Source organism: Nocardia terpenica (genome assembly GCF_013186535.1).
GTDB classification, from domain to species: Bacteria; Actinomycetota; Actinomycetes; order Mycobacteriales; family Mycobacteriaceae; genus Nocardia; species Nocardia terpenica.
Genome location: NZ_JABMCZ010000002.1, coordinates 344,605 through 401,856, shown reverse-complemented (window position 1 = coordinate 401,856; position 57,252 = coordinate 344,605). Strand labels below are relative to the sequence as shown.

General features: G+C 68.8%; 53 protein-coding genes (2 of these 53 cut by a window edge). 37 read left to right on the top strand and 16 right to left on the bottom strand.

Annotated features, from left to right (window positions below; all coding sequences use genetic code 11):
• Both HPY32_RS13090 and HPY32_RS13085 read right to left on the bottom strand, forming a co-directional pair.
• Positions 1-1,020: the 5' portion of a cytochrome P450 gene (locus HPY32_RS13090; RefSeq protein WP_067581058.1), read on the bottom strand. 201 nt of this gene lie to the left of the window's left edge; 1,020 of the gene's 1,221 nt are visible here — the first part of the coding sequence; the start codon lies at positions 1,018-1,020; its stop codon lies off the left edge, out of view.
• Positions 1,021-1,508: 488 nt separating this feature from the next.
• The gene (locus tag HPY32_RS13085; RefSeq protein WP_067581060.1) at positions 1,509-2,186 is read right to left on the bottom strand and encodes a phosphoribosyltransferase; all 678 of its coding nucleotides are present in this window, start codon (positions 2,184-2,186) and stop codon (positions 1,509-1,511) included.
• 253 nt (positions 2,187-2,439) lie between these two features.
• On the opposite strand from HPY32_RS13085, the gene HPY32_RS13080 reads away from it, so the two are divergent.
• The 7 genes from HPY32_RS13080 (at position 2,440) to HPY32_RS13050 (ending at position 11,745) form a co-directional block, all read left to right on the top strand.
• Entirely contained in the window at positions 2,440-3,711 is a 1,272-nt protein-coding gene (locus tag HPY32_RS13080; RefSeq protein WP_231951425.1) for a GlnX family signal transduction membrane protein, read from the top strand.
• Positions 3,708-4,670, top strand: coding sequence for a glutamate ABC transporter substrate-binding protein (locus HPY32_RS13075; protein ID WP_067581061.1), 963 nt, complete (start codon positions 3,708-3,710; stop codon positions 4,668-4,670). The genes HPY32_RS13080 and HPY32_RS13075 overlap by 4 nt, the downstream gene beginning before the upstream one ends.
• A gap of 7 nt (positions 4,671-4,677) precedes the next feature.
• On the top strand, positions 4,678-5,982 hold the full coding sequence (locus tag HPY32_RS13070) for a hypothetical protein (protein ID WP_067581063.1): 1,305 nt from the start codon (positions 4,678-4,680) through the stop codon (positions 5,980-5,982).
• On the top strand, positions 5,979-8,219 hold the full coding sequence (locus HPY32_RS13065) for a serine/threonine-protein kinase (RefSeq protein ID WP_067581065.1): 2,241 nt from the start codon (positions 5,979-5,981) through the stop codon (positions 8,217-8,219). The genes HPY32_RS13070 and HPY32_RS13065 overlap by 4 nt, the downstream gene beginning before the upstream one ends.
• Positions 8,220-8,895: 676 nt before the next feature.
• A complete protein-coding gene (locus HPY32_RS13060; RefSeq protein WP_253949730.1) occupies positions 8,896-9,747 on the top strand; it encodes a PP2C family protein-serine/threonine phosphatase in 852 nt (283 codons plus the stop codon).
• A 10-nt stretch (positions 9,748-9,757) separates the two neighbouring features.
• A complete protein-coding gene (locus HPY32_RS13055) occupies positions 9,758-11,044 on the top strand; it encodes a vWA domain-containing protein (protein WP_067581068.1) in 1,287 nt (428 codons plus the stop codon).
• The gene (locus HPY32_RS13050; protein ID WP_171982851.1) at positions 11,044-11,745 is read left to right on the top strand and encodes a double zinc ribbon and FHA domain-containing protein; all 702 of its coding nucleotides are present in this window, start codon (positions 11,044-11,046) and stop codon (positions 11,743-11,745) included. The genes HPY32_RS13055 and HPY32_RS13050 overlap by 1 nt, the downstream gene beginning before the upstream one ends.
• On the opposite strand, the gene HPY32_RS13045 is transcribed toward HPY32_RS13050, so the two are convergent.
• Together HPY32_RS13045 and HPY32_RS13040 are read right to left on the bottom strand one after the other, a co-directional pair.
• Positions 11,742-12,377, bottom strand: a complete 636-nt coding sequence (locus tag HPY32_RS13045) for a DJ-1/PfpI family protein (RefSeq protein ID WP_067581072.1) — start codon at positions 12,375-12,377, stop codon at positions 11,742-11,744. The genes HPY32_RS13050 and HPY32_RS13045 overlap by 4 nt on opposite strands.
• 7 nt (positions 12,378-12,384) lie before the next feature.
• Entirely contained in the window at positions 12,385-13,338 is a 954-nt protein-coding gene (locus tag HPY32_RS13040) for a GlxA family transcriptional regulator (protein WP_231951428.1), read from the bottom strand.
• A 227-nt stretch (positions 13,339-13,565) separates the two neighbouring features.
• On the opposite strand from HPY32_RS13040, the gene HPY32_RS13035 reads away from it, so the two are divergent.
• Entirely contained in the window at positions 13,566-15,008 is a 1,443-nt protein-coding gene (locus tag HPY32_RS13035) for an amino acid permease (RefSeq protein WP_067581073.1), read from the top strand.
• Between the two features lie 207 nt (positions 15,009-15,215).
• Here HPY32_RS13035 and HPY32_RS13030 read toward each other — a convergent pair whose 3' ends face one another.
• Together HPY32_RS13030 and HPY32_RS13025 are read right to left on the bottom strand one after the other, a co-directional pair.
• Positions 15,216-16,112, bottom strand: a complete 897-nt coding sequence (locus tag HPY32_RS13030) for a DMT family transporter (RefSeq protein WP_067581075.1) — start codon at positions 16,110-16,112, stop codon at positions 15,216-15,218.
• A 188-nt stretch (positions 16,113-16,300) separates the two neighbouring features.
• Positions 16,301-16,678 carry a nuclear transport factor 2 family protein gene (locus HPY32_RS13025; RefSeq protein WP_067581077.1) on the bottom strand — a complete coding sequence of 126 codons (378 nt, stop codon included), beginning with the start codon at positions 16,676-16,678 and terminating at the stop codon, positions 16,301-16,303.
• Positions 16,679-16,781: 103 nt separating this feature from the next.
• Here HPY32_RS13025 and HPY32_RS13020 point away from each other — a divergent pair, with 103 nt between their 5' ends.
• The 5 genes from HPY32_RS13020 (at position 16,782) to HPY32_RS13000 (ending at position 20,638) form a co-directional block, all read left to right on the top strand.
• On the top strand, positions 16,782-17,345 hold the full coding sequence (locus HPY32_RS13020) for a TetR/AcrR family transcriptional regulator (protein ID WP_067581079.1): 564 nt from the start codon (positions 16,782-16,784) through the stop codon (positions 17,343-17,345).
• A 124-nt stretch (positions 17,346-17,469) separates the two neighbouring features.
• Positions 17,470-18,195, top strand: a complete 726-nt coding sequence (locus HPY32_RS13015) for a ParA family protein (protein WP_067581081.1) — start codon at positions 17,470-17,472, stop codon at positions 18,193-18,195.
• On the top strand, positions 18,195-19,010 hold the full coding sequence (locus HPY32_RS13010) for a hypothetical protein (protein WP_156674110.1): 816 nt from the start codon (positions 18,195-18,197) through the stop codon (positions 19,008-19,010). Before HPY32_RS13015 ends, HPY32_RS13010 begins: the two co-directional genes overlap by 1 nt.
• 245 nt (positions 19,011-19,255) lie before the next feature.
• Complete coding sequence (locus HPY32_RS46535) at positions 19,256-20,215, top strand: C40 family peptidase (protein WP_373686630.1); 960 nt, start codon at positions 19,256-19,258, stop codon at positions 20,213-20,215.
• A 123-nt stretch (positions 20,216-20,338) separates the two neighbouring features.
• Positions 20,339-20,638: a hypothetical protein gene (locus HPY32_RS13000; protein WP_156674111.1), complete on the top strand. Its 300-nt coding sequence runs from the start codon at positions 20,339-20,341 to the stop codon at positions 20,636-20,638.
• Between the two features lie 4 nt (positions 20,639-20,642).
• Here HPY32_RS13000 and HPY32_RS12995 read toward each other — a convergent pair whose 3' ends face one another.
• Positions 20,643-21,410, bottom strand: a complete 768-nt coding sequence (locus HPY32_RS12995) for an alpha/beta hydrolase family protein (protein WP_197696371.1) — start codon at positions 21,408-21,410, stop codon at positions 20,643-20,645.
• Between the two features lie 88 nt (positions 21,411-21,498).
• Positions 21,499-22,017, bottom strand: a complete 519-nt coding sequence (locus HPY32_RS12990; protein ID WP_067581091.1) for a DUF5666 domain-containing protein — start codon at positions 22,015-22,017, stop codon at positions 21,499-21,501.
• A 417-nt stretch (positions 22,018-22,434) separates the two neighbouring features.
• Between HPY32_RS12990 and HPY32_RS12985 the strand changes: the two genes are divergently transcribed.
• The 5 genes from HPY32_RS12985 to HPY32_RS12965 are packed head-to-tail and all read left to right on the top strand — an operon-like array spanning position 22,435 to position 26,389.
• Positions 22,435-22,917 carry a hypothetical protein gene (locus tag HPY32_RS12985; protein ID WP_067581094.1) on the top strand — a complete coding sequence of 161 codons (483 nt, stop codon included), beginning with the start codon at positions 22,435-22,437 and terminating at the stop codon, positions 22,915-22,917.
• Positions 22,914-23,426: a hypothetical protein gene (locus HPY32_RS12980; protein WP_067581096.1), complete on the top strand. Its 513-nt coding sequence runs from the start codon at positions 22,914-22,916 to the stop codon at positions 23,424-23,426. Before HPY32_RS12985 ends, HPY32_RS12980 begins: the two co-directional genes overlap by 4 nt.
• Positions 23,427-23,430: 4 nt before the next feature.
• Positions 23,431-24,561 carry an MAB_1171c family putative transporter gene (locus HPY32_RS12975; protein ID WP_067581098.1) on the top strand — a complete coding sequence of 377 codons (1,131 nt, stop codon included), beginning with the start codon at positions 23,431-23,433 and terminating at the stop codon, positions 24,559-24,561.
• Positions 24,558-25,754: an amidohydrolase family protein gene (locus HPY32_RS12970; RefSeq protein WP_067581100.1), complete on the top strand. Its 1,197-nt coding sequence runs from the start codon at positions 24,558-24,560 to the stop codon at positions 25,752-25,754. Before HPY32_RS12975 ends, HPY32_RS12970 begins: the two co-directional genes overlap by 4 nt.
• Complete coding sequence (locus HPY32_RS12965) at positions 25,751-26,389, top strand: mycothiol-dependent nitroreductase Rv2466c family protein (protein ID WP_067581102.1); 639 nt, start codon at positions 25,751-25,753, stop codon at positions 26,387-26,389. Before HPY32_RS12970 ends, HPY32_RS12965 begins: the two co-directional genes overlap by 4 nt.
• A 6-nt stretch (positions 26,390-26,395) precedes the next feature.
• Here HPY32_RS12965 and HPY32_RS12960 read toward each other — a convergent pair whose 3' ends face one another.
• Positions 26,396-26,932, bottom strand: a complete 537-nt coding sequence (locus HPY32_RS12960; protein ID WP_067581104.1) for a carboxymuconolactone decarboxylase family protein — start codon at positions 26,930-26,932, stop codon at positions 26,396-26,398.
• On the opposite strand from HPY32_RS12960, the gene HPY32_RS12955 reads away from it, so the two are divergent.
• The 3 genes from HPY32_RS12955 to HPY32_RS12945 all read left to right on the top strand — a co-directional run bounded on the left by HPY32_RS12955 (position 26,916) and on the right by HPY32_RS12945 (position 29,254).
• Positions 26,916-27,269: a hypothetical protein gene (locus HPY32_RS12955; RefSeq protein ID WP_156674112.1), complete on the top strand. Its 354-nt coding sequence runs from the start codon at positions 26,916-26,918 to the stop codon at positions 27,267-27,269. The two genes, HPY32_RS12960 and HPY32_RS12955, sit on opposite strands and share 17 nt — an antisense overlap.
• Positions 27,270-27,375: 106 nt before the next feature.
• A complete protein-coding gene (locus HPY32_RS12950) occupies positions 27,376-27,582 on the top strand; it encodes a DUF1918 domain-containing protein (protein ID WP_082870827.1) in 207 nt (68 codons plus the stop codon).
• Between the two features lie 328 nt (positions 27,583-27,910).
• On the top strand, positions 27,911-29,254 hold the full coding sequence (locus tag HPY32_RS12945) for a Vps62-related protein (protein WP_067581106.1): 1,344 nt from the start codon (positions 27,911-27,913) through the stop codon (positions 29,252-29,254).
• A gap of 52 nt (positions 29,255-29,306) precedes the next feature.
• On the opposite strand, the gene HPY32_RS12940 is transcribed toward HPY32_RS12945, so the two are convergent.
• Positions 29,307-29,768 carry a hypothetical protein gene (locus tag HPY32_RS12940; RefSeq protein WP_067581108.1) on the bottom strand — a complete coding sequence of 154 codons (462 nt, stop codon included), beginning with the start codon at positions 29,766-29,768 and terminating at the stop codon, positions 29,307-29,309.
• A 77-nt stretch (positions 29,769-29,845) separates the two neighbouring features.
• On the bottom strand, positions 29,846-30,676 hold the full coding sequence (locus tag HPY32_RS12935) for an alpha/beta fold hydrolase (protein ID WP_067581110.1): 831 nt from the start codon (positions 30,674-30,676) through the stop codon (positions 29,846-29,848).
• A gap of 75 nt (positions 30,677-30,751) precedes the next feature.
• Between HPY32_RS12935 and HPY32_RS12930 the strand changes: the two genes are divergently transcribed.
• A complete protein-coding gene (locus HPY32_RS12930) occupies positions 30,752-31,609 on the top strand; it encodes an AraC family transcriptional regulator (protein ID WP_082870829.1) in 858 nt (285 codons plus the stop codon).
• Between the two features lie 163 nt (positions 31,610-31,772).
• On the opposite strand, the gene HPY32_RS12925 is transcribed toward HPY32_RS12930, so the two are convergent.
• Entirely contained in the window at positions 31,773-32,444 is a 672-nt protein-coding gene (locus HPY32_RS12925; RefSeq protein ID WP_231951429.1) for a DUF305 domain-containing protein, read from the bottom strand.
• 1 nt (position 32,445) lies between these two features.
• The gene (locus HPY32_RS12920; protein WP_067581114.1) at positions 32,446-33,993 is read right to left on the bottom strand and encodes an LVIVD repeat-containing protein; all 1,548 of its coding nucleotides are present in this window, start codon (positions 33,991-33,993) and stop codon (positions 32,446-32,448) included.
• A 169-nt stretch (positions 33,994-34,162) separates the two neighbouring features.
• Here HPY32_RS12920 and HPY32_RS12915 point away from each other — a divergent pair, with 169 nt between their 5' ends.
• From HPY32_RS12915 to HPY32_RS12905, 3 genes are all read left to right on the top strand, one after another.
• A complete protein-coding gene (locus HPY32_RS12915; RefSeq protein WP_067581116.1) occupies positions 34,163-35,104 on the top strand; it encodes a UbiA family prenyltransferase in 942 nt (313 codons plus the stop codon).
• 150 nt (positions 35,105-35,254) lie between these two features.
• Positions 35,255-35,950, top strand: a complete 696-nt coding sequence (locus HPY32_RS12910; RefSeq protein ID WP_067581118.1) for an ABC transporter ATP-binding protein — start codon at positions 35,255-35,257, stop codon at positions 35,948-35,950.
• Positions 35,947-38,463 (top strand): ABC transporter permease, encoded by a 2,517-nt coding sequence (locus HPY32_RS12905; protein ID WP_067581120.1) that lies wholly within the window; start codon positions 35,947-35,949, stop codon positions 38,461-38,463. Before HPY32_RS12910 ends, HPY32_RS12905 begins: the two co-directional genes overlap by 4 nt.
• A 64-nt stretch (positions 38,464-38,527) precedes the next feature.
• Here the strand turns inward: HPY32_RS12905 and HPY32_RS12900 are convergent, their stop codons facing one another.
• Entirely contained in the window at positions 38,528-38,776 is a 249-nt protein-coding gene (locus tag HPY32_RS12900; RefSeq protein WP_156674113.1) for a putative signal transducing protein, read from the bottom strand.
• Positions 38,777-39,361: 585 nt separating this feature from the next.
• On the opposite strand from HPY32_RS12900, the gene HPY32_RS46140 reads away from it, so the two are divergent.
• Positions 39,362-41,794, top strand: coding sequence for a winged helix-turn-helix domain-containing protein (locus HPY32_RS46140; RefSeq protein ID WP_156674114.1), 2,433 nt, complete (start codon positions 39,362-39,364; stop codon positions 41,792-41,794).
• 184 nt (positions 41,795-41,978) lie between these two features.
• Here HPY32_RS46140 and HPY32_RS12890 read toward each other — a convergent pair whose 3' ends face one another.
• Both HPY32_RS12890 and HPY32_RS12885 read right to left on the bottom strand, forming a co-directional pair.
• Positions 41,979-42,803, bottom strand: coding sequence for an SDR family NAD(P)-dependent oxidoreductase (locus HPY32_RS12890; RefSeq protein ID WP_171982850.1), 825 nt, complete (start codon positions 42,801-42,803; stop codon positions 41,979-41,981).
• Positions 42,804-42,869: 66 nt separating this feature from the next.
• Positions 42,870-43,958 carry an IS630 family transposase gene (locus HPY32_RS12885; protein ID WP_231951339.1) on the bottom strand — a complete coding sequence of 363 codons (1,089 nt, stop codon included), beginning with the start codon at positions 43,956-43,958 and terminating at the stop codon, positions 42,870-42,872.
• A 211-nt stretch (positions 43,959-44,169) separates the two neighbouring features.
• Here HPY32_RS12885 and HPY32_RS12880 point away from each other — a divergent pair, with 211 nt between their 5' ends.
• The 11 genes from HPY32_RS12880 to HPY32_RS12825 form a co-directional block, all read left to right on the top strand.
• Positions 44,170-45,342: a DegT/DnrJ/EryC1/StrS family aminotransferase gene (locus tag HPY32_RS12880; protein WP_197696372.1), complete on the top strand. Its 1,173-nt coding sequence runs from the start codon at positions 44,170-44,172 to the stop codon at positions 45,340-45,342.
• Entirely contained in the window at positions 45,339-46,448 is a 1,110-nt protein-coding gene (locus HPY32_RS12875; RefSeq protein ID WP_067581128.1) for a DegT/DnrJ/EryC1/StrS family aminotransferase, read from the top strand. Before HPY32_RS12880 ends, HPY32_RS12875 begins: the two co-directional genes overlap by 4 nt.
• Positions 46,445-47,725, top strand: coding sequence for a nucleotide sugar dehydrogenase (locus HPY32_RS12870; RefSeq protein ID WP_067581130.1), 1,281 nt, complete (start codon positions 46,445-46,447; stop codon positions 47,723-47,725). Before HPY32_RS12875 ends, HPY32_RS12870 begins: the two co-directional genes overlap by 4 nt.
• A 12-nt stretch (positions 47,726-47,737) precedes the next feature.
• Positions 47,738-49,351: an AMP-binding protein gene (locus tag HPY32_RS12865; protein ID WP_082870831.1), complete on the top strand. Its 1,614-nt coding sequence runs from the start codon at positions 47,738-47,740 to the stop codon at positions 49,349-49,351.
• Between the two features lie 560 nt (positions 49,352-49,911).
• Positions 49,912-51,129: an acyl-CoA dehydrogenase family protein gene (locus HPY32_RS12855; RefSeq protein ID WP_171982849.1), complete on the top strand. Its 1,218-nt coding sequence runs from the start codon at positions 49,912-49,914 to the stop codon at positions 51,127-51,129.
• Positions 51,126-52,274 carry an SDR family oxidoreductase gene (locus HPY32_RS12850; RefSeq protein WP_067581134.1) on the top strand — a complete coding sequence of 383 codons (1,149 nt, stop codon included), beginning with the start codon at positions 51,126-51,128 and terminating at the stop codon, positions 52,272-52,274. Before HPY32_RS12855 ends, HPY32_RS12850 begins: the two co-directional genes overlap by 4 nt.
• Entirely contained in the window at positions 52,271-53,284 is a 1,014-nt protein-coding gene (locus tag HPY32_RS12845) for an SDR family oxidoreductase (RefSeq protein ID WP_082870834.1), read from the top strand. Before HPY32_RS12850 ends, HPY32_RS12845 begins: the two co-directional genes overlap by 4 nt.
• Positions 53,281-54,759: a PEP-utilizing enzyme gene (locus HPY32_RS46135; protein ID WP_156674115.1), complete on the top strand. Its 1,479-nt coding sequence runs from the start codon at positions 53,281-53,283 to the stop codon at positions 54,757-54,759. The genes HPY32_RS12845 and HPY32_RS46135 overlap by 4 nt, the downstream gene beginning before the upstream one ends.
• Positions 54,752-55,081 carry an acyl carrier protein gene (locus HPY32_RS12835; protein WP_082870835.1) on the top strand — a complete coding sequence of 110 codons (330 nt, stop codon included), beginning with the start codon at positions 54,752-54,754 and terminating at the stop codon, positions 55,079-55,081. The genes HPY32_RS46135 and HPY32_RS12835 overlap by 8 nt, the downstream gene beginning before the upstream one ends.
• Positions 55,078-56,787, top strand: coding sequence for an AMP-binding protein (locus HPY32_RS12830; RefSeq protein WP_067581142.1), 1,710 nt, complete (start codon positions 55,078-55,080; stop codon positions 56,785-56,787). The genes HPY32_RS12835 and HPY32_RS12830 overlap by 4 nt, the downstream gene beginning before the upstream one ends.
• Positions 56,784-57,252, top strand: partial view of a PEP/pyruvate-binding domain-containing protein gene (locus HPY32_RS12825; protein ID WP_067581145.1) — the 5' end (the start) only. The gene runs 920 nt beyond the window's last position; only the first 469 of its 1,389 coding nucleotides appear in the window; its start codon is at positions 56,784-56,786; its stop codon lies off the right edge, out of view. The genes HPY32_RS12830 and HPY32_RS12825 overlap by 4 nt, the downstream gene beginning before the upstream one ends.

The following is a 57,252-nucleotide window of genomic DNA, read 5'->3' as shown; positions in this document are numbered from 1 at the left end:
TCGGGTGACGTCGAGTTCCGCTGCGTCCGAACCATATTCGCGCTCATCGCGATTGGCCGACGCGTACAGCAGCAGTACCCGCCTGCCCGCCGGGATGGTGACGCCCTCGATCTCGACATCGCGAGTCGTGGTGCGCGCCAGGCCCTGCACGGGCGAGGTGAGCCGCAGGAATTCGTCCACCGCGCCCGGCATCAGGCCGGGGTCGTCGATCAGCCGCCGCCGCTGCTCCGGGTAAAGGGTCAGCAATTGCACTGCGCCCCCGAGGTTTCCGGTGGTGGTGTCGTTGCCGCCGGTGATCATGGTGAAGGCGAAGCCGAGGATTCGCAGAATGCCCGAGACATCGCCGTCGGCGCCGAGCCCGGAGGCCACCAGCAGCGAGACCGTATCGTCGCCGGGCGCCTTGCGGCGGCGTTCGATCAGCGCCGTGAAGTACTGCATCAGCTCGGTGACGGCGGCCTGCGCGGTCAGGACGCCCCCCGCCGCCGAGGCCGCCACGATCGCCTCGCTCCACTCGTCGAACTTCGACCGATCCGCTTCCGGCACACCGAGATAGTGCGCGACCACCATCGTCGGCAGCGGCTTGAACAACTCGGCCGAGATATCGCCGCCGCCCTCCGCCCGCAGCCGCTCGATCCGCTCGACCACGAATTCCCGTACGGCCGGGCTGATCTCCCGCACCTGCCGCGGCGTGAAGCCCTTGGCCACCCGCCGCCGGAATCCGGTGTGATCCGGCGGATCGGTGAACACGAACGGCCGATCCGCCCCCAGCCCGATCTCGCTGAGATTGTTGTAGTCGACGGTCAAACCCTGTGCGGAAGAAAAGGTTTCGGCATCCCGCACCGCATCGTACACATCGACATACCGCGACAGCACGTAGTAATCCGCATCCGCCCGCCCCGCCGGAACCACATGATGCACCGGATCGTGCTCCCGCAGCGCCGCATACATGGACCAGGGGTCCCGCCATGTCTCACCCGATCGGAGCTCGAAACGGGGCTTGTGAGACATATTGGTGCTCATGTCTCGAATGTAAGACAGGTGTTGGGTTATGTCTAGGTCCCGGCCAAAAGCGCGCCGGGACCTTGGGGGAAGCGCGCCGGGACCATGGGTAGGAGCGCGCCGGGTCCATGGGGGAGTGCGCTGGGTCCATGGGGAAGCGCGCTGAGACGTTGGGGGAGCGCGCTGGGACCTTGGGGGGTGCGCTGGGACGTTGGGGGAGTGCGCTGGTCCATGGGGGAGCGCGCTGGGACCTTGGGGGGAGCGCGCTGAGACGTTGGGGGAGCGCGCTGGGACCTTGGGGGGAGCGCGCTGGGACCTTGGGGGGAGCGCGCTGAGACGTTGGGGGAGCGCGCTGGGTCCATGGGGAAGCGCGCTGGGTCCTTGGGGAAAGCGGGCTGGGACCTTGGGGAAAGCGCGCCGGGACCATGGATGCGCCCGGACCGTGGGTAATGCTGCGCTGGGGCAGAGGCTTGGGCATGTAGGTGCCCGGAGTGCCCTCACACGCCCGGTCAGCGGATGCGGATCGGTTGGGTGGTTTGGTTCCGGCGGAGGTTGGTGGCTCGGGTGAGGAGGTCGCAGACCGTTTCCTCGGTGACCGGGTCGAAGGTGCGGTACCACTGGCCGAGGGTGTGGAACAGGGCCGGGGTTTCCAGGCAGACGACATTGTCGGCGCAGGACGCCAGTTCCCGGATGGGGCGGCAGGAGCCCACGGGGACGGCGTAGACCACGCGGGCGGCGCCGCGGGCTCGGGCCAGGGCGCAGGCGGCGCGGGCGGTGGCGCCGGTGGTCACGCCGTCGTCGACGAGGATCGTGAGTCGGCCGGTGATGGTCAGCGGGGCGCGGCCGTGGCGGAAGCGAGCCGTCTTGCGCAGCACCGCCTCTCGCGCATCGCGCTCCACCCGCGCCCGCTCGGCCGGTGTGATGAACGCGCGCAGTAAAGCCAGGTCCTCGCCGACCACGCGCACCCCGGACTCCGCTATCGCCCCGTACACCAGGCGCGGCCGCCCGGGAACGGACAACTTCTGCACCACCGCGACATCCAGCGGCGCACCGAGCGCGACGGCCACCTCGAAGGCCACCGGGACCCCGCCGCGCGGTAATCCGAGCACGATCGTGTCCGGGCCCCGAAAAGCCCGCAGGCGTGCGACAAGTCTTCGGCCGGCTTCACGGCGGTCGAGAAAGGGCATTCTTTTCACCCAGGTGCAGTCGGATAGAACAGGATCGAGCCGCTGTCGTGGACTCGGGGAAGGCAGCAGGTGGGTACTCTACGCTCGGTCGCCCGCGGAGCGGGCCGAATTGATCGCGAACACCTACCCTTTCGGTCTCGATTTCGCCGCAGGCGCTAGGGGTTGCAATTCGATCGCGATCGACCGGCGTACCCAATTCCCCTCCCGTACGATCGCGTTCGAGACTCCGGCGGCACAGGAGGAGGGGGAGGGAGTGGGACTTCGCATACCCGCGGCAGCCCGGCGCGGCGCGCACTGGTCGCGACGGTTCGCCGCGACCACGCCGGGCCTGATCGTGGCCATGGCCCTCGCCGCCGTTGTGCTGTGCCTGATCTCGGGCCTGGTGAGCGCGAACGAACTGGGCGGCAAGACCACTCGACGCGACGCCGCGCTACAGCGTTCGGAGCCACTGGCATACGCCGCGCAACGCCTGTATGTCGCCCTGTCGGCGGCGGATGCGGCCGCGGCCACCGCATTCCTGTCCGGCGGCATCGAATCGCCGGAAGTCCGAGCGCAATACCAGCAATCGCTGGCCGACGCCGCCGACGCGCTGGCCACCGCCACCGCGGGCGCGACCGATGCCCGGACCCGCGACATCGTCGCCCTGGTCGCCGCCGATCTGCCGGTCTACACCGGCCTGGTGGAATCGGCGCGAGCGAACAACCGGCAAGGCTTCCCGGTCGGTTCCGCGTACCTGCGCGAGGCGTCCGGGCTGATGCAGAATTCGCTGCTGCCCCATGCCGCCGAGCTCACCGGGCAGCGGCTGGCCGCGGTGCGCGCGGACCAGCGGGCCATCACCGGACCGCCCTGGTTCGCCCTGGCCACGCTGCTGGTGGTGCTGGTCGGCGCGGTCTGGGCGTCCCGGATCCTGGTGCGGCGCACCAATCGCCGATTCAATCTCGGCATCGTGGCCGGGGCGGGCGCGGCGGTGCTGGCGCTGCTGTGGATCGTGGCCGCGACCGCCGCCGCGCACGGCGCGGTCGACACCGGCTGGTCGGGCCCCACGGCGCGCAGCGAAAACCTGGCACAGGCGCGGATACTGGCGCAGCAGGCGCGCACCGACGAGACCCTGGAGCTGATTCTGCGCGGCGACATCCAGGCCACCGAGCGCGACTTCGAGGCCAAGACCGGCCAGCTGCGCGACGAGCTGGCGAATGTGTCCGGACCGGATAGTCCGGCGCGGCAGCAGTTCTCGCAATGGTCGGCCGGGCATCGCAAGCAGATCGACAGCTACACCATCGCGAACTACCGCGACGCGGTGAACCAGGCCATCGGCCCGGCCCCCGATTCCTCGGCGCACCTGTTCGCCGGGCTCGACACCACGCTGCGCGACAGCCTCGACCACAATCGCGTACAGCTGCGGCGGCAGATCGGGGACGCGGGCGATGTCTGGTTCGGGTCCGACGCGGGCACACTGGTGCTGATGGTGTTCGCGGCCGCCGCGGTGGTGGTCGGGGTGTGGCCGCGACTGAAGGAGTTCCTGTGAGGAGCGCGCGTCTGCCGCGCACGGCGGTGCTGCTGGCCGGGTTGCTGGTGGCCGGATGCGGTGCGGATGTCGCCGTGCCCGCGAGCCCGGCGGTGTCCGCGGTGAAACCCATGCCGCCGGGCGCGGCCCCGGTCACCGGCATGGCCCCGCCCGACAACAGCTGCGATGCGGAGGCGAGCCTGCGGCCCGGGCCGAACTCGGCGACCATCGCGCCGGGTTCGACCATGGACCGCATTCGCGCCAAGGGCCGGTTGACCGTCGGCGTCGACCAGAACACCTACCTGTTCGGCTTCCGCGATCCGGCCAGCGGGCAGCTGCACGGCTTCGACATCGACCTCGCCCGCGAGCTCGCCTTCGCCCTGCTCGGCGACCGCGACAAGATCGAATTCCGGTCCGTGGCAACGGCCGATCGGGTGCCGGTGCTACAGCAGGGTCAGGTGGATCTGGTGGTGCGCACCTTCTCCACCACCTGCGACCGCCGCCGCGATGTCGACTTCTCCAGCGTGTACTACCGTGCGGCGCAGCGCATTCTGGCCCCGCGCGGGTCCGGGATCACCAAGGCCGAGGAACTGAGCGGCAGGCGGGTGTGCGTCACCTTCGGCGCGGACTCGGCCGCACCACTGCTCGCGCTGCCGAAACCGGCGAGCGTGCTCGGCGTCGAGAACTGGACCGACTGCCTGGTGGCGCTGCAACAGGGCCAGGTCGACGCGATCAGCACCGACGAGTCGATCCTGGCGGGCCTGGCCGCGCAGGACGACAACCTCCAGGTGGTCGGCGCGCCGATGGGCTTCGAGAACTATGCCGTCGGGGTGCCGAAGGGGCAGAGCGACATGGTGCGTTTCCTCAACGGCGTGCTGGAGCGGATTCGCACCGACGGCACCTGGCAGCGGCTCTACGACGCGAATCTGACGGCGCTCGGCCCCGCGCCCGCCCCGCCGCCCGCCCGGTACAGCGATTGAGGCGCCGATGAACGTCCTGACCCTGCCCGAAATCGACGCCGAAATGGCCACGCGCACAAGCGAAGTCGACGCCATCACGGCCACCCTGCTGGAGCTGGACAAGCATCCGGGCCTGACCCTGCTGCGCGGCTACGCGCCCACCGGCACGACCGCCGAGCGCTGGCGACCGGTGCGGCAGCTGCTGGACCTGATGTGGGAGGACTACGGCCGCCTGCAGACGATCCTGAACGAGGCCCGTACCCTGCGGTCGCGCCGGACCAGGCCGACCGACGCCGACCGCGCCGAGCTGACCCGCATGCTGCGCGACCGCCCGTACGAGGCGTCGCGCACGCCGATTCCGCTGGCGCAGCGCTCGCTCACCGGGCCGAGCGAACAGGTGCTGTTCGTCGGCATCGCCGACACCCTGCACCGCATGCGCGACTGTTTCCCGGTGATCGCCGCCTTCCTCGACTCGGTGGACGCGATCAACAGCCGGGTGCTGACCGGGCTCTCGCCGCTTCAGGTGCGGCTCGACGAATACGGCGGGGCCACAGCGGAATTGCGCGCCATCGCGGAGGGCGTCGCCGAGCTGCTGAGCCGTTCGGCGACCGACCCGCTGTCGTTCACCCCCGCCGACGTCGACGCCCGCATCGAGCGCCTGACCCAGCGGCTGCGCGGCGAGGCGGACACGCTGACCACGCTGCGCGCCATGGGCGTGGACTGGGCCGCGTCCGTCGCGGAGACCCAGGCGCTGCTCGACGACCTGCGCGCCGCCCACGTCCGGGCGGAGCAGGTGCGGATCGAGGCGGAGCGCAAGATCCGCACCGCGCCGCTTCCGGTGCCCCCGGACCCGTCGGCGCGGTTGCAGGCGGAATTGGATGCGCTCGCCGGGCCCGGCGGGAACGGCGGCGGGGACGCGATCGTCGAGGTGGCGGGGCGGGGCGCCGCGACCGTGATCGAAGGGCCCGGCGGTGTTTCGCGGATCGTGCCCGGCGCACCGGTGAAACCCGTTGTGCGGCGGGTCGGTTCGATATCGGATGCCACGGCGCTGCTCGACCTGCGCCGCCGCATCGCCGAGGCCGCCGAGATCGTCGCCGCCGACGAGGGTTTGGCCCGCGGGCTGCTGGATCGGCGGGCGGAGCTGCGCGGTCGATTGACCGCCTATCAGGCCAAGGCCGCCCGGCTCGGGGTCGGCGAGGACCGAGAGGTGCTGGCCTGCAACCAGATTGCCGCGGGCCTGCTCTCCCGCACGCCGTGCGACCTGGCGGCCGTGACCCGGTCGGTCACCGACTATCAGCAGATCATTGCGGAGAAATCGGGGAGGCGGGGATGAAGTGCACCGAACCGGGTTGCGGCGGAACGATTCTCGATGGTTACTGCGATACCTGCGGGACGGCGCCCGCGCCGGACCCGGCGACCGAGGGCACCGTCGCCATGACCCTCGCCATGACGGGACCGACCTCCGGCACCCGTTCGGCGCGCACCCGGTCCGCCTCCGCCCGGTCGCGGCGCGGCCGCCTGGGCGCGGGCATGGTCGAGGTGCCGCGCGTTCCCCGGGTCGATCCGGCCACCGCCGTGCTCACCGACCCGCAGGTCCCGGAGAACCGGCGCTTCTGCGCCAACTGCGACCGGCCCGTCGGCCGATCGCGCGACGAGATGCCGGGCCGCGTCGAGGGGTTCTGCCCGCACTGCGGCACCCGCTTCTCCTTCACCCCCAAGCTGCGGCGCGGCGATCTGGTCGGCGGGCAGTACGAGGTCGCGGGCGCGCTGGCGCACGGCGGGCTGGGCTGGATCTATCTCGCCGTCGACCGGAAGGTCAACGACCGGTGGGTGGTGCTGAAGGGCCTGCTGAACTCGGCCGATCCCGACGCCATGGCCGCCGCGGTGGCCGAGCGCCGGTTCCTGGCGCAGGTCGAGCATCCGAATATCGTCAAGATCTTCAACTTTGTCGAGCATTCCGGCCGCGACGGTGGCACCGTCGGATACATCGTGATGGAGTATGTCGGCGGCACGTCGCTCAAACAGCTGTTGCGCGAGCGCCGGGCCACCGAGGGTTCGTTTCTGCCGCCCGCGCAGGCCATCGCCTACGTGCTGGAGATGCTGCCCGCGCTCGGCTACCTGCATGCGCTGGGCCTGGCGTACTGCGATTTCAAGCCCGACAACGTGATGCAGACCGACGACCGGCTCGAGCTCATCGACCTGGGCGCGGTCATCGCGATGGACGACGAGGCCAGCGCCATCTACGGCACCCGCGGCTATCAGGCCCCCGAGATCGCCGACACCGGGCCCACGGTCGCGACGGAGGTCTACACCGTCGGCCGCACCCTCGCGGTGCTCATGCTGGAGGTGCCGACGCGCAACGGCTATTTCGCCGAACTCCCCGGCCCGAAGGACGCGCCGCTGCTGGCCCGGCACGAGTCGCTGCACCGGGTCCTGTTGCGCGCCACCGACTCCGATCCGGGCGCGCGCTTCGGGTCCATGGACGAGATGGCCGACCAGCTCACCGGCGTGCTGCGCGAGGTGCTCTCCGCGGAGGACGGCGTGCCCCGACCGGGGCCGTCGGTCACCTTCGGCCCGCCGCGCGCCGCGTTCGGCGTCGGCGACAGCGCGCCGGATCCGGCGGAAATCGTTGCCGGGCTGCCGGTTCCGCTGGTCGACCCGACCGACAGCGGGGCGGCGCTGCTGGCCACCACGGGCGGCACGACGGTGGCCGAGCTGGAACCGGCCTTCGCGGCCGGACTGCGCTCGGTGGTCACCGGGGGAGCCGAATCGGTGGAGATTCCCCTGCGACTGATCCGCGCCGCCCTCGAATCCGGTGCCGCGGTGGACGCGCAGCAGCGCATCGAGGCGCTGATGCCCACCCCGGGGGAGGATTGGCGGTTGATCTGGTATCGCGGGCTGGCCCGCCTGCTGGTGTGCGAATACGACGCGGCGGCAGCCGAATTCGACGCGGTGTGCGCGGCGCTGCCCGGCGAGGCCGCGCCCAAACTCGCCCTGGCGGTCGCGTCCGAACTGTGCGGCGGACCCGAGGGCAGCCCCGACACCGACCCGAGTGTCGAGAACGCCCGTGCGGCACGGTATTACGAGACGGTCTGGCGCACCGACCACGCCTACGTCAGCGCCGCCTTCGGCCTGGCCCGCCTCCGCCGCGCCGCCGGCGACCGCGCCGCTGCCGTCACCGTCCTGGACCAGGTGGAACCCGCCTCGGCCCTGTACACCGAGGCCCGCCTGACCGCCGTGGAAACCCTGCTCGCCGACCGCGCCCCCGCCGAGCTGACCGAAACCCTGCTCCGCGACTGCGGCACCCGCATCGACGTCCTCACCATCGACTCGAAACTCCGCGCCGCCCAAGCCCGCCACCGCGTCCTCACCGCGGCCCACCACTGGCTCTGCGCAGGCAACACCGCCGAAGCCAGCACCCCCCTCCTGTCCCACCCCCTGTCCGACACCGGCATCCGCACCGCCCTGGAACACTGCTACCGAGCCCTGGCCCACGAATCCGACAACATGTGGACCCGCTTCACCCTGGTAGACCAGGCCAACACCATCCGCCCGAGGACCACGTTGTGAACGGGCCGACGAGAGCCCGGACAGCGCAACCGAGCGGCCCCCCAGCGCCCCCGGAGGCACAAGCGCTGTCCCCGAGAACCTCCACCGCTCCGCCGGGACCGTATCCCGTTGCGGTGAGCCAACATACCGCCGCACCGAAGCATCCTCCCGTTGCGCCCGGCCGGGATGACGTAGCCCCAAGACCACATATCGTTTCCCTCGCACCGGACGTAGTCGGACCGAGACCTCATGGCGTTGCGCCAAGACCGAATACGGTTGCGCCAGAACTACATCACGTTGTGTCGGAGCTGCACGTTGTTGCGCCGGAACAGCATTCCATCCTGTCGAGCCTGTGTACGGTCTCGCCGAGGCTATGTACCGTCTCGCCGGGGTTGTGTGTCGTTTCGCCTGGGCTGCATGCCGTCTCGCCGGGGTTGTGTGTCGTCTCGCCTAGGCTGCATGCCGTTTCGCCGAGGCTACGTAGCGTTTCGTCGAGCCTATGTACCGTCTCACCGAGCGTTAGCGAGGTGGGGCGGTGAGTGGGGTGACGATGGGCCTGCGCTGTCCGGGGTGTGGGTATCGGATTGCGGTGGCGGATCGGTTTTGTGAGGAGTGTGGGCGGGAGTTGGCGGTTCGGCGGGCGGTGTTGCCGGAGGTCGAGGGGGGTTCGGGGGACGGGTGTGCGGAGTGTGGGGGGATGGAGTTCGATGGGGATGGGTACTGTGCGGGGTGTGGGGAGTTGCGGCGGCCGCCGGATCGGGGGGAGGCGGATCTGGGTGCGGTGCAGCTGATTACCGACCGCGGGCTTGCGCACGCGCGGAACGAGGATGCGGTCGCGGCGGCGGTACTCGAGGACGCGGCGGGGCCCGCGATCGTGATCGCGGTATGCGATGGGGTGTCGACCTCGGAGAATCCGCAGGTCGCCTCTAATGTCGCCGCCCGCACCGGCGTGGCTGCCTGCCTGGCCGCGCTCGCCGCCGACCGGACCGCGTCCGAGGCGGTCGGCACCGGGCTAGAGGCGGCGTCCCAGGCGGTGCGCGCGGTGGGTGTCGCCGACGGGCACGCGCCGTCGTGCACCTACGTGTCGGCCGTGCTGCGCTCCAACGACACCGGCGAATCCGAGATCACCGTGGTGAATATCGGTGACAGCCGGGCGTATTGGCTGGCCGCCGACAAATCCGCGACACCGTCGCGGCGGCTCACCGTGGACGACTCGTGGGCGCAGGCCCTCGTCGACGCGGGCGCCATGACCGAGGAGGCCGCCATGCGCGACCCCCGCGCCCACGCCCTGATCCGTTGGCTCGGTGCGGATTCCGACCATCGCGCCGCCGACACCCGGGTGACCTCGGTGCGCGTACGCGGCCCCGGCGTGCTGCTGCTGTGCAGCGACGGACTGTGGAACTACCTGTCCGCCGCCGACGACCTGGCCGCCCTCGCGACCGCGGCCGAACCCCGCAGCGCCGCACGAGATCTCGTCGAATACGCCCTGCGCGGCGGCGGCAGTGACAACATCACCGTCGCACTGGCACCCGTGATGCCCCAGCAGTAGGAGAGGTACGTTGAGTTCGCAAGCAACCGAGGGTATTTCGGTCGTCGTCGACCAGAATCAATTCCTGGCCGAGGGGGCGGACACCGTCGACGCGGTGGTGACCGTGGAAACCGCCGAGGATTTCGCGGTGGCCGCCCCGCCCCCGGAACGGTTGGAGATCATCATCATCGACTGCTCGGGGTCGATGGGCGCGGGCGACCGCTTCCCGGGCGCGCGGCGGGCCACCCTCACCGCCCTGGACGAGCTGCCCGACGGCACCCTGTTCGCCATCGTGCAGGGCACCGCCGAGGCGCAGGTGGTGTTCCCGCGCCGGGGCGCGCTGCAGCGGGCCGGACACGAATCCCGCACGGCCGCACGCAATGCGCTGGACAAGCTGCGCCCCTACGGCGGTACCGCCATGGGCACCTGGCTCGGGCTGGCGCGGCAGATCGCCCAGCAGCACCCGCAGGCCATGGCGCACGCCATCCTGCTCACCGACGGCAAGAACGAGCACGAGAAGCCCGAGCAGCTGGCCGCCGAGATCGCGCGGTCGCAGGGCGTTTTCACCTGCGACTGCCGCGGTGTCGGCACCGATTACGTGGTGGCGGAACTGCGTTCGATCGCCTCGGCCCTGCACGGCAGCGTCGACGTCGTCAAGGAGGGCGCGCAACTGGCCGCCGACTTCCAGGCCATGATGCGGACCTCGCTGGCGAAGACGATTCCCGAACTGACACTGCGGGTGTGGACCCCGGCGGGGGCCACCGTGCGCTTCGTCAAGCAGGTCGCGCCGACCATCGAGGACCTGACCGACCGCCGCGTCGAGACCGGGCCGCAGCTGGGTGAATACCCGCTCGGCGCGTGGGGCACGGAGGACCGCGACTATCACGTCCAGATTCGCGTCGAACCCGCCGCCGCGGGCCGCGAGAAGCTCGCCGCCCGGGTGAGTGTCGTCGCCGCCGGTGAGGTGGTGGGCCAGGGCCTGGTGAAGGCCGTGTGGACCACCGACACCGAACTGTCGGCCCGCATCAGCCGCCGCGTCGCGCACTACACCGGCCAGGCCGAGCTCGCGCAGGTGGTGCAGGACGGTTTGGCCGCCCGCAAACAGGGCGACATCGACACCGCCACCGCCAAGTTGCAGCGCGCGGTGGAGCTGGCCGCGGAATCCGGCAACGAAGGCACCGCGAAGCTGCTCCGCAATGTCGTGGAGGTGGACGAGCGCACCGGCACCGTGCGGCTGCGCCGCGGCGTGGACACCTTCGACGAGATGGCGCTCGACGCCCGATCCACGAAAACCGCTCGGGTACGGAAGGAGCCGTGATGGTCAGCTGCCCCGACGGCCACCTGTCCACCGCCACCGACTACTGCGACGTGTGTGGCACCGCCATCGGCCCGGTGACCGAGGCCGCCGCGCCCTCCGCGCGCTGCCCCGCATGCGATTCCCCGATCGACGGCCGCTTCTGCGAAGTGTGCGGCCACGATTCGGCCCTGCCCGCCCCCGTCCCCGAGCCGTCGCCCGCCCCCACCATGACGGCACCGCCCACGATTGTGGCTGCGGCCGAGGGCAATTCGAACGTCCCGCCGGTCGAGGAGTCGGCGAACCGCACCGCCTGGGTCGCCATCGTGACCGCCGATCGTGAGTTCTACGAACGCGTCCGCGCCCGCAAGGGCCCCGACGCCGACCGGGTGGAGTTCCCCGACTACTACCCGCAGCGCCGAATAGGCTTGCAGGGCACCGACTTCCTGATCGGTAAGCGCAGCGTCTCGCAGGGCGTGTACCCGGACATCGACCTCGGCATCCCCCCGGTCGACATCGGCGTCTCCCGCTCGCACGCCCGCATCCACCTGGACGGCGACACCGTCACCGTCACCGACCTGGGCTCCACCAACGGCACCAGCCTCAACGGCAGCGACGACCTCATCCCCCCGCACACCCCGATCCCGCTGCACCCGGACGACCGAATCCACGTGGGCGGCTGGACCACCATCACCGTCACCCGTGGCGCGCCGGGCGACGGCTAGCTGGGCAGGAAACGGCTTGCGTCACGGAGCTTTTCGACGACGGCGGCCGGGGCCTTGGCGGGGGAGCCCGCGTCGTAGGGCGGCTGGGGGTCGTATTCGGTCAGGAGTTGGATCGCCATGGCGTGCTCGTCGCCCGCGATGGCGCCGACCAGGGTGAGGCCCATATCGATACCGGAGGAGACGCCCGCGGCCGTGACGTACTTGCCGTCGAAGACCACGCGTTCGGAGGTCGGCGTCGCGCCGTACTCGGCGAGCGTGTCGAGGGCCAGCCAGTGCGTGGTGGCGCGGCGGCCCCGGAGCAGTCCGGCGGCGGCGAGCAACAGCGATCCGGTGCAGACCGAGGTGGTCCACGTGCTGGTGGCGTCGACCGCGCGCAGCCAGTTCAGCAGGGTGTCGTCGGTCATCCGGTCGTTCTGGCCCGGCCCGCCGGGGACGACGACGATATCGGGCCGCGGCACCTCGGCGAAGGTGCGCCGGGCGACCAGCGCGAGGGAGTCCTCGTTGTCGACCACCGGCCCGGCCTGCTCGGCGACGAAAACCGTTTCGGCGCCGGGGATTCCGCACAGTACCTGGTACGGGCCGACCGCGTCGAGCGCGGTGAACCGATCGAACAGGACGATCGCGATCTGCATGTCCCACTTACCTTTCCGTTGCGGGCGCCTGGAAGCGCCGCCGGTATTCGGCGGGCCCGGAGCCCAACGCTCTGATGAAGGCGCGGCGCATCGCCTCCGGCGTGCCGTAGCCGCTGTCCCGGGAGATCGCGCCGATATCGGCGGCGGTGTCCTCCAGCAGCCGCCGCGCGTGCTCGAGCCGCACCCGCTCCACATACCGCCCCGGCGGCATCCCCGTCTCCTCCCGGAACGCCCGCGCGAAGTGCCGGGGCGAGAGCCGGGCGCGGGTCGCCAGCGCCGCCACCGACAGATCGTCGTCCGGGTGGTCGCTGATCCAGCGCTGCACGTCGCGCAGCGGCTCCCGCTGCGCGGTCTGCGCGGACAGCTGGGCGCTGAACTGGGCCTGATTGCCCGGGCGGCGCAGGAACACCACGAGAGTGCGCGCGATCGTGAGGGCGACATCGCGGCCGCAGTCCTCCTCGACCAGCGCCAGCGCCAGATCGATCCCGGCGGTCACCCCGGCCGAGGTGGCAATGTGGCCGTCGCGCAGGTAAATCGGCTCGGCCTCCACGGTGACCGCGGGATGGTCGCGGGCCAATTCGTCGCAGAAGGCCCAGTGCGTGGTCGCCCGCCGCCCGTCGAGCAGCCCGGCCTCGGCCAGAATGAACGCGCCGGTACAGACCGAGACCAGGCGATCGGGCCGCTGACCCGCGACCCACGCGACCACCCGCGGGTCGGTCGCGCGACTGCCGGGCCCGCCCGGAACCAGCAGCGTGTGCGGCTGTTCGGCGGCGGCGAGCGTGCTGTCCGGAACGACGGTCAGCCCGCTGGAGGTCCGCAGCGGCAGCCCGTCGACCGATGCCGTGCGGACGCGATAGGCGCCGGGGGCGAAATGCTCGGCCCCCGCGAACACCTCCATCGGACCGGTGACATCCAGGCTCTGCACCTCATCGAAGAGCACGATCAGCACGGTCCGAGACACGTACCGATCGTCGACCGGATCGGCCGTGTCCGCAATGACGAACTTCCCACCTTTCCTGCCATTCACCGAGGAAAAACGGGGCAAAAGTCTGGTTGAAAGCACATCCTCGGAGTGATCGGTTTGTCGTGGTGGATGAAACCTGCGAGCGTCATTCATACCCCTGGACAAAGGGGGTGGTAGTGCTCACATTTACACTGCCCCGACCCGGTAGTACAAGGAGCACCACAATGCCAGCTAGTCCAGCTATGCGCGATCTGTTCCGGCGCAAGCCCATCGAGCTGATCGAGGACGAGTCCTCCGGCGGATTGCAACGGGCCCTGGGCCTGTGGCAGCTGACCGCGATCGGCGTCGGCGGGATCATCGGCGCCGGAATCTTCGCCCTGGCCGGTTCGATCGCACACGACACAGCCGGCCCGGCGGTGCTGGTCTCGTTTCTCATCGCGGGTGTGGCCAGCGCCGCGGCCGCACTGTCCTACGCCGAGTTCGGCGGCCTGATCCCCAAGGCGGGTTCGGCCTACACCTACGGGTACGCGGTGCTCGGTGAGCCGGTCGGCTGGTTCATCGGCTGGGATCTGCTGCTGGAATACACCGCGATCGTCGCGGTGGTCGCCATCGGCATCTCCGGCTACATCGAATATCTGTTGGAGCAGTTCCACATTCACCTGCCGGTCTGGATGCTGGGCGCGCCCGGCACGGGGCATGGGCACAGGGTGGACCTGTTCGCCGTGCTGCTGTGCCTGTTCATCGCCTTCCTGCTGAACCTGGGCATGAAGTCCGCGGCGCGGTTCGAGACGGTCCTGGTCGCCGTGAAGGTCGTGGTCGTGCTGATCGTGATCGTGGCCGGCGTGTTCTTCGTCAAGGGCGGCAACTACCACCCGTTCTTCCCGTTCGGTTTCGGCGGCGCGGTCACCGGCGCCTCGACCGTGTTCTTCGCGGTGTTCGGTTACGACGCCATGTCCACCGCGGCCGAGGAGTCGGTGGACGCGAAACGCCATCTGCCCAAGGCCATCGTGCTGTCGCTGGCCATCTCGATGGTGCTGTACGTGCTGGTGTGCCTGGTGCTGACCGGTATGCAGCACTACACCGAGATCGATCCGAAGAGCGGTCTGGCGACGGCGTTCAAGTCGGTCGGCCTGCCCGGCCTGGGCAGCCTGATCGCGGCCGGCGCCATCGTCGGCATCATGACCGTGCTGTTCACGTTCATGCTCGGCGTCACCCGGATCTGGTTCTCGATGAGCCGGGACGGCCTGCTGCCCAAGTGGTTCGCCAAGACCCACCCGACCCGCCACGTGCCCAGCCGCATCACCTGGATCGTGGGTGTCGCGTCGGCGGTGATCGCTGGCCTCCTGCCGATCGGGCAGGCCGCGGAGCTGACCAATATCGGCATCCTGCTGGCCTTCGTGGTGGTGTGCGCCGCGGTGATCGTGCTGCGCTACCGCCAGCCCAACCTGCCCCGCACCTTCCGCACCCCCCTCATGCCGTTCATCCCGCTGGTAGGCATCGGCGCCTCGATCTGGCTGGTCACCTACCTGGAGCCGATCACCTGGATACGGTTCGCGGTATGGTTCGCGATCGGCGCAATCGTCTACGTCGCCTACAGCCGCCGCCACTCCCTGCTGGCACGAGGCGCGACGGACGAGGGCCCGACGGCGAAAACACCTGTCGCCTAGCCCCATAGCCGAGGGCTCTCCTGCAATTCCGGCATGCTTCGGCCGGAACCCACTCTGTTGCAGGAGATCCCGGCCAAAAGCACGCCGGGATGACGAGCGGAACTTCTCCCGGCGTGCTGTCCCGTTTGGTCCCGGCGTGCTTTTGGCCGGGACCTCCCGGAGGATTCCGGCCAAAAGCGCGCCGGAATCACAAGTGGTTCAACGCTTTCAGCGGCGTGAACTCATTCCGAGGGCAAGGATGAGCAGCCCGCCACCGATCCACCCCTGCACCGTCAGCCGCTCGCCCAGGACGATCGCGGCCAGCACCGTCGTGGTCAGCGGTTCGAGCAGTGTCGCCATAGCCGCGAAAACTGGTGCGGCGGTGCGCAATCCACGCAGGTACAGCGTGTAGGCGAGGGCCGTGGGGACGCTGCCGAGATAGGCGGCGATGGCCAGCACGTCGGGTGTGAGGGGGAGCGCCATGCCGAAGCGCAGCGCCGCGGGGGCGAACAGTACCCCGCCGGTGAGCATGCCGAATGCGGTGGTGCGCAACGGATCCAGGCCCTCGACGGGCGTGCCGGTGAACAGCGTGAGCACGGCGAAACCGGCCGCGGACAGCAGCGCGAAACCCACGCCGAGCACGAGTCCCCGGCCGCTGCCCACGCTCCCGGGCGACCAGGTGAGCAGGACGAGCCCGATCACCGCGACGCCGATGGACAGCAGCGTGGCGGGGGCGGGCAGGCGACGGTCGCGCACGGCCGCGCCGAGGGCCACGAACACCGGCAGCATCCCGATGGTCGCCATCGTGGCGATGCTGACCGAAATGTATTGCACCGCAAGGAAGAAGCACACCTGAAAGGCGCCCAGCAGGACGCCGGTGACCAGGATGCGGCGGGCCGCCGCGCGGGTGCGCGGCAGCCCGCGCAGCCCGCCCGAGACGGCCAGCAGTGCGACGGCCAGCCCACCGCCCAGCAGCAGGCGATAGACGGCCACCGCCACCGGATCCAGATGTGCGTGCCGGGCCAGCAGGGAACCGGCGAGACCGCCTGTGCCCCAGAGGATTCCGGCGGTGATCAGGGACAGAGCGGATCGGTCGCGCGCGGGCGCGCCGAGAACGATGGACATGTGTGTGAAAGCTCCTGCGTCGAAGGACTGTGGAATCGACGACGCGGGGCAGTGCTACCGATCTGGGTACCGAGAGCCGGCACTACGAATCAGCCGGACGGCCGTGCCGCCCGGCTGCGGAACCACCCCGCTCAGAAGGCAGGGGGCGGAGTGACTTTGAAGATTCGGTGCACGAGGGTGACTGTACCTCAGCGGAAGAAGGCGTTCATGCCGGGCACGTCGGACAGGAAGGTCTCGATCGCGGCGATCCGGCCGTCGCGCAGGCGGCAGACGCTGGACAGGTACTCGTCGAGTACCGCGTCGTCGTGGCGGGCGGTGTTGTGCAGCGACAGCGCGACGTTCTCCCGGCTGACCAGGATGTGCAGCAGCTCGAAGTTCAGCCCGTAGCCCGCGATGGTGCGGGCCCGCTCGGTGACGGCGTCGGCGCCGACCGCGACGCCGGAGACGGTGTTGTCGCCGGGCAGCGTCCAGGTGGCGTCGTCGTGCAGCAGCGCGCGCAGCGCGTCCCAGTCGCGGGTGCTGAGGGCGGCGTGGAACTGCTTGCCGATGGCGTAGGCGGAGGTCATGAGGGCTCCTCGACTGTAAAGTGTTAAAGCAACGATCGTTGCTTTAATGGACACTACGCCCCGCCCGCCTGTAATGCAAACATCATTGCGTTAATCTGATTCCATGGACACCGAGACGCGCACGCGTCGCCCCGGCGGCCGCAGCGCCCGGGTGCGGGCCGACGTGCACCGCGCGGCAATCGAATTGGTGAGCGAGCTCGGTGCCGATCAGGTGACCATCCCCGTCGTCGCCGCCCGCGCGGGCGTCACCGCGAGCACGGTCTACCGGCGCTGGGGCACGCTCCCGGCGCTGCTCGCGGACGTCGCCACCGTGCAGGCCGAGCAGGCGCCCGAGCCGACCGGCAGCCTCGATGTGGACCTGGCGAACTACGCGGCGTGGACCCTCGCCGAGCTGTCCCGGCCGGGCGGCATCGCCTTCTTCCGCGCCGAGGTGGCCGCCGACGTCGACGAGCGCCGCGCCGGAATGCGCGACTGCCTGCGCCGGGTGAGCGCCCGCTTCGACACCGCCCTCACCGCCGCCCGCGCCCGCGGCGAGCACCCACCCGCCCTCGAGGCCGTCCTGGACCGCATCGTCGCGCCCATCTACTTCCGCGTCGTGTTCGCCATCCCGGGAACCGACGAGGAGTACGCCCGCGCGCTCGCCCGAGAACTGGCGGGCTCCGAGTAGCCCTTCCACTGTGTCCAATTGGACACACCCGCCGCTTTCCCCCGGTGTGTCCACCCAGATCCGACCAACGCATATGTAAGACTGTCCCCGCACAGTAATGCACTCCTCCTGGAGAGGAACGTCCATGACGAATTCTGTGGCATCACTGGATCTGCCCCACCCCCTCGTGGTCACACTGGGGAATCTGAAGGGCGGCGTCGGGAAGACTACTTCCGCATTTTTTCTGGCCGGTTATTTCGCGACCGTACACGGTTTGCGGGTGCTGGTCATCGATGCCGACCCGCTCAGCCAGACCGGATATTCCTGGTATCGGCGGCTGGGGCGCGGGGAGATCGAGGTACCTTTCACGCTGATCGCATTTCCGTCCCGGCACGTCGACGATTGCATCGCCGATAATGCCGAGGACTACGACGTGATCATCGTGGATGCCGGTGGAGAATCGGCGGATATCTTCAAGGCCGCCATTCCCGCGACCGACGAGCTCATTCTGTTGACGAGTGTGAGTCCATCGGAGGTGAAACGAGTGCCCAGTACCTATCGGGCCGCCGAGGAGGCGGCCGCGGACGCGGCCCGTGAAATACGGGTCCGAGTCCTGATGACAAAGGTTCCGGTGACGATGAAGAACGGTGTCAACGTCTCCACGGAATATCGCACGCAGCGCACCAATCTGACGGACGCCGGATACGACGTCTTCGAATCGTACGTGAGCGCCTGGAAATGGTATCGGGAAGCCGCCGATGGGGAAGTCGGCGACGGAGCCGAGAATCCGATCGTGGATCTCGGAGAATATCGGCAGGTAGGCGACGAATTACTCGTCCCCTACGGCGCGCTGGTGGGGGTGTCGGCCTGATGCCTCCGCAACGCAGGAAATCGACCATCGGCGGCGGTAATCCGTTGTCGGATACCGCCGAGCACACCCCGCCGGTCTCCCCGCTGCGCGACGCCGAATGGCGCCGCTCGGGCGCCACGCTGACGGTGGTGCCGCCGGAACCGGACCCCACCGCGAACGTGCTCGCCATGCCGCTGCCCGCGCCCGGCGACGGCCCGCTCAGCGACCGCGAGCAGGAGCAGCTGACGACGTGCGAATCGTCCATCGGCACCCTGCGCCTGGCGTTCTGGGCCGCGGGCCGGGCGCTGCAGATCGTGCGCGACGGGCGGCTCTATCGCGACGCCTACGACACCTTCGACGACTATGTGGAGCAGCGCTGGGATATGCAGCGCTCCTACGCCCACAAGTTGATTCGCGCATGGCCGCTGGCGGCTCGCCTGCATCCGATGGCGCCGGGCATCAACGAGGGCCAGATCCGGGAGCTGCTGCCGGTGGCGGCCGAACACGGCGAGGAGGCCGCGGTCACGGTATACGCCACGCTGGCGGCGGGCGACGGCAAGGTGACCGCCGGTAAATTGCGCGAGGCCATCACCGTGCTGCCCCGGCAATTCGATCGGGACGAGGCGGTCCGCCGCCTGCAATCCTGGTTGCGCGGCGAATGGCACGAGAATGCGGCCGAGCCCCCGGTGGATCTGTTCACCACCGTGGAATCCCGGCTGACCGCGCTGACCCGCCGGGTGGTCAAGGGCTCGGGCACCGATCCGGCGGCCGCCCGCGAATTCGCCGCGAAATTACGGACGCTGGCGGAGCAGATCGAGCAGCAGATAGCGGTCTGAGTTCGGAACGGAAAATGCCCCGCTTTCGTCGAAATGACAAAAGCGGGGCATTTCTTCGAGATCCCCCGGTTTCCATTTGTTTATCGCGTTGTTATCGAAAAATGGTGTGTCCATATTTGTAATTCCTTTCGCTCGGGCGAATCATTGCCGTTCGGATCCGCTGGACTGTGTTGTTTTTCGAATCTGATCGAGGCGCTCGGTGAAGGTGTCCGGGCCCTCGGCGACAGGAATCGGAGGACCGCATCATGGCAGGAACCGACGAGGTTCGATATATCCGCTACCTGCGGCGGATGCTCTGGTGGGCGCTGGCGGCCGCGGCCGTTGCCCTCGGTGCGATCGGTGCCGTGCTGACCGCCGGTGAGGCTTCGGCGCAGGCGCCCGCGCTGCCGGGAATCGGAGCCATCGAACTGCCCAGTGAAGTACAGACGCCCGCGGTTCCGGAAATACTGACAGTTGTTCCGGACGCCGTTCCCGTTCCGGATTTCGCCCCCGACGGAATTGCCGTTCCCGATGCGACCGACACCTCGAACGGATACTCCATCCGGAACGGATTCTCGGTCCCGGACGCAATCCTTCCGGACCAGAATTCGATCCTGAACGCGATTCCCTTCTCGAGCCTGACCGCCGTTCCGGATGCGGTCGCTCCGCAGGACGCGTTCGCCACCGAGACCTTCGGCCCCGCGGCGCATTCCATCGCCGCCCCGCTGGTCGAGTCCGGCACCCCGGGCGCGCCCGATCCGAATTCGGCTGTCTCCGGGATCGTCTCGGCCGTGCAGGCCGCCTTCCCGGGATTCACCCTGCCGCCGCTGCCGCAGCTGATGTTCCCGGCCCCGCCGCAGCAGAGCGCGCCGCCCGCGCCGAAGACGACCGGCGAGGTCGCGGTGGAGGCGGCCGAATCCAAGCTCGGTTCGTCCTACAGCTACGGCTCGGCCGGACCCGACTCCTTCGACTGCTCGGGCCTGGTGCAGTGGTCCTACGAGCAGGCCGGTGTGGAGCTGCCGCGCACGAGCTACGAACAGCTCGACGCCGGAACGCCGGTCGGCATGGACGATCTGCAGCCGGGCGATCTGGTCTCGTTCTACGGCGGCGAGCACTCCGCTCTCTACGCCGGTGACGGTAAGGTCGTCCATGCCGCAACCAGCGGTACCGGCGTCGTCATGTCGCCGATCTCCGACATGCCGGTCTCCGGCGCGCGCCGATTCTGATCGGCGACGTCGAACGCTATACCGTAACTCGGGGTTCGGAGTTCGCTGGGACCGGAGAAATCCGGAGATGGACCCCCACGGCGACCCGATGCCAGGTGACAATGGAGCGGTACCGACCCGCCCGTGAGAATGAGGGGGACGCAGGTGGCCGACCACACCAGGGCGAAGTCGGGCGGGCGGCCGTACGGGCCGATCCGCCCCGAGGACGCCACCGGCGGGTGGGAACTGGCCGGTTGCCCGGAGGAGTGGTGGTTGATCAGGAACTTCGGCGAGCTCGATGCGCGGATCAAGGCGACGACGCCGACCACCTGCTCGTGGTGGGTCGGCAGATCGGACGGCAGCCTGGTCCGGGAGGCGTCGGTGCGCTCGGTCGACGACGCGAAGGCCGCCGCGGAAGCCTTCGTGCAGAACCCGAATTCGTGACCCCTCAGCCCGCCAGCCGCCGCACGGCCGCCGCGATCGGCGGCCAGGCCGCCGAGGCCGGGTCGGCGAGTTCGAAGTGGCCGATGCCGGGGAGTTCGATCAGCTCGGCGCCGGTGGCGGCGCAGTAGTCGCGGCCCATCGCGATCGGGACGCGCTGATCCTGGTCGCCGTGCACGACCACGACCGGCACCGGTGACGGCCCGAGCGTCGACGGGTCGAGCGCGGCGTAGCGGTCGGGGTAGACGTCGGGGCCGCCCTCGAGCAGATCGGCGACCGCGCCCTCACCGCTGCCGAGGGCATAGGCGGTGGCGAGATCGGCGACCGGCGCGAGCGCGACGACCCCCGCGACCCGCGGCGGGGTCTCGGTCCGGCCCGGCGCGCCCAGCGGTAGCCGATCCCGCAGCGTGCCCCAGATCCCGAGCTGTCCGCCGGCCGAATGCCCCACGTACACACTGCGTTCGGGATCGGCCAGGCCGGGCCACTCCCGCTCGATCAGCGCGGGCAGCGTATCGAAGGCCCGCGCCACGTCGGTGAACGTCACCGGCCAGCCACCGCCGCCGCCCGTCCGGCGGTACTCCACATTGGCGACCACGTATCCGGACGCGGCCAGCGTGTCGGCCACCGGCTCGGCATACTTGCGATTCACGATCGATCGCCAGAAACCGCCGTGCAGGAACACGATCAGCGGCGCGGGCCCGGAGGTGGCGGGGAGATGGATGTCGGCCACCGCATCCGGGTGGGCGCCGTAGGCGAGGGTCTTGGCAATGGGCATGAGATCTCCTGCGTCGGGAATTACTTCCATTCAAGATCGTGGAGATCGGTTGCGCCAGGGGCAATTCGGGCCGTGCCGAACGGCGGGTTCAGTTGGTGATCGGGGCGCTGCTGGTCGGGGCGCCGCCGCTGGGCGTCGTGCCCGGCTGAGAACGGTTCTGCGCCTGCTCGATTCGGGTCGCCGTAATCGTGGCGCCCTCGACCTGCCCCTCGACCCGCACCGCCTCGCCGACGGTGAACTGCGACTGCGTCGCCGGGTGCTGCTTGCTGCCGAACTGGGTCGACGGCGTGATGGTGACGGTCTCGGTGCCGCCGTCGCGCTTGGTGAGCGTCCAGGACCCGGGGGTGATCGACGCGATGGTGCCCGCGGCGCCCTCGTGGCGTGCTCCGCCGGGCTGCTTGCTCGTGGTACCGCTCGCCGCCGACGAGGTCGATGGCGTCGGCGAGCCGGATCCACCGGTGGAGCTACAGGCCGCCAGGCCGAGCGTGGCGGCGACCGCCAGCCCGGCGGCGCCGATCGCCAGGGCCGTGCGGTGATGTTTCCACGGCGTGTCCGCGGGTGTGCCGGTGGTGTGGTCGGGTGTCGAGGGAGAGATCGAATCCGTCATGGGCGCAACAGTATTCGGCAATATTGGGAGTCTTCTCAGCGCCGACTGTCAGCTTGCTCAGCGAACGAGGAGAGTTCCCTCCGGCGATGCGGCGCGGTCGCCGACCGTGCCGCATCGCCACCAGGTTGTCCGCTAAAGCGGACATCCTCGTTCCGGGACTAGACCCTACCATCGGCATTGCGTCTGCTCCACCGATGCGAGATGGCATTTTGTGTCAGCTATAATGAATGTTCGACCTTGCCCGTGAGAGAGGTCCCCATGTTCGGCGCCGATCCCCGGGGCGTTCGGTAGGACTGCGCGGCCGCCTCCCATTACGCTCGTCAGCGGGTCGCTCTGTCCGGCAACGCGACCCGATCGGGACACGGCGAGAGATCCGGGGGTGGTTCTCCTCTCGGGGCGAGCGGGAAGGAGTGCGGAATGGGTGAGGAACCCGCTGCTCGCCACGGCGCCCGGCCCCTCGTGCAGCAGATGGATCGGCGGCTCACCGAGCTGATCGCCGCACGCTATCCGGACCAGCGCAAACGCCCCGGATACGGGCGCATGGCGAGCGAGATCCGGGAGGCCACCGGCGGCGCGATCTCCGGCACCTACCTGTGGGAGCTGGCCACCGGCAAGAAGCGCAATCCGACGATGGAGCAACTCGACATCCTCTCCGCGTTCTTCGGAGTCCGGCCCGAGTACTTCTTCACCGACGAGGGCGCCGGGATCCGCGCGGCCCCCGGATCGCCCGCGGATCCCGAGACCGAGGACGCGGCGCTGCTGCGCCGCAGGCTGGCCGAACAGGACGTGCGCACGATCGCGATGCGCGCCGGGGCGATGAGCCCGGCCCTGCGCCGCCAACTGCTCCAGATGATGGACATCCTGGACCCGACCCCGCCGCGGGACGAGGGGCGCCGATGAACGAGCGCGAGATCCGCCGTCACTGCCGAAAGGTCTTACGCGCCTGCGACATTCAGCCGCCGTTACGCATCGATGAGCTGTGTCGCCGGATCGGTGAGCATCGGGGCAAACCGATCCGGCTGATCCCGTGGGCGCTACCGGTCCCCGGACCGTTCGGGCTGTGGATGTCGCGAAGCCACGAGGACTGCATCTTCTTCCAGGAGGAGACCACCCGCGTCCACCAGGTCCACATCATCCTGCACGAGATCGGCCACATTCTCTGCGAGCACGTCGACGACACCGGCCCGGGCGACGTCCCCGATCTCGGCCCCGAATTCCCCACCGACCTGACCAAGCGCGGCCTGCGGCGCACCTGCTACGACGAACTGCGCGAGCGCCAGGCCGAATTGGTCGCCACCGTCATTCAGGAATGGTCGTCGGTGATCGACTACGCGACGCCCCCGATGCCCGCCGGGTCCGAGGCGCAGTCGCTGTACACGGCGTTGAACAGCCGACGCGGATGGCTGTGATCGGATGCTGTTGCAGAGCTGTCTGATCGCGGTGCTGTCGATCGGCGCGGTCTGGAAGGGGCTGGATCTGCTGCGCGGGCGGCACGATCGCGTCCTGCGGTATCTCGTCGCGGCCTTCGTGATCCTGGCCGTCGGCAATATCGTCTCGCTGCCGTCGCTCACCCGGGCGATCGACGCCCTCGGTCGGCCCGGCGTGGGCCGGGTGCTGATGAATGTCACGGTGATGGCCGGGCTGTACGCGCTGATCCAGGTCTTCGTGCTCGCGCGGCCGGGCAGCCCCCGCGTCGCCGTCCGGCGATTGCATCAGATCCTGCTGCTGGCGACCGTCGCGAGCCTCGTGGCCTGCATGATCGCCACAGCGCCGCACCTGCGCTCGCATTCGCTGACGACTCCGCACATCGCCGACCCGTCGATCTTCGTCTTCTACCTCGTCGGAAACGCTTACTTCCTCTACGCGTACCTCTACTGCGCCGTCCTGGCGCTGCGGTATGTGACATCGGCGCCGCGCCATCAGGTCCTCGGTCTGGGTCTGGTCTCGGTGGGCCTGTTCGGCCTGGCGCTGACCTCGTTCGACCGCGCCGCCTGGATCACCCTGCGCGTCCTGCGCAACGGCCCCTACAGCGAATTCAATGCGGTGAACTTCGCGATCGCCAATGTCTGCACCGCGGCGATCGTCGCGGGGCTGTGCTATCCGGCCGCGATGCAGGCGATCTCGGCGCTGCGATCCTGGCTGCTGCACCGCCGCCAGTACCGCGCGCTGACCACGCTGTGGACGCTGATGTCCAGCGCCTTCCCGGAGCTGACCCTCGGCCGCACCGCGGCGGCCGCGCCGATCGATCGCATCGCGTGGCCGAACATGCACGCCCGGTTCTATCGCCGCCTCATCGAATGCCGCGACGGCCTAGTCCGCTTGAGCCCCTATATCGAGGAGAAACCCGGTCACGATCTCACGCAGCTGTCGTACGACGATCTCGCCGCGAGCATCCGCCTGGCCCTGGACCGCAAACCACCGGTCGAGGACCCCGAGATCACCTTCTCCGCGAAACGCCTCGCCATCCCGGACGGAGACGACCTCAATGCCGAAGCCCGCACGCTGACAGCGCTGTCGAAAGCACTCGAAACCTCCACGCCATGACCGAGATTCTGATTACCGCGCGCCGCCTCGTCGTAGGCCCCGCCGATCGCACGATCGATGACGCCGCACTGGTGGTGGCCGACGGTCGCATCACCGCGTGCGGCACGAGAGCCGAGGTGGAACCGACCGTCCCGGACGCCGTGCGGTACGACTTCCCCACCGGGACAATACTTCCGGGGCTGATCGACTCGCATGTCCACCTGGTGCTGGGCGGCGAACGCGACCCGATCGCCCCGCTGCTGCACCGCACGCCGGACACGCTGCTGCGCGACATGATCGAGCGAGCCCGGCAGGCCCTCGCCGCCGGGGTGACGACCGTCCGCGACCTGGGGGACATGCACGGCGGCGCGGCCCGATTGCGCGACATGATCGCCGCGCAATCGGTCTCCGGGCCAAGGATAGTGGCCGCAACGGTCCCGCTCACCTGCCCGGGCGGGCATCTCGCCGCGCTCGGCGGGGAGGTCGCCTCGAAGCGGGAGATCCGGGACCGTATCCGCCGCAATGCCGATATGGGCGCCGACCTGATCAAGGTGATGGCTTCCGGTGGCGCGCTGACCCCCGGCGGACCGCCGATGTGGGCCGCGCAGTTCGATGCCGACCAACTCGGTTACATCGTCGAGCAGGCCGAGGAGGTGGGCCTGCCGGTGGCCGCCCACGCCCACGGCACCGACACCATCGCGCACTGCGTGACGGCCGGCGTGCGGACGATCGAGCACTGCTCGTGGCGGACCGCGGACGGATTGCGGTACGACGAGGCCGTCGCCGCCGCGATCGCCCGCCGGAATGTGGCGGTGTGCCGGTGCATTTCCGGTGATTGGCGGGGGTTCCTGGCTCAGCTCGGCGAGCGGAACGCCGCCGCGCTGTGCGACGCCATTCAGCGGATGCGGCGGGCCGGAGTGCGGTTCATCGCCGGTACCGATGCCGGGGTTCCCGGCGCGCCGTTCGGCGACTATGCGGGGATGCTCGAATTCTTCGCCGCGATCGGTTTCCCCAACGGGGAAGTCATCGACATGGCCACCGTGCACGCCGCCGACGCACTCGGGATCGCGGGCCGGGTCGGACGCCTCGAAACCGGTTACGAGGCAGACGTTCTCGTGGTGGACGGCGACCCGCTCACCGATCTGGGGAGCCTTCGCAAGACCCTGCTCGTGGCCGCCCGGGGCCGGATACACAGGAACGAGGACATCGCATGACCGAAGACGCTGCCCCCACACCGGTCGACTTCTGGTTCGACCCCCGGTGTCCGTGGGCGTGGATCACCTCCCGCTGGATGGTCGAGGTGGAGAGGCTCCGGCCGATCGTAATCCGTTGGCGCATCATGAGTTTGGCGGTTCTGAACGAGAACAGGCTCGACGAGCTGCCCGAGCAGTACCGGCGCTGGAATATCAGCGGTTGGCGCCCGGTCCGGGTGTGCATGGCGGCGGAACAGAAGTACGGCAGCCAGGCGCTCGGCCCGCTCTACACCGCGCTCGGCACCCGCATTCACAACCTGGGCCACAAGCAGACTCGGGAAACCTTCGCGGCGGCCCTGTCCGACGCCGGGCTCTCGGAAGACCTCGCCGACGCCGCGGATTCCACCGAATACGACGCCCTCGTCCGCGCCTCCCATCACGAGGGCATCGGCCTGGTCGGCGAGGAGGTCGGCACCCCCGTCATCGCCGTCCCCGGCCCCGACGGCAATCGCCTCGCGTTCTTCGGCCCGGTCGTCACCCCCGCACCCAAAGGCGAAGCGGCGCTTCGATTGTGGGACGGCATACTGCTGGTCGCCGGGACGCCGGGCTTCTACGAGCTCAAGCGCAGCAGGGACAGGGAACCGTCGTTCGACTGAATCTCCTCAGCGGTAGCCTCTTGTGAGGAGGAATTTGGCTCCCGCCTCGAGACCTGCGGGACCGAGGGGTTCGAAACCGAAGGCGTCGGCGAGCCGGTTGGTCGTGTCGAATGCGGCGCAGACCGCCAGTGCGTCCTCGATCTGCCGACGGGTGACACCGGCGGACAGCACGTTTCGCATGTCCTCGGCGCTGACCGTTCCTTCCCGGGTCAACGTGCCGAGCATCCGCAGCGTTGCCCGCAACCCGTCCTCGATGGGGGCCGATTCCAGGTCGGCCAGTACCGCGCGAACCTTCGCCTCGTCCTGGTACGCGCGTGCCGCGGTAGCGGTGTGTGCGCCCGTGCAGAACGCGCAGTCATTGGCCTGGGATACGAAGGCCGCCATCAACTCTCGATCGGCCACCGACCAGCCGGAGGGCCCGCGCATCGCCGCGTGGGTGAACCTCTTCGACTGCGCACCGTAGAAGTCGGGCCGGTAGAAGACCAGCTTGGCGGCATCCGGCAGCGGCTGTCCGGAGAACATCCGAATGAGCGCGAACAGCACCCGCTGCGGCTATCACCAGCTCGAAGATCTGATCCTCGCTGAACCCCGCCGCCTGCGCGGCAGCGAAGTCCGCATCGGTGACCTGCGTCGGCCTCCCGGCCACCTTGTCGATCAGCGCGTTCAAGGGCGGCGGAACATCGGCATTGCGAAAGGCCCTCCCGCGCTGGTCCGCGGACGCCCTACCCTCCCCGTTCAGGACCCGATCCACCAGAGCTCGGTGCGCTGCCTGCTTCTCGTCGTCATCCGGCACAGCGACCTCCGCCTCTCCTCGGATTCAGCTGTTCGCCCGCACGTGCACAACGATAGCCACGCGCTCTCCCCCAAGGGACATTTGTGACGCACGGGGCGGGTGTGAGCGTTTGCTGCCTGCTTCCTCCTCCGGTGCTGCACACTGGTGATGCGAGGTAACCCGGTCGGAGTCGGTGCTCACGGGAGGTTGCTGGATGCGTGCGAACTTCGAGGACGCGGTTGTTCATACATCGGCCGGAGGCGAAGCGGGCCGAACCGGAGAGGTTGTCGAAGTTCGCGGGGGAGAGGGGAGGGCGGGCTATACGGTGCGGTTCGAGGAGGGCGACGACGGTCTCGTCATCGATGGCGATGGCGGGGCGGTCGTCCCGGGCGCGGATTGCATCGTCAGCTTCGGCGAGTAGTGACTCGTACGCCCCCGACTTCCACGCCCACCGCGACCCGCAGACTTCCGCCGATGGGCCGCCGAGGTGCTTTGGCTTGTGAGCCAGAGGGTTTCGCACGGCAGTCGGCTCGGCAGGGCTGCTCGCGGGTCCTGTAGGACGGTGGTATCTCGCTCGATCGGTGATCCGATACCCCTAGAAGAAACCGGACCGGATGGTCAATAGTGGTGTGCTGCAACAGTTTTACGGCACGCGATGCGGGTGGTCGAATACGATTGCGGTGTCAGAGGGGGCTGTTGTCAGCGCCGATCGCGGTCCGCGGAATCTTCGAGGGAAGCAGGGGATCGGCATGGTCGACAGCATCAGGTACGGGGCGTTGGATATTGCGGTGACCGATCGGTTCACTCGCCGGTGGGACGATCGCGGGTCGGGTGCCTCGATGCACGGTGCGTTCTTCAACCCCGACTTCGGGGGCAACCTGTTCCAGCAGGGGTGGCGGTACCTGGGCAGCCTGGGGCGCAACGGTAACCATGAGGACATCACCGGACAACGCGCGACGATCCTGGTCCGGGGCGCGAACGCCGCGGACCAGATGGTGAAACCGCCGGTGCGGTTCGAACTGATCTGGAAGGACCAGGGCTCGGGCGCCAAAGCGAATGGTGCCGTGTGGCGGCCCATCCCGCCGCAGGGGTACGTGGCGCTCGGGGATGTGTGGGGTTCCTGGAACACCTGGGATCCGCCCAACCTCGAATACTACGGGTGCATCCGCCGGGAACTCGCGGGGCGCCGCTACGTGCGCGAAGGCCGGATCGGTGAGCTGATCTGGTGGGACAAGAAGTCCGGAGCGAAGGCGGATGTGTCCACCTGGCAGATCCGGCCGCTCGCCTACCCTTCCGACAGTGTCGAGCGGTTGATCCTGGGCGCGGATCTGCTACGGGCGCAGGCGAATTACGACACTCCCACCGAAGCGGTGTACGTCCTCGACGTGCCCGCGGCGGTCGTCAAGCGCGATCCTCCGGCGATCCCGGTACTGACCTCGCACCAGGAGCCCGACCCGATCGCACAGATCACCGACCGTGTCGTGACCGTGCCGTGCACGGTGGTCACCGACCCCGGCAAGACCATCGCGTGGCAGGTCGCGAACTCCCCGTTCTACACCCTGCAGCGGCGGGTCAACTACTCGTTGCAGATCTTCCGGAACAATCAGAACGGTTCCACTCCCGCCGAGTCGAGCGTGTCGGTGACCACCGGCGTGACCGAGACCGCCAGCGAGGAGTTCAGCAAGCGGACCAGTGTCACGGTCACCGCCAAGGCCGGCATCGAGGTCAAGGGCCTGTCGGCGGGAGTCGAGACCAGCGTGACCACCGAGCTCGGCTACAGCAGCCGCTACGAGGTCGCGCAGCTTCGTTCGGTGACCAAGACCCACGGCCTCACCACACCACCGCAGGCGTCGGGCGCGCTGTGGTCGGCCACCCACGAGATCATCGCGATCCGCCGCGACGGCGAAGCCATCGGCGGTGGCAGCGGCCTCAGGTTCGATGTCGACTCCTACGTCACCGGCCAGCACCCCTCCGACGCCAAGGTCGTCGACACCGTCGACGGAACCACCGTCGAGAACGGCGATCCCGCCGAGGCATTCGGCACCACCACGCCGAACGTCCCTGCCGCCGAACCGAGCCCACCGACCGACTGACGCCGGGCTGCCATACCTGCACGGCGGGCACAGGCGTCGCCCGCCTATCGATTCAGAGCAGGCTGCCGCGATAGCAGTTGCTCGTGGAGCGCCAAGTCGGTTCGGGGCGAGGGGAATTCGAGTCGAAATTCCAGTCGGAGATCGGGGCGGCGGCCTTCCAGAACACGAGGCCGCCGGATTCCACGGCCTGATAGACATCGTTGGTGCCCTCGACGAGCTGGTTGCCCACGCAGTAGTCGGTGTAGCTGGTGCCGGGCTGGCGAGCGCCGGGGCTGAACAACCCCTGCGGATCGGTGTAGGCGCCGGGATTGGGAACGGTACCGGCCTGCGAGGTAGCGCCGCCCGGCACCCAGGTGGGCACGCCCCGCGCATCGGCGGTGCACGCGAACGCCCAACCACCCGCGATGACCTCTGCCCCCTGGGAATGGCTGGTCCCGGCCCACAAACACCCGGAACGACGGGATTCGACCTCGGCCTCGGCCACGCCCGTACTCAGCCCCAGCCCGGAAATCACCGCGGCAACCGCAGGAAGAGCGAATTTCGTCTTCGATCGCATAGGCCCCATTGCCTCTCTATCTACTACGTACGTAATTAGATAGTAGCTGACCTTCCCGGGTGGCCTTCCTGCTCCCGTGAGCCGAAGATGTTTTTCTCGAGGAAGGGGTGCAGCAGGGCGCTGACTTCGGCGGGGTGGGTGACGGGTGGGGTGTGGGCGGCACCGTCGAGCAGCTCGAAGGGTTCGGCGGCGGGGAGCGCGCTGGCGAGGGCGATGCCCGCCTCGGGTGGGATCGGCACGTCTGTGCTGCCGTGGACGACCAGAGTCGGTGTGCTGATTTCGGCGAGACGATCGGTGATGCTGTCGGTTCCCATGAGCACGCCCACGGCGCGGCTGAGCCGATCGGCCGGTTGGCGTTGCATGCGGGCCAGCCAGTGCGCGGCCGCCTCGTCATCGGTGCCCAGCAGCAGATCCAGCACCGCCGAGCCGGTTGCCGCGACGGCGTCGGCGGCGAACCCGTCCCGGATTCGCGCCATCTGTTCCAGCGCCGGGCCGGGAAACGCGTCGGCAGCGCTGTCGATGAGGGTCATGCTCGTAATGCGCTGCGGGGCAAGCAATGCGGCCCGCAGTGCGGTGAATCCGCCCTGCGAGTGTCCGACGAAGTGCGCGGCGGGCACGCCGAGCGCGTCGAGGATGCCCAGTGCATCGCGTGCGGCGTCCCAGTAGGTGAACGGCAGACCGTCGTCGTCGGTGGCACCGTGCAGCCGGAAATCGAAACGCAGACAACGATAGTCGCCGAGCGACGCGACGATGGGGTCCCACATGGTCGAGTCCATGAGGTTGCCGTGCAGAAAAACGATCGCGGAACCGCGGCCGCCGGAGTCGGCGATGCGGAAGCGCTGACCGCGGGCAATGATCGTACTCATCGTGCTCCTGTCGGGTCGAATATCTCCATCTCAACTCATTGGTGCATCCCCGACGAGGTAATTTGGTGACCGGTTATGGTCGAAATACGTCAACCCGTACTCGGTGTCGGTTATGCGCCCGCTCGTGCGGGGGTCGGCTCGATGCCGGTCGAGTTGCGGCGCTTCCCCGAAACCGACGTCCTGCGAGGGCCCGTGCGCTCTCGGCCGGTTCGCCCGGATTTCCATGTCGTCGGTGTAGTCACCGGCGGTACGGGGCTGCACGCCATTGATTTTCGAGAAGAGACATTGATCGAGGGCACCGTGTTCTGGCTGCGTCCCGGACAGGTCCACCGTGTCCTGGATGCGTCCCGCCTGCGCGGGATGCTGCTGTTGTTCACCCCCGAGGTGCTTGCTCCCGGCACCCGGGTCGCCGCGTTCGCCGATGACGCGCTGCGGCCGAGCCAATGGGCCTGGGACCCACGCGACGCGCTCGCCGCGACAGCACTGCGACATGTGGAACTTCTTCTCGCCGTGGGACCTTCGGCGCACGACCTCGCCGATGCCCTCCGCCTGGCTCTCGCACCGCTCATCGCCGCCGCACCCGGCAGTGCGGCCGACACCGCGACCACATCGGCGGTCTTCGAGCGGTTCGCGGCGGCGGTGGAAAAGCAATTCCCACGGCATCACCACATCCGCGACTACGAGCAGACGGTCCACGCCAGCGCGAGAACCATCGACCGGTCGGTTCGGCGAGCACGAGGCATGAGCGCCAAACGGTTTCTCGACGAACGAATCGCCCTGGAAGCGCGGCGGCGACTCGCTACCACCGACGTCACCCTCGCCACGCTGGCCAGCGAACTCGGCTTCACCGAAGCAACCAACTTCGCAAAGTTCTACCGCCGCATGACCGGAACAACCCCGAACTCAGCACGACGAATCGGATACCTGGGCTGAGGCGAGCGCCCGCTGCCAGCGCCCGGACCGTCGGCCCATCCGGAAGACATTCCGATGAACGAACAGCTCGCCGCGCTCGAAGGAGACCGGTCGAGTCTCGACGTCCGCACGAAGGGCACGCACGCTCTTCCCTCCCGTCATCCCGGCATGCTTTTGGCCGGGATCACGGATATGGCAGCATCGGCGCCCCCCGCTGCTGCAACAGCATCCCCATATACCCGAACTCCTGCGTCTGATCGTTGATCATCCCCTGTGTGATTCGCTTGATCACCGGTGAGTGCAGCAGGGGAATGGCCTCGTGGGCCATGTCTATGCCGCCCTGATGGTGGCGCATCATCAGTTGCAGGAACAGGATTTCCGCGTCGCGGCCCTTCAGCTGGTGCAGGCGGTTGAGGTCGTCCCAGGTTGCCATGCCGGGCATGGCGGGTGGGGGCGCGGGGGCGGCGGAGGCCATGTGCCCCATGGCATGTGCCGTCGTCTGCTGCATCCAGGCCATGGGGTGCTGGCCCGTTTGCGGCTTGTCGAACAGCATGAGCCAGCCGCGCATGATGCCGATCTCCTGGATCTGGTTCGCGGAGATCTGCTCCGCCAGCAGGGCGACGACCGGGTCCACGCTGCCCTTGTCGAGGTATTGCGTCATGAACACGGCCTGCTCGTGATGGGTCGACATATCTTGTGCGAAGCCGATTTCCGCGGCGCTGAGCGTGATCCCGTGGTCGCCCACGGCGTCGGAGCCCGGAATCAGCGGGCGCAGCGCCGCGCCCATGGCCAGCAGCAGGATCGCGGTGAGCACGCCCGCCACCGCCGGCACCCAGCGTCGTCCGAGGATCGTCACGTCAGGCCCCGACCGTCGAATCCTGGTTCGACGGTGGCGAATACACGTGATTGTCCAGCTGGATCACCATGAATCCGTTGTCGCTGCACGTGGTCCACAGCTGCGTGCCGTGCCACTCCGGCGGCGACAGGCACCAGTCCGACGACAGATCGCCGTTGAACGCCTGCGCCGAGCGAGAGGTCAAGGTGTTCAACAGGTTCAGCTTGCCCTGGAACCCGGAGCGCCCGATGGCCATGAACTCCAGCAGCGGCAGCCCGATCACCGACGCCTGCGCGTGCGGCGAGTTCACCAGATTCAGATTCTCGCCGGTGCGGGCGGGCGGGTTGTAGTAGGCGATCTCGTGAATATTGTTCGGATCGCGGACATCGAAGACCCGGATCCCCGACGACAGCCACGAGCACGCCATCGCCGTCGGATCGTCCTGCCGGTCGACGGTGCAGTAGTGCGGATCGTAGGTCAGCACCGAACCACCCTGGGAGGAGCGGACATTCTCCTCGATATTCGCGGGCGTATCGATCGCCAGCTTGAGCCGCTGCACGATCCGCAGGTTCGCCGGATCCGAGACATCGATGAGTTTCACACCGCCGGAACCGATTTCGTCCGGCGTGAAGGTATACGGATGACCGTGGTAGAACACCGGAATGCTGTGCTGGGTGACCTGCCCGTCGGTCCAGAACAGGTGACCCAGGTGTGGCACTTGCGGATTCGGATCGCGGCGCTGCACCGCGCTGACGTCGAGCACGGTCATCCCCGCCCACGCCGACAGATACAGCCGGTTCCCGTCGGGACTGATGCCGAACCCGTGCCCCTCGATACCGGTCAGGCCCTGCCAGATGATGTGCGGGTTGGCCGGATCCGAGACATCGATCGCGCTCAGCAGGCCCGGGAAAACGCCGGAGGCCCAGTAGGTGTTGCCGTCGGGGGAGAAGCCGCCCTCGTGCGACAGGAACGGCATCGGCATCGTCAACTGGGTGCCCGCCCCGTGATTGAGCAGCCGCGGATGGGCGCAGTCGGAGATGTCGTAGATCGAGAAATAGCCGCCGCCCGCGATGCCCAGCGGAACCGCGGTGGCGGCCAACAGCTTTCGGGTCTTGTTCACCTTGAGCGTCTCGAAGGTGCCGCCGACCATGGCGGGCTCGCGCAGCATATCGGTGCGCACCGGATGCGCCGGATCGGAGGCGTCGAGGACGGTCACGCCGCCGTCGCCCTGTAACAGCTGCCCGGGGAAGAACGTGCCCGTATAGGAACAGTGATCGAAGGACGCGGACAGCATGCCGCCGCCCGTGCCCTGATAGCCGCCGACGAACGAGGTATTGCAGGTGTAGCCCTGTTTACTGCGGCCGTCGTTGCGGTCGTCGGCGGGCACATCGCCCTGCAACCCGGTCTCCGGCCGCGAGCCGGGCCCGCAGTCGGCGGTCGGCACCGAATCCTGGCCGACGTCGCCCAGTATCTGCCCCAGATCGTCATCCGCGGCGGCGACCCCGGGGAGCAGGGCCGCCACCATCATTCCGGCCACCAGCAGGGAGCCGGGCCGCACCCGAGACCTCATCAGCCAACCACCCTCTTGCCTCGCCGCTTGCGAAGATTCGAAATACACCCGGTGCTAGACGCTATAGCCGGGGGGTTGGGCGGGGCACTAGCAGGAAGTTGCGATACGCCGTACTCGGGAATTGTCCTACGTTGTACCGGGTGTGACGATCACCGGGAGGCGAAAGTCGATGACGAGTTCAGCGGTGACGGGACCGAACAAGCTGCGCGCGTACGCGCGGCTCGGTAACCTGTATTTCTTCGATGTCCACCTGTGTTTCCTGGTGGGTTTGTCGGTGCTGCCGTTCGCGGCGCTGCGGGACGGGACGAATTGGATTTCGCTGGTCGCGCTGCTGGCCGGTTATTTTCTGGTGCATCACGCGACCGCCGCATTCGACGATATCACTGGATTCAAGGACGGCTCCGACGCGCGGAATTATCTGAACAATCCGAGCTATCTGCGCAAGGCCGAATCCAAACCGTTGATCACCGGCCAATTGGAATTGCGGGAGGCGCAGTGGTGCGCCTGGGGCTGCGCGCTCGGCGGTTCGGCGCTGCTGATCGCCGGATTCCTGGTCGCGCCGTATCACCCGATCTGGCTGATCGCGCTGGCGCTGGTGGCGGTGCTGCTGTGCGTGCAGTATTCCTACGGGCTGAATCTGAGCCATATCGGCGGCCAGGAGTTGGTGCTGTTCTTCGGTTTCGGCCTGCCCGTCGCGGTGATGTCGCTGCTGTTCACCAATGGTCTTACCGCGGTGGCCGCCATGGAATCGGTGCTGATCGGGCTGTGGTCGGTGCTCACCTCGATGTACTCGAACCTGCACGACCTCGAGGTGGATCGCGGCAACGGTCGGCTGAATATCGCTACCGCGACCGACGACAAAGGGTATGCGCGTGCGGTGGCGGGGCTTTCGATTCTGGAACCCGCCATCGCGATCGCCTTCGTGGCCTCGACGACCGTGCCGGTGCTGTATCTCGTCGCCCTCGTGCCGGTATTCGCGTTGCGGGCGATGCAGTACCGCAAGGGTTTCGGGGCGCACGACGCGCTGCTGGCCCGCATGTACGGTCGGCGCATTCACGAGCTGGGCATCGCGCTGCTGGTGCTGGCGAATATCTACCACTTCCATCGATAGTCGAGATCCCGGCGAAAAGCATGCCGGGAACTCAGGTGACCGAGAGGCCGGGAACTCAGATGATCGAGAGGCCGGGACTCAGATGATCGAGAGGCCGGGAACTCAGATGACCGAGAGGACCGCCGGGAACTTGAATGAGAGGACCAGTCCATGACCGAACGGATCGTGGTCGAGGCCGATGCCGTCAGCAAGGAATTCGCCTTCGGCGAGACCACCGTCCACGCCGTGCGGGGGTGCAGCGTCACGGTCCGCGCGGGCGAGATTCTGGCGATCGTCGGCAAGAGCGGCAGCGGGAAATCCACCCTGTGCAACCTGCTGTCCGGATTGGATCGGCCGACCTCGGGCACGGTGCGCCTGCTCGGCCGCGACCTCGCGGAATACGACGAGGCCGAGATGTCGCGGCTGCGGGCCCGGCGGCTCGGCTTCGTGCTGCAGAAAGACAACCTGGTGCCGTCCCTCACCCTGGCCGAAAACGTCGCGGCCCCACTGATTTTCGGCGGCGCGAAGCGCAAGGCGGCGCTGGCGAGCGCCCGGGAACTGCTCGGTCAGGTGGGCCTGGACCATCGCGCCGACGCCTGGCCGGGCACGGTGTCCGGCGGTGAGGCGCAGCGCGCGGCGGTGGCCCGGGCGTGCGTGGGCGAGCCCGCGGTGGTCTTCGCCGACGAGCCCACGGGCGCACTGGATTCGGAGAACGGGCGGGTGGTGATGGAGCTGTTCCGCAAGCTGGTCACCCAGCACGACGCCGCGGGCATCATCGTCACCCACGACCTGGATCTGGTGGTGGACGCCGATCACCTGATCCGGTTGGTGGACGGCCGAATCGACGAGGAACGGGTGGGCGTGTGAACGAGCTCGGTCCGATCACACTGGTGGCCCGGTCGCTGGCCCGCGGCTGGGTGCGGCGGCCGATCCGGCTGATCGCGGCGATCGCCGCCGGCGTCGGCGGCATCATGCTGACCACCGCGGTGCTGCTGCTCGCGGCCACCGTCATGGGCGCGATCCGCAATGCGCCGGTGCAGGGCATCGCCCCCGGCACCGTGGCGGTGGAGGCGCAGTCGCAGGCCGGGATGTCGGCCGCGATGACGCAGCGGGCCGCCACCGCCTCCGGCGCGCTGACCTCGCGCATGCTGGTGGCCAATACCAAGCTGAACATCGGCGGCGCCTTCCGCTCGGTCATCGTGCTCGGCGTCGATCCGTCGCTGCCGACCATGCTGGATTCCTCCGCGATGGCGCTGGACTCCGGCCCGGCCGCGCTCACACCGGGCGCGGTGTATCTGTCGAAGAGTTGGGCTGCCGCACAGGGCATCTCGCCGGGTGCGCAGATCGCGGCGTCCACGCCCACCGGGGTGGTCCGCTGGAAGGTCGCGGGCCTGCTGAGGCAGGACTTCGCCAATCGCGGCGCGGTCGTGATCGCGCCGATCGCCAGCGTCGCAACGGCTTTCGACCGCGGGACCAATACCGACGTGCTGTTGCTGAAGCCCGCGAGATTCGACGCCGCGCAGACGCGCACGGCGGTGTCGTCGGTGCTGGACGGCTCGGCGGCGGTGAAGGATCCGAAAGACCTGTTCTCCGGCTACAACCGGACCTTCAAGACGCCGCTGTCGATTCTCGCGATGTTCGCGGCCATCGCGATCCTCACCGCGAGCGTGGTGCTGTTCCTCACCTGGCGGCTGGTGCTCACCGATGCGGGGCCGATCCTGGCGCGGCTGCGGTTGTTCGGCGCCCGGCCTCGGGATCTGATGCTCGGCTCGGGCGCGGTGATGATCCCGATTCTGTTGGGCACCTATGTGATCGGCGCGGCGGCCGGGCTGCTGCTCGGAAGCCGGTTGTCCGCCTTCACCACTCAGATCACCAGCCTGACTCAGCAGGCGCTCAATCCCGGATTCCCGTGGCTGCCAGCGGTGCTCGGGGCCTTCGGCGGTGCGGTGGTGATGTTCGGTGTGGCCTGGTTGTCGGGGCTGTACCGGTTGCGCAAGGTCGCCGCCATCGACGCGGTGAACAATCGGGATCGGGCCGCCGCCGCACCATCGGCGATCACCCGGCCGGTGCTCACCGCGGTCGCCGCGCTGGTGCTCGCCGTGGTGATCCTGGTGTGGGCGCCGACGCTGCTGAAGGCGGCGGCGCTGGTCCCGATCTTTTACGCCGTCGCGGTGCTGTGCACGGTGCTGCCGGTGGTGGCGGGAACCGCACTGCGCCACGCCGATTCGGGTCCGGCGGGGCTGTTCGTCGGCAGGCAGCTGGAGGTGGGCTGGCGGCGCAATGCGGCGCTGAGCATCACCTTCGCCGTGGCCATGGTGACCGCGCTGGCCATGTCCGGGGTGTCCACCAGCATCAAGAACGATGTCGCCCACTCGGTGGATCGATGGTCGACGGTGAATCTGTTCGTGCAGGCCGCGCCGACCGGCGAACTGCTCACCGGCGAGGCCATGCCGATCTCGCTGGAGGGCGAGCTGGAGAGCCTGCCGGGCATTCGGTCGGCCTACGGATTCTCTTATGCCAGTGTGGGTATCGACGGGGCGCGCTATCCGCTGTGGTCGTGGAGCGGGCCCCGGCTCGCCGAGCTGACCCGGCTGCGGGTGACCGACGGGCCGTCCGACGTGCTGAACAGCCTCACCGACGACACCATCGGTGTCTCCTCGAATTTCGCACGGATCCACCGGATCCGGGTGGGTTCGCAAGTGAATCTGCCGCTGCCGGACGGGCATCGCGCGGTCCGGGTGGCCGCGGTCATCGACGATTCGGTCTCCGACGGCGGCACGGTGTTCGCGAGCGAGGGGCTGTATCGGCAGCTGGTCGGCGGGACCGGGGTCAATACCATCGGCATCGACCTGGCCGCGGGCGCGGATCGGGCGAAGGTGGTCGACGAGGTGAAAAGCCTGCTGCGCGAACGCTATCCGCGGGCGCGGACGATCGATGAGGACGGCCTGCGGGCCAGCTTCGTGTCGCTGACCGGGCGGCTGGTGAGCGCGTTCGAGGCTTTCGCCTGGGTGATGTTCGTGGTCGCGACCGCGGTCGGGGCGGCGACGCTGGCCTCCAGCCTGGCCGAGCGGCAGCGCGCCATCGCGCTGACCCGGCTGGCGGGCGGCGAGCGACGCGCGGTGCGGCGGCAGCTGCTGATCGAATCGGCGATCATCGGGGCGATCGCCTGGGTGGTCGCGGTACCCGGTGGCCTGCTGGCGATTCCGGCCATGATCAGCGCCCTGTCCATCCAGAGCGGCCTGCTCCCCGCGGTCACCATCCCGGTTCCCCTGCTGGCCCTCAGCCTCCCGCTGACCTTCGCGGCCGTCGCCCTGGCCCTGTTCGTGGCCCGGCGTTCCTCACAGGAGATCCCCCTGGCCGAACTGGTCGCCCAGGATTAAGGCTGTACACCCGTGATCCCGGCATGACACCCGTGATCCCGGCATGCTTTTGGCCGGGATCCCCTCAAAAGGTATTGGTACACAGCAACTCATAGGCCCGCCCCGCGTCCTCCGGGAACACCAGGATGCGTAACCGCCCCTGCCCCCCGCGGCGCTCGGCATGCGCCGGACCGATGGTGGCGCGAATGCCGTTGTCCTGCAGCAGGTTACGGACACCCTGGGCGGTGGCCGCCGCGGAGACGGTGGCCACCGCGACGAGCAGGCCGTAATCCTCCACGGCCGGTGCGGCCGCGCGACCGAAACGAAACCTCATCGCGCGAGTGTAGCTCCGCCCGCCGCGGCCACCAGCGGGGGTGGCGCGAAAATGCTTTTACCGATAGATTTCCGATACCTTCGGTACTGCTTTCTCCCCTGTGCATATGCCCTTCCTGTTCCCGGCATGCCGGAATCAGGAAGTTTGCGCGGTTGGGCGCGGGTAATGATTGCTGAACAGAAATGCTAACGATTCAAATTGACGAGTGGATAGCAGGGCGTAGCATAAGGAAGGTATCCCTGTCTGCCCGTTGTATCGAGGGCGTGACTACGACGCCGTGTCAGATATGAGAAATTGCCGGTAGCAAGGAATTGCTATTCCCTAGCTGTGTAGATCGTGATATGAGCGCTGGACACCGTATGGACCCGGTCATAGCGGACGCCGATCAATTCCGCCCCAGCTCACGATCCATCGCGTGAACCTGTTCCAGCAGTTTCTGCGAGACTGCTTGATAACCAATGAAAGATTGTTATCGTGTACCTCACGTCCATGAGGACTCGACCGACACGGATTCGGAAATGCAGTGACGCATGAGGCGACCATCTCGTGCGAGTGGGTTATGAGCTGATATGGGAGCGGGGGGCCGTGATCGAATACAGCCTCGCCAAGGTGCCACCGGTGAATTCCTCCGACAGTGCCCGACTACTGGCCGGAACATATCGACTGCCGGTCGCGGCGCATCGAGAGGCCGAGCTGGCCGAACTGGAACATATGCTGACCGGCCCGAAGGTCCGGTTGCTGACACTCACCGGCACCGCCGGTGTGGGGAAGAGCAGCCTGGCCCGGGAGGCATTGCAGGCCGGGAGTTTCCGGGACAGACGGATCCCGATGGCCGACCTCGCCGGGGCCGCCGACCGGCAGGCGGCGTGGCGGATCGTCCTGGAGGCGATCGCCCCGCACCTGGCCGCCGAGCGCCTTGCCGACGAGGCCGACGCGTCGATCGTCCTGCGGGAGGTGGAGCGGGCCATCGGCCCGGTCGGCGCGATACTGCTGCTGGACAACTGTGATCCGGTGGTGGGCGCGATCTCCCGCGATATCGCCCGGCTGCTGCAGCGCTGTCCGCAGCTGACCATCGTCGCGACCACGCGGGTCCCGCTGAACCTGCACAGCGAGTGCGTGTTCTGCGTCGTCCCGCTGCCCGCGGGCGATCCGGCGAAGGACTGCGTGCCCGCCTCGTCCCCGGCGTCGCAACTGCTGCTACAGAGCATCGACAGCCACTACCGCGGCTCGGTCACGATCGCCGATCAGCTGGTGCTGGACGAGATCGCGCGGGCACTGGACGGCGTGCCGCTGGCGCTGGAATTGGCCGCCGCCACCATCGCCCGGGTGGGCGCGGTCCGCGCGCTGCGGCTCATCGAGGCGGGCGGCGACCTGGAATCGGCGCGATTCGTCGACACCCCGAAGCGGCACCGCACCCTCTACGACGCGGTGAACTGGGGCCTGGACGCCCTGAGCGCGCCCGCGCGCGATCTGCTGCTGCGGCTGTCGCTGTGCGCGGCAGCGGTGGACCGCAGCACCGCACACCTACTCGGCGGCGCCGACGCCGAGGCGACCGCGGACGCACTCGCCGAACTCGTGAATCACAGTCTGCTGCACTACCGTTCGGACGAGCACGGCAATGTCACCTTCGCGCTCATCGCCACCGTCCGGGCCTGGTGCCGGCGCACCCTCGCGAGCGACCGGGCGCGGGCGCGGCGGCTGCGCTACGAGCATGCCGAGCGCATGGCGGAACTGGCCGACACCCTCGGTTTGTGGCTGCGCCGCCGCGACACCGGCCGCACCGTCCCGGAGACGGCCGCCCGGCTGGCGCACGACTTCCTGGGCACCATCCGGCAACTCGGCGAGACCGGTCGCCTGGATGCCGCCGTGCGGCTGGCGGCGGTCCTCGAGGACGTGTGGATTCAGCTCGGATTGCTCGGCGAGGTGGAGCTTTTGGTGTCGGGCGTGCTGGTCGCCCCGACCGAGGACCGGCCCGGCGCCGCGCACCGCCGCTGCCTGGAACTGCTGGGCCGGTGGTCGCTGCGGGCGGGCCGGGCGCACCGCGCGGTCGACCTGCTCACCGAATCGGCGGCCGCCTGCCGCCGCAGCGGCGATCGAGACGGCGAGCGCCGGGTGGCCGCCGTGCTGGCCGAGGCGCTGCGCCGGATCGGCCGCCGCTCCGAGGCCGAGGCGCAGCTGCGATCGGCCGCCGAATCCCCGGAGCCGGGATTCGAAACCGATTCCCGCGCAATAGCTCTCACCGCCGCCATGCTGGCCCTGCCCGCGCCGCCGAACCGGTCGGACACCGAATGGGTGGACCTGCGCGACCGCATCCAGCAGATCGAGCGGGAGGGCGTTCGCCTGGCGGCGATCAACGCGCTCGCGCGCACCCAGCTGTCGCGGGACACGGCGGGACGAGCGGTACAGCTGTTCGCGACGGTGCTCGGCAGCCAGCAGGCGGATCGCTGCCTGCTGGAGACGATCGGCGCGCTCGAGGGCTGCGCCCAGGCGTACGCGTTCGCCGGTGCCGAACACGCCGAGGCGGCCGCGACGCTGTGGCTGGCGGCGCGGCAGTTGCGCGGCCGCCACGGCATCGGGCAGTTGGAGGGCGACGACACGCTCCGCGGCCTCACCGAGGGGCGAGAGCTGCTGGGCGAGAAAGGTTTCCGCGAGATCATGCAGAACATCGCCGACATGGACCTGCCCGAGGTGATCGCCTACGCCCGCTCCATCCCCGCCCTCCCCGACGACAACGGCTCCTCCCTCGCGGTCCTCACCCCCCGCCAGCGCGAGATCGCCGAACTGGTGGCCACCGGCATGACCAACCGCATGATCGCCAGCCACCTGGGCCTGTCCGAATGGACCGTCGTCAACCACCTCCGCCAGGTCATGGTCAAACTGGACTGCCCCTCCCGCCTCCACGTAGCCCTCGTCGTCGAACGCGAATCCCAGTCCCCCACAAGCCTTGTGGACACCACCGAACTCCCGATCACCCCGCAGCCGGACACTTGCCAACCCCACCGCAACCGCGCGGGGTGACGATAGATCCCGGCCAAAAGCATGCCGGGACCATGAGCGTCGTCACCATGATCCCGGCATGCCGTCACCATGATCCCGGCATGCCGTCACCATGATCCCGGCGTGCCGTCACCATGATCCCGGCGTGCCGTCACCATGATCCCGGCGTGCCGTCACCATGATCCCGGCGTGCTTTTGGCCGGGATCACATCCCCAAGCGCAGCAACACTTTTGCGGCCGTGCGGGGAGCGACGGCGTTCAACGGCCGGAGGAGGTGGACCGCGTAGGGCTCGATGCGGAGGGGGCGTTTGTGGATGGCGGTGACGAGCCACTGGGCGGCTTGTTCGGGGGATAGGGCGGGGAGGTTCGCGTACTTGGTGGTGGGGGCGATCATGGGGGTGCGGACGGAGGGGAAGTTGACGGCCGTGGTGTGGATGCCTTCGAGGGACAGTTCGGCGTCGAGGCAGCGGCCGAAGGCGACGAGGGCGGACTTGGAGGCCAGGTAGGCCGAGAAGTACGGGGAGGTCTCGAAACCCACGCCCCAGGTGCCCACATTGACGATGTGGCCGCCGCCCGCCGCGCGCATGGCGGGGAGCAGGCCCAGGGTGAGCCGCACCGCGCCGAAGTAGTTGATCGCCATGGTGCGCTCGTAATCGTGGACCCTGTCCAGGGATTCGGCCACCGCGCGGCGAATCGACCTGCCCGCGTTGTTGATCAGTACATCGATGCGATCGCCCCCGGCGAGCCGGGCCACCAGCGCGTCCACCTCCGCGGGCCTGCTCAGATCCGCCACGTGATACTCCGCGCAACCCCCCGATTCGCCGATCTCCTTGTGCACCAACCGAAGTTCCGTCTCGCGCCGGGCGACCAGCACGACCCGTGCCCCCTGCGCGGCGAGCGCCAGCGCCGCGGCCCGGCCGATGCCCGAGGAGGCGCCCGTGATCACGATCCGCAGCCCGGCGATCGGCCGCCGCCGGGCCCGGCGGCAGGGACGGGTGGGCGTGCGCAACAGTGCGGCGGAGGCTCTCATACCCCGATACAACCAGCCCGGCCCTTCGCCCGAAAGGGTGGACAGCAGTTTCTTGCTAGTGCCTTGTCACGCAACCTTCGGTAGGTAATCGGGTCGCCGGATCTTGGAGCCGACAGCGAAGTTGCGGACAGGTCCGGCGTGCTGGTTACGCCAGCGGATGTAGTCGCCGATGACCGCGTCCTGCTCGTCATGGCTGCGGTGATCGGTACCGTTCAGCGCGAAGTAGCGCAGGGCGGCGAACTCGCATTCGATGCGGTTCAGCCATGAGGAGTAGGTCGGCAGGAACACCAACTCGATCTGGTTGGCGGCGCACCACTCTCGCACCTCACGCCGTTTGTGGACCGAGTAGTTGTCGCAGATCAGGTACAACTTCTCGCCCGCCCAGCGGGCCCGCAAGGTCTTGAGGAAGGCCAGAAATTCGGTCCAGCGTTTGCGGTCACGGATCCGGTAGTACAACTGCCCGCTGCGCAGGTCCAGGGCGCCGAGCATGTGCCGCACGCCTTGGGTTCTGTTGTAGGTCGCTCGCAGCCGCTTGGGCCGGCGACGCGTGAACCAGCCGCGACCGGGCCGCGGCTGCAGATTCAACGGACCGAACTCGTCCACACAGATCACGCGCCCGTCTGCGGGTGGATGGTCGTAGAGGTCGAGCACCCGGTTCATCTTCTCGGTGAACTCGGGATCGTTGCTGGCCTTCCAGGTTTTGGTAGCCTGCCACGACACCCCACCGGCCTTCAGGATCCTGCGCAGCGTCTCGCGGCTGATTTCGGCGATCCTGTTGACCGCCAATACCTCTCGCAGTTTCGACAGGCTCCACGTCGTGAACGGCCAGCCTAGATCGAGGGGGCAGCACCGGGCGATCCGACAGATCCGATCACGCATCGCCTGATCGGTCTTCGCCGGTCTGCCCCCTCTCCATTTTGGGTCGAGCGCCTCGAAGCCCTTCTCGTTGAAATCGTGGATCACTTGCCGCACATACGATTCCGATACTTGCATCAGCTTCGCGATGAACCCGACCGGCTGATGCTGCGCCGAGGCCATCACCACCACCGCCCGCCGCATCCGCACTGGTTGCTTGCTGCGCCGGGCGATCTGGGCCAGCTTGCGACCCTCCTGCGGGGTCACCGCTCTGACGAACACATCCGGCTTCCGAGCCACCGGCACCACCTCCGCCAGGCAGCATCACCGGCCGACCAGTGGCGAGCAACCCGACACCCCGACGATTAACGCATCAACCTTTCCGGACGAGGCACTAGTGCACCGGATACCTCGCGCAACATACCGTTCATGAGGTCGAGGTCGGTAACCGGTCAATCGATACAGATTCGCTTCCGGGGGCAGAAGGCATATGAACGCACAAATGCAGGGCATGACCGCTGCGACCCATTCCGTCCCGTTCTTCACGCAGGCCGCCTCGTTTCGCCGGATGTGGCCGGAGATCCGTAAGAACGTCGACGCCGTATTCGATCGCGGTAAATATTCGCACGGGCAGCAGGTGGCCCAACTCGAGCGCGCGATCGCCGACTACACCGGGGCCCGATTCGCGCTCGGCGTCAACAGCGGCACCGACGCGCTGGTGCTGCTGCTGCGCGCGCTCGGCGTCGGGCCCGGCGACGAGGTGATCGTGCCCGCCTACACCTTCTTCGCCACTGCCTCGGCGGTCGCGCTGGTGCACGCCACCCCGGTCTTCGCCGACATCACCGCCGACGGCGACTACGCCATGGACCTGGACTCGGCGGCCGCGGCCGTCACCGCCCGCACCCGGGCCGTGCTGCCGGTGCACCTGTTCCACCAGCTCGCCGACCTGCAGGCGCTGACCGCCTTCGCCCGCCGCCACGGCATCGACCTGATCGAGGACAGCGCCGAGGCGATCGGCATGCGCTGGAACGGAATTCACGCGGGCCTGCACGGCCGCGGCGGGGTGCTGTCGTTCTTCCCCACCAAGACGCTGGGCGCGCTCGGCGACGCGGGCATGGTGATCACCGACGATCCCGACATCGCCGACCGGGTGCAGACGCTGCGCCACCACGGCCGGATGGGCCGCACCGTCGACCACATCGCCGGAATCTCCAACCTGTCCGGCTCCTCCGGCACCAACAGCAAGATGGACGACATCCAGGCGGCGATCCTGCTGGCGAAGCTGACCACGCTGGACGCCGACATCGACCGCCGGGCCGCGCTGGCGGCGCGCTACGACGAGCGCCTCGCGGGCATCGACGGCGTGCTGCGCACCCCGCGAGTGCTGCCGCGCACCGCCGACACCAACCCGGTCTTCTACGTCTACCTGATCGAGGTGGAGCGTCGCGACGAGCTCGCCGAATACCTGACGGTGCAGGGCATCGGCACCGAAATCTATTATCCCCGCCCGCTGCCGGAACAGCCGTGTTTCGCGAACGAGCGGAATACGCCGGACAAATTCCCCCATGCGACGGCGGCGTCTCGCCGAGCCATTGCACTGCCGTTCTACCCGGATCTCACCGAACACGATATCGACGTCGTCTGCGACGCGATATCGGCTTTCTATCGAGGCGATCACCGATGATTCCGTTCTTTCCTCCCGACCTTTTCGAACCGGATCGCGACACGCTCGAGAATCTGCTGTTCGAGCTGGGTACCGGAGCCGATCAGAAATTCATTCTCGGCGCCCGCACCGCGGAATTCGAGGCGGCGATCGCCGAGGCCAGCGGGGCGACGCACACGGTGGCCTGCTCCAGCGGCACCGGCGCGCTGGAGCTGTGCGTGGCGGCGCTGCGCCTGGGTCCGGGCGACGAGGTGATCGTGCCCGCGTTCTGCTGCCAGCCGGTCGCCAGCTCGGTCGTGAATGCCGGTGCCACACCGGTTTTCGCGGATGTCGACCCGTGGACGATGGTGCTGGACCCCGATGCGGTGCGGGCCGCGATCACCCCACGCACCCGGGCGATCATGCCCGCGCACGTGTTCTCGATCATGGCCGACATGCCCGCCATGCGGGCCATCGCGCGGGAACACGACCTCGCGCTCATCGAGGACGCGGCGGTGGCGCAGGGCGCGGTGCTCGACGGCGTCCCCGCCGGGCGCTGGGGCGATCTGGGCGTGTTCTCGTTCTTCCAGGTGAAGGCGATGGGAACCGCCGGGGAGGGCGGCATGGTGCTCACCGAGGACGCCGAGCTGGCCGCCGCGGTGCGCATGCATCGCAATCACGGCCAGGACGGCAAGACCCGGTTCCTGCATCACGTCGTCGGCCAGAACAAGCGGTTCGACGAGATCATCGCCGCCTTCCAGCTGGCCCGGCTGCCCGGTTTCGCCGACCGGCTGGAGCGGCGGGCACGGATCGCCGACTACTACACCGAGCGCTTCGCCGGGCTGGCCGACCGCGGCGTGCTCGCGCCGCCCGCCGGTCGCAACGGCCGCTGCTACTACGTGTACTCGCTGCTGGTGGACCGCCGCGAGGACCTGCGGGCGTGGCTGTCGGCGCGCGAGATCGGCAGCCACGTCTACTATCCCGTGCCGCTGCCGCAGCAACCGGCCTTCGACGCGTGGGCCGGTGCCGGATCGTGGCCGCACGCGCGGTCGGCCAGCGACCGCAACCTGGCCGTCCCCATCTGGCCGCATCTCACCGACACCCAGGTCGAGTACATCGCCGATACCGTTTGCGAGTTCGTGGCATGACAACTACAGAGCGAATCGAGAAGGTGGTCGTGCTCGGCCAGGGGCACGTCGGGCTCCCACTGGCCGTGGCCGCCGCCGAGAACGGTTACGACGTCGTGGGTTTCGACGCCGACCCGGAGCGGGTGCGCACCCTGGTCGGCGGCGTCTCGCCGATCCCGGACGTCACCTCGCAGCGGCTGGCGGCGCTGCTGGCGACGCACCGCTACCGCCCCTCCGACACCGCCGCCGATCTGTCCGGCTTCGATATCGCGGTGATCACCGTGCCCACCCCGCTGAACGCGGACCGGCAGCCGGATCTGGGCGCGGTGCGCACGGCGGCGACCGAGGTCGGGCGGCGCGCCCGGCCCGGCTGCCTGGTGATCCTGGAGTCGACCAGCTACCCGGGCACCACCGAGGAGGTGGTGGCGCCGATCCTGCGCGCGGAGTCCGGCCTGGAGCCCGGCGTCGACTTCGCGCTGGGCTTCAGCCCCGAACGCATCGATCCGGGCAATGCCCGCTGGACCATGGAGACCACCCCGAAGGTCGTCTCCGGCATCGACGACGCCTCGCTGTCGCGGGTGCGAGAGTTCTACGGCGCCTTCCTCGATCGCGTGGTGACCGCGCCCGAACCGAAGGTCGCCGAGCTGGCGAAGGTCTTCGAGAACACCTTCCGGCAGGTCAACATCGCCTTGGTGAACGAGCTGGCGATGCACGCGGATCTGCTCGGGATAGATCTGTGGCAGGCGCTGGAGGTGGCCGACACCAAGCCGTTCGGGTTCATGAAGTTCCTGCCCGGCCCCGGGGTCGGCGGGCACTGCCTGCCGATCGATCCGCTGTATCTGTCCTGGAAGGTCGCCCGGGACACCGAGCAGCGGTTCCGGATGGTCGAACTCGCCGACCGCATCAATGCGGAGATGCCCGCCTACGTGGTCCGGCGCATCGAGAAGGGGTTGCGGCGCCGCGCTATCGCGGCGGTCGGCGCGCGCGTGTTCGCGATCGGGCTGGCCTACAAGCCGAACGTGTCGGACCTGCGCTGCTCGCCCGCGCTGGAGATCTGCCGCCAGCTGGTCGCGGCCGGTGCGGATGTGCACTACGCGGATGCGCTGATCGCGGAGAAACCGGAGCTGGCCGGGCTGGTTCGTTCCGAGGTGACCGCGGGGGATGTGCGGGCCGCCGATGTGGTGGTGATCCTCACCGATCACGACTACGTCGACTACGACCTCATCGTCGAGAACGCGACCTATGTCTTCGACTGCCGCCGCCGGCTGCCCGGCCGCCCGCACGTCGAGCTGCTCTGAAAGGGAATCGCCATGGCACGACCGATCCAGTTGGGCACGGTGTTCCACGACCACGCGGCCAAGGCCGTCCGGACGACCGTGCATCTCGACCATCCCTTCGACATCGCGCCCGACGGGGGCGTGGTGTACGACGGGGCGGCGCTGGCGCGGCTGGTCGACGATACGGCGGCCTGGCTGTACGGGGCGGGGGTGCGGCCCGGCGATCGGATCGGGGTCGTCAAGGACAATCACTTCGACCTGGTGCTGACCGCGGTGGCGGCCGCCCGCATCGGCGCGGTGCCCGCGAATATCGCGGCGGTGAACGGTCTTTCGGCGCAGCGGGAGCTGCTCGCGCGGCTGGATCCGAAGCTGGTGGTGATGTCGGCGAGCGTGATCCGGCGCATCCTCACCGAGGGCGTGGACGTGCTCGGCGGTCGGCGCACCGTGGTGCTGCCGTCGCGGAGCGTGCACCTGGACCGCAGCGAATTACCGGACAGTGCCGTACCTTTCGACGATGTGCGCGGTGCCGCCGCGGCCCCGGTGCGATTCGCCGATATCGATGAGCCGCTGCTGATGACCCACACCTCCGGCACCACCGGCGTGCCGAAACTGGTGGTGCAGTCCACGCGGACGCTGCGCGCGGCCAGCCGCCTCGAGCTCATGCCGATCCCGTTCGTGGTCAGCCGCCGCAAAGACGTTGTGCTGTCCTCGATTTCGTATGCGCACTGGCGGGCGGTGACCTTCGCGATCGCGCAGACCAGGTTCGCGCCCACCAGGCTGGTGATCGTCGCCGACCACGATCCCGACAATGTGGCCCGCATGCTGACCGAGCACCGCCCGACCAGTATCGAGGCGTGCCCCAACATCTTTCAGCGCTGGCGCGGCCTGACCCGCACCCACGCCGACGCCCTGTCACAGGTGCGCCTGTACATCAGCACCTTCGACATGGTGCATCCGCCGACGGTCCGCTCCTTCCTCGAGGTGTCCCGGCGGCGCTGGCCGCTGTGGGTGGCATCGTGGGGCCAGAGCGAGGTCGGCCCGATCTCCAGCGCGATCTTCACCCGCGCCCGCCTGCGCCGCGTCGGCAACCCGGTAACCAGTGACGTCGGCTGGACCATGCCCACCGTAGCCCGGGTCCGCGTCACCGACCCCGAAACCGGCCGCCGCCGCGGCATCGGCCGCCAGGGCCTCCTGTTGGCCGCCAGCAAGGCCCGCTGCCTCGAATACCTCGGCGAACCCGACCGCCACGACCGCAAAAACGGCGGAAAGTGGTGGAACACCGGCGATATCGGCTACCGCGACTGGCTCGGCCGCCTACGCCTGGTAGACCGCGAGGTAGACATCATCCCCGGCACCAGCGGCCTGGCCCTGGAAAGCACCCTGCTGGACCGTATCCCGACCGCCACCGAGGTCACGGTACTGGGTGTCCCCGGCCAACTCCCGGTCCCGGTCCTCTGCCTCGACGGCGCCCCCCTGAACGACCACCAATGGCAACAAGCAGTATCCGACCTCCCACCCCTAGCTCCACCGGTAATACTCCCCTGGCCGGCCCTCCCCCGCACCGCAACCTGGAAAATCCGCCGCCACGAACTCCGCCACGCCATCCTCGGCACCAACGCAGTCCACGGCACCGGCCTATGGACGTGACGCCATGACAAAACAAACCCCGACCAGAACCCACACCCGCCCCTCCGGCCCGGGTCCCACTGGCCGTCCCGGCATGGGCGCCACTGGCCCTCTCGGTGTGGGTCCCGCTCGTTGTTGCGGCGCGGGCACCACTGGTCGCTCCGATGTGGGTCCTACTCGTCATCCCAGTGTGGGCACCACTTGTCGTCCCGGTGTGGGTCTCGCGTGTTGTCCTGGCGCGGGTCCCGCTGGTCGACGCGGCGCGGGTCCCGCTGGTCGTCCCGGTGTGGGCACCACTGGTCGTCCCGGTGTGGGTCCCGCTCGTTGTCCCGGTGTGGGTCTCGCGTGTTGTCCTGGCGCGGGTCCCGCTCGTTGTCCCGGGGCGGGTGCCACTTGTCGTCCCGGGGCGGGTGCCACTTGTCGTCGCGGCGCCGGTGCCACTCGTCATCCCGGCGCGGGTCTCACTTCTGGTCCCGGCGTGCTTTTGGCCGGGATCGCTTGCGGCAGGGCGGGTTCCGGGCGAGAGCGCGTCGGAAGGGCGGGGAGAGGACGTGGTGGGGATGGATAGGAAGGAGAGCCTGGTGACGGCTGGGACGAGCGATGTGATCGAATCGGGCGAGGTGGGGCTCGTCTGCGGGCCGCGTGCCGATGAGCTGGGTGCGGTGGTGGAAAGTGTGTTGGCGCGTGTGCCGGATCCCTTTGCGCTGCGGCGGTTTCCGCGGGAGGTGTTGGCGGGGCTGGGTGAGGCCGGGGTATTGCGGCGGCGGTGGGACGCGGCGGCGGGGACTGCGGGGGATATGGAATACGCCGTGGCCATGGGTGATGCGTTGAGTACGCGGGCACCGGCGGGGATTGCGATCGGGGTGTCGCTGCATACCGAGACGGTGCTGTCGCTGCTGCACCGATTCGCCGGGGAGAACGAGTATCTGGTCGAGCTGCGGAAAGACGCCCTGGAGGGGCGGAAGGTGGGGGCGATCGCGGCCAGCGAGCCCACCGGCGGCAGCGACCTGTCGGCGGTCACCACGCTGGCCCGGCCGACCGCGGGCGGCTGGGTGATCAACGGGGCGAAAAAGTACGTATCCCTCGGTGCCGTAGCCGATTTCGCGGTGGTGCTGTGCCGCCTGGCAACCACCGACGGCTCACCCACGGATCGGCATGCGACCCTGGTGGTCCCGCTGGATCGGGCGGTGCGGGTGCGCGAGCACGACAAGCTCGGCACCCATGCGCTGGACACCGTGGCGGTGGAGTTTCGTGAGGTCGAGGTGGGTGCCGAGGCGCTGCTCGGGCGGCGCGGGCTGGGGGTGCTGAACCTGAACTACGGCCTGTCCTTCGAACGGTTGGCGATTGCCGCGCAGGTGGCAGGGGGGTGTGCGGCCGCGATCGCCCTGGCGGTCGAACATGCCGAGCGCCGAGTGCAATTCGGGAAGCGGCTGCGCGATCACCAGTATCTGTCCTTCCGGCTCGCGGAGTTGAGCGCCGAGGTGGAGGTCCTGCGTTGCGCGGTGCACGATATTGCGCGGCAGGTGATGACACGACCGCTGGACCGTGAACTGATCTCCCGCATCGCCGCCGTGAAACTGTGCGCCGCCCGCGCGGGCGAGCGAGTGATCAGCGATGCCATGCAAACCTTCGGCGGCCCCGGCTATCTCACCAACGAGACCCCATTCGGCCAGTTCTGGAACGACATCCGGGTCTCCCGAATCGGGGCGGGCACCGACGAGATGATGCTCGCCATTATCAGCGACACCCTGCGTGGCGCACCGGACATGTACGACCGCCTGATCAGGATCACGCAATGACGGCCGCGCAGTCGGCCGTATTGGTCGCCGGGCTGAGCGGGCAGGTCGGTCAGGGCTTCGCGGAGGCGACCCTCTCCGACACCCTGGACGGCACAGGCCGTTTCGACCTGCGCGCGGTGGTGCGGCGGCGGTTGCGCACCAACCTCGGCGGCCTGTCGGCGGCAGGCGGCCGAATCACGCAGCTGGTCGGCGACGTGACCACACCGTCATGGGCACTGAATGACGCGGCGCTGGAACAGCTTTCCGACATCCGCGCGATAGTGAACCTGGCCGGAATCGTCGACTGGACCGCCTCGCAGGCCGAGATGGACCGCATCAACTACCTCGGCGCGGTCACCGGATACGAACTGGCCCGCACCCTCTCCGAACGCCTGGGCCGAGCGGTGCCGTACCTGTACGCCAGCACCGCATACGTGGCAGGCACCCTCGGCGGCCGAATCCCGGAACAGCAACACGCACCACACCCGGACCGCACCCCCTACGAGCTGAGCAAGTGGTTCGCCGAACGCCACCTCCTGCGCGCCGCGAGCAAGACCGGCCACCCGGTGCTGATAGCCCGCATCGGCGGCGTAATCGGCAGTGCCGCAACCAGGTCCACCACGCGATTCAGTTCCCTGTACCAACTGGTGGCCCCCCTGTCGCGCGGCCAACTCCCGCTGCTGCCGGTGCAATCCGGTGCGCGCGTGGACATCCTGCCCCGCGACGTCGTCGGCGAGGGCCTGGTGCGCCTGCTGTCACGCGGTGCCGCAACGGATTTCCGCGACTGGCGCGGCGGCGTCCTGGTGCACCTGTGCGCCGGGGAATACGCCCCGACCTTGGCCGCCCTGCTGGCCCTGCTCGATTCGAAGGACGTCGAGCACCGATACCGGCCGCCGCGACTGGTCACCGTCTCGCCCCGAGCGCTGCGCCTCGGCGAGAACCTGACCCTGAAATACGCGCGCTGGAACCGGGAACTGGGCAATCGCCTCTACGGCCTGCGCTACGTCTCGATGGACCGCGTCTTCGAACGCGTCCGCCTGGTCGAGCACACCGGCGGCTGGGCGCCCGAGGTCGACGCCGACACCGTGCTCGATGTCGCGTTCGGGCTCGACTATGCCCGTCCCACAGACGATTTCGCCGGTCTGCCGATGGGGAGGTTCGTATGAGAGTGCTCGTCGTCGGGGCCACCGGCTACCTGGGGCGCGCGGTCACCCGCCGCCTCGCCACCGACGGTCACGAGGTGATCGAACTCAGCCGCTCCGGCCGAGCCACGGTCGGTACCGGGGTGGTCGGCGATGTGCTGCTGCCCGGATTCGGCCTGCCCCAGGCCCAGCGTGCCGAACTCGCCGGGGTGGACGGCATCGTCACCTGCTTCGGCTCGGTCGGCATGTCCGCCGACCCCGCCGAGGTGGTGAACATCCACGTCACCGGCATCCGCACCGTCCTGGACTTCGCCGCGGGCTGCCCCGATCTGCGCCGCCTCGTCCACGTGTCCAGCGTGCTGGCCCTGGGCCGCGCCACGGGCGAGCTCACCAATCGCGACCTCTCGCGCGGACAGACCTTCCGCAACTGGTACGAGTACGCGAAATACCGTGCGGAACTGGTGGTCCGGCGCGAACGCTCGGTCCCGGTGAGCGTGCTGCGGCTGGGCACGCTGCTCGGTCCCGCACCCGCACAGGTGATCCCGCGCACCGGCGGCCCCGTCGCCGCGCTGCCCCATGTGCTCAGCGGACTTCCGCTGGTGCTCGAGCGGCGCGGCGAGTACCCGGTCTACGCCACCGATATCGCCGCCGCGGCGGCGGTGATCGAAAACCTGCTCACCGCACCACGATCCGTCCCCTCCTGCACCTACTTCGATCCCGACCTGCCGACCATGGCGCAGGTGCTCGGCGAATTGTGCCGGGCCTGGAACGTGACGCCGAAACTGATCGAGGCCGACGGCCTGGCCCTGCGCGTGCAGCGCGGCCTGGCCCGCCGCTTCGGGGTGGAGCCGGAGGTCGCCGAGTACGCCCGCCCGCTGTTCCGTTTCGAGCCCGGCATTTTCGACGCCCTGCCCGGCGGAGCGATGCCGTCCACGCCGGGCTACCTGGCCGCGACCGGCCGGGCCCTCATGTCCGAGGCACTGATGTCGAGCGTGACCGCGGCGGCGGCACCCGAGAAAGGGGAGTGGCCGTGACGGTCGCCGAACGCTGCCGGGTCGACACCGCACCGCATCCGGTCCTGCGGGTGTACTCGGCCGGGAACTTCGGGGAGATTGCGCCCCAACGCCTCTCACCCCTGTCCTGGTCGCTGGTGGGACGGCCCATGGAACTGGGCACCCGCGTATTCGTATCCACCATCCTGCGAGACCCGGTGTGGGCCACGGGATCCCACTACGTCTTCACCGGCTATTTCAACTGCCGCCCGTACCACAACCTCAGCGCCTACTGCCACATTGCAGAGCATGTGGACCTGCTGACCCCGGAGGACGTGACCGCCGCCTACTTCGAGGGCATCGAGCCGCCGCGCACCGTCCTCGGCCGTCGCCCCGGCCGGGTGAGCCGCAATCAGGCCGCCTACCGCATGCTGCGCGAACTGGTGAATCTGCGCCCCCGGGTAATCGAGCTCGAACAGCAGGTGTTCGACTACGAGAACCGAGTCGACGACACCATGAGCGCCGGAACCGACTGGCGCATAGGCGAACTGGCCGAGGTCGGCAATACGCTGCTCGAAAGCGCCTGGCACCTGCACATAATCGGTACCGCCGGGTCCATCGCCGCCGACGTGCTGCAACGCACCGCCGTCAACCGGCTCGCCGCGCACAGCGCCTCCATCCTGAACTGGCTCAAGGAACCCGCCGAACTCCCGTGGGGCCCACTGGTGGAACTGGCGCCGATCGAGGGCGGCCCCGCCGATTTCGTGCGGCGCCCCTTCTACGAGGTCGCCGACGCCCAGGCCCCGTGGTGCGACTACACGCTGCCGCCCATGAATGCCGCCACCGCGAAAAACCGTGACGTCGTGGAGGTATCGCCCCGCGAGGCGCTGGTCGGCATGCAGGGCGCGCTGCGCGGACGAGCCATCGACGCCACCGTGCTGTTCCTCGGCGACGTCATGGCCCTGCGCGAGCACAGCAAGTCGCTGGCCATGCGCCTGCTGCACGCACACCGACGCTTCGTGCCGCGGCTGGCCGAACTGCGCGGGCTGCGCGCCGACGAATGGCCGTATCTGGCCATGCCCGAACTGCGCGCGGACACCATGCCATCCCGCGCCGAACTCGAAACGCGGCGACTGGCCTGCGAGGACGCCCTCGCCATCGAGATGCCGGATTATCTCGACCAGACCCCGGGCGCGCCCGAACGCAGCCAGCCGATGCGGCGGCCGCGCGGCGTCTCGGCCGGGGTGTGCGACGGCGTCGCCATGGGCTTGGACGAGATGCCGAGCGCGCCGGGCGCAATCCTGGTGTGCGAGAGCGCCGATGCCAACATCATGCCGCTGCTGCCGTTCATTTCCGCGGTGGTGACCGCACGCGGCAGCCAGTACTCGCACATCGCCATCATCTGCCGGGAAGTGGGCATTCCCGCGGTCGTCTCGCATCCGCTGGCCGCGGAGATCAAGTCCGGGCAACGCGTCCATGTGGACGGTGACAAAGGAGAGGTGAGGATTCTTGACTGAGCACTACGGGCTCACCGGGACCGGGCCGCACACGGTGGACATCGACGATGCCGAGGCCGTGCTGTCGGTGATCGAGGACCAGTTGGGCGTCGGGCGGCCGCGGCCGGACCTGCGCATGACCGACTCCATCCGCGACGATATCGACCTGGACTCGCTGTCGATGATGGAGGCCCTGACCCGCGTCGAGGACGAATACCGCATCGAACTGATCGACAATCCGGAGATCGGCGAGGTGGCGACGGTCGCGGATCTGGTGGCGCTGATCCAGCGCGTCTACCGCGCCGCGCACCCGGGATCGGCAGGGGCCGAGGAGAATTCGTGAAATCCATCGTCGACTGGCTATTGGAGCCGGACCCCGGCGGCGCGCTCACCGTGTATCAGGACCGGGACTGGGCGCGCACCGGATATCCGGAGGTGGCGGCGGATTCGCTGGGTGTGGCGAATCTGCTGCGCGACAAGGGAATCGGCAAGGGCGACCGGATCGCGGTCATCCTGCCGACCGGGCGGGACTTCTTCCGCTACTTCTTCGGCGCGATGGCGCTGGGCGCGGTACCGACCGTGGTGGCCCCGCCCGGACTGCACGGCACCGCGAGCTATCCGGACTATGTGCGGGCGCTGCTGCGCACGCTGGAACCGGCGGCGATCGTGGCCGAACGCGAGACGCTGGGCCTGATCCCCGTGGCGACCGGGCGCCGCCTCCCGGTGCGGCTCGATGCCGCCGCCGCGGTGCCGCCCAGCGCGGACACCACCCTCGATCCCGCGCTCGGCGACGACCTCGCCATCATCCAGTTCACCTCGGGTTCGACCGGCACGCCGCGCGCGGTGCGGCTGAGCTCGGCCGCGGTGGTCAATCAGATCGAGATGATGAAGTCCGCCTACCCGGATCGCCCGGCGGAGGACCCCGACTCGTTCGGCTCGTGGCTGCCGATGCACCACGACATGGGGCTGATCGGCTGCTTCCTGATGCCCGCCAGCCACTGCAAGGACGTGTGGCTGATGCGGCCCGAGCACTTCGTGCGGCGTCCCGCGCTGTGGCTGGAGATGTTCGGCCGCCACGGCGTGAACCATTCGGCCACACCGAATTTCGCCCTGGAGCGGATCGTCCGCCTGGTCGGCCCCGCCACCCTGGAGGGTATGGACTTCTCCACCTGGCGGACACTGATCGTCGGGTCGGATCGCATCAATCTCGCTGCGCTGCGGTCATTCTACGAACTGCTCGCCCCCTACGGCCTGCGCCCGCAGATGGTGAAGCCCGGTTACGGAATGGCCGAGACCACCCTGGCCATTTCGTGCATCGAGCCCTGGGAAATGCCGCACGCGCTGCTGGTCGACGCGGGAAATCTCCAGGAGGGCACCGAGATCCCGGTGCTGGCCCGCGAATCCCTGACCGAGCCGGTGGCGGCGGACCCGAATACGGTCCGCGTGGTCGGCTGCGGCGTACCGCTCCCCGGATCGCGCATCCTCGTCGCCGACGAGGAGGGAGAACCGTTGGCGGACGGTCGAATCGGCGAGCTGGTGGTCGAATGCCCGTCCATGTTCAGCGGCTACCTAGGCGACGCCGACCTGCCCGCGGTCGACGGCGCCCCTCGCCACCGCACCGGCGACCTGGGCTTCCGCCGCGACGGCCACGTCTATGTGCTTGGCCGGATAGGCAATTCGGTAAAGATCAACGGAAACTTCGTCACCGCCGAGGATGTCGAAATGGCACTGGCGGACCGACTGGACATCCACCACGACAAACTGACCGCAGTACTGCGCGACCTCGACGGCGAGGGTGCGGCCGCATTGCTGATCTTCCAGCAGCGAGTCTCTCCGGAGCGGGCGGAGGCGGCCTTGGGCGTACTGACCCGAATGGGCCTGTCGCCTGATCGCGCCGCACTGGTAGTCATTGCGCCGCTTGCCATTCCACGCACGACCAGCGGCAAGCCCAAGCGGGTTGCGCTGTGGCAGTTGGTGGAGGAGCGAGGGGTGGCCGCGAAGGTTTGTCACGTCGGGTCCGGGTCTCCACTGCGGGAGCGGCTGACATGACGGGCCCACGGGAGCAGCTGGGTAACAAGGGGTTTCATCTCGACCTGTTGCGGGGGCGCGGGTATCCGGTGCCCTCGTTCCGGGTGGTTACGGCCGACGAGGTGCGGGCCGGGGTGAATCCGACTGGGGTGCAACGGTTGTTGGACGAACTGCGTGCCGAGGCGGCCGAGCGGATGGGCCTGCCCCCGTCCGCGGTCGCCTTCGCGGTGCGGTCCAGTCCGCCGGTGAGCATGCCGGGCATGATGGATACCCTGCTCGCGGTCGGGCTCACCGACGATTCCGTCCCGGCGCTGGCCACCCATCTCGGTAGCGCCGAACTCGCCCGCAACATGGTCGAGATCGGGCGTGTGGACCTGCGCACCCACCTGGGCGTGGTCCCGGAATCCCCGGTGGCCCAGGTATGTTCGGCGATTACGGCGGTCCGCGACTCGTGGCACAACGAGCGTGCCCGCGAATACCGCCGCG

Coding starts and splice junctions, on each gene's coding strand:
- HPY32_RS13085 (WP_067581060.1), bottom strand. CDS start 2,186: ATGCCCTTTCTCGACCGCCGTGAAGCCGGCCGAAGACTTGTCGCACGC.
- HPY32_RS13070 (WP_067581063.1), top strand. CDS start 4,678: ATGAACGTCCTGACCCTGCCCGAAATCGACGCCGAAATGGCCACGCGC.
- HPY32_RS13065 (WP_067581065.1), top strand. CDS start 5,979: ATGAAGTGCACCGAACCGGGTTGCGGCGGAACGATTCTCGATGGTTAC.
- HPY32_RS13060 (WP_253949730.1), top strand. CDS start 8,896: ATGGAGTTCGATGGGGATGGGTACTGTGCGGGGTGTGGGGAGTTGCGG.
- HPY32_RS13050 (WP_171982851.1), top strand. CDS start 11,044: ATGGTCAGCTGCCCCGACGGCCACCTGTCCACCGCCACCGACTACTGC.
- HPY32_RS13045 (WP_067581072.1), bottom strand. CDS start 12,377: ATGCAGATCGCGATCGTCCTGTTCGATCGGTTCACCGCGCTCGACGCG.
- HPY32_RS13035 (WP_067581073.1), top strand. CDS start 13,566: ATGCCAGCTAGTCCAGCTATGCGCGATCTGTTCCGGCGCAAGCCCATC.
- HPY32_RS13030 (WP_067581075.1), bottom strand. CDS start 16,112: ATGTCCATCGTTCTCGGCGCGCCCGCGCGCGACCGATCCGCTCTGTCC.
- HPY32_RS13025 (WP_067581077.1), bottom strand. CDS start 16,678: ATGACCTCCGCCTACGCCATCGGCAAGCAGTTCCACGCCGCCCTCAGC.
- HPY32_RS13020 (WP_067581079.1), top strand. CDS start 16,782: ATGGACACCGAGACGCGCACGCGTCGCCCCGGCGGCCGCAGCGCCCGG.
- HPY32_RS13015 (WP_067581081.1), top strand. CDS start 17,470: ATGACGAATTCTGTGGCATCACTGGATCTGCCCCACCCCCTCGTGGTC.
- HPY32_RS13010 (WP_156674110.1), top strand. CDS start 18,195: ATGCCTCCGCAACGCAGGAAATCGACCATCGGCGGCGGTAATCCGTTG.
- HPY32_RS46535 (WP_373686630.1), top strand. CDS start 19,256: ATGGCAGGAACCGACGAGGTTCGATATATCCGCTACCTGCGGCGGATG.
- HPY32_RS12995 (WP_197696371.1), bottom strand. CDS start 21,410: ATGCCCATTGCCAAGACCCTCGCCTACGGCGCCCACCCGGATGCGGTG.
- HPY32_RS12990 (WP_067581091.1), bottom strand. CDS start 22,017: ATGACGGATTCGATCTCTCCCTCGACACCCGACCACACCACCGGCACA.
- HPY32_RS12985 (WP_067581094.1), top strand. CDS start 22,435: ATGGGTGAGGAACCCGCTGCTCGCCACGGCGCCCGGCCCCTCGTGCAG.
- HPY32_RS12980 (WP_067581096.1), top strand. CDS start 22,914: ATGAACGAGCGCGAGATCCGCCGTCACTGCCGAAAGGTCTTACGCGCC.
- HPY32_RS12975 (WP_067581098.1), top strand. CDS start 23,431: ATGCTGTTGCAGAGCTGTCTGATCGCGGTGCTGTCGATCGGCGCGGTC.
- HPY32_RS12970 (WP_067581100.1), top strand. CDS start 24,558: ATGACCGAGATTCTGATTACCGCGCGCCGCCTCGTCGTAGGCCCCGCC.
- HPY32_RS12965 (WP_067581102.1), top strand. CDS start 25,751: ATGACCGAAGACGCTGCCCCCACACCGGTCGACTTCTGGTTCGACCCC.
- HPY32_RS12955 (WP_156674112.1), top strand. CDS start 26,916: ATGAGCGCGAACAGCACCCGCTGCGGCTATCACCAGCTCGAAGATCTG.
- HPY32_RS12950 (WP_082870827.1), top strand. CDS start 27,376: ATGCGTGCGAACTTCGAGGACGCGGTTGTTCATACATCGGCCGGAGGC.
- HPY32_RS12945 (WP_067581106.1), top strand. CDS start 27,911: ATGGTCGACAGCATCAGGTACGGGGCGTTGGATATTGCGGTGACCGAT.
- HPY32_RS12935 (WP_067581110.1), bottom strand. CDS start 30,676: ATGAGTACGATCATTGCCCGCGGTCAGCGCTTCCGCATCGCCGACTCC.
- HPY32_RS12930 (WP_082870829.1), top strand. CDS start 30,752: ATGGTCGAAATACGTCAACCCGTACTCGGTGTCGGTTATGCGCCCGCT.
- HPY32_RS12920 (WP_067581114.1), bottom strand. CDS start 33,993: ATGAGGTCTCGGGTGCGGCCCGGCTCCCTGCTGGTGGCCGGAATGATG.
- HPY32_RS12915 (WP_067581116.1), top strand. CDS start 34,163: ATGACGAGTTCAGCGGTGACGGGACCGAACAAGCTGCGCGCGTACGCG.
- HPY32_RS12910 (WP_067581118.1), top strand. CDS start 35,255: ATGACCGAACGGATCGTGGTCGAGGCCGATGCCGTCAGCAAGGAATTC.
- HPY32_RS12900 (WP_156674113.1), bottom strand. CDS start 38,776: ATGAGGTTTCGTTTCGGTCGCGCGGCCGCACCGGCCGTGGAGGATTAC.
- HPY32_RS12890 (WP_171982850.1), bottom strand. CDS start 42,803: ATGAGAGCCTCCGCCGCACTGTTGCGCACGCCCACCCGTCCCTGCCGC.
- HPY32_RS12880 (WP_197696372.1), top strand. CDS start 44,170: ATGACCGCTGCGACCCATTCCGTCCCGTTCTTCACGCAGGCCGCCTCG.
- HPY32_RS12875 (WP_067581128.1), top strand. CDS start 45,339: ATGATTCCGTTCTTTCCTCCCGACCTTTTCGAACCGGATCGCGACACG.
- HPY32_RS12870 (WP_067581130.1), top strand. CDS start 46,445: ATGACAACTACAGAGCGAATCGAGAAGGTGGTCGTGCTCGGCCAGGGG.
- HPY32_RS12865 (WP_082870831.1), top strand. CDS start 47,738: ATGGCACGACCGATCCAGTTGGGCACGGTGTTCCACGACCACGCGGCC.
- HPY32_RS12850 (WP_067581134.1), top strand. CDS start 51,126: ATGACGGCCGCGCAGTCGGCCGTATTGGTCGCCGGGCTGAGCGGGCAG.
- HPY32_RS12845 (WP_082870834.1), top strand. CDS start 52,271: ATGAGAGTGCTCGTCGTCGGGGCCACCGGCTACCTGGGGCGCGCGGTC.